The following is a 57,049-nucleotide window of genomic DNA, read 5'->3' on the forward strand; positions in this document are numbered from 1 at the left end:
GGAGCAGGTCACACACCGAGGGCGCGGCCCACGATCTCCTTCATGATCTCGGTCGTGCCGCCGAAGATGGTCTGGATTCGCGCGTCGGCATAGGCCTTGGCGACCGGATACTCCATCATGAAGCCATATCCGCCGTGCAATTGCAGACATCGGTCGACCACCTTCTGCTGCAGCTCGGTGGTCCACCACTTGGCCTTGGCCGCCTCGACGTGGCTCAGCTTCCCGGCCACCAGCGCAACCAGGCAGCGGTCGATGTACACCTGGGCGATGTCCACCTCGGTGTCCAGTTCGGCGAGGGTGAACCGGCTGTTCTGGAAGGAGCCGATGGGCTGCCCGAACGCGGTGCGGGTCTTGGTGTACTCGACGGTCTCGTCCAGGATCGAGCGGGACGCGGCCACCGCGGACACGGCGATCGACATCCGCTCCTCGGGCAGGTTGGCCATCAGGTGGTAGAACCCGTGCCCCTCCTTGCCCAGCAGGTTGGCCACCGGGACGCGCACGTTCTCGAAGAACAGCTCGGCGGTGTCCTGGGCGTGCAGGCCCAGCTTGTCGAGGTTGCGGCCCCGGGTGAAGCCCGGCATGTCGCGCTCGACCACCAGCAGGCTGAAGGCCCTGCTACCGCCGCCCGGGTCGGTCCTGGCGACCACGATGACCCGGTCGGAGTGGATGCCGTTGGAGATGAACGTCTTGGCCCCGTTCACCACCCACTCGTCGCCGTCGCGCACGGCGGTGGTGGCGATGCCCTTCAGGTCGGAGCCGGTGCCTGGCTCGGTCATGGCGATCGCCCAGACCTCCTCCCCGCTCGCGAACCCGGGCAGCCAACGGGCTTTCTGCTCGTCGTTCGCCAGGTTGAGCAGGTAGGGAGCGACGATGTTGTTGTGCAGGTTGAAACCGGGGCCGTGCGCGCGTGCCGCGGCCAGTTCCTCGGCGACGACGGCGTTGAACCGGAAGTCGTGCACGCCGCCCCCGCCGAACTCCTCGGGGACGTTGAACCCGATCACGCCTTGCTTGGCCGCCTCGGTGTAGACCGACCGGTCGCAGATGCCCGCCTTCTCCCACCGCTCGTGGTGCGGGGTGATCTCACGGGCGATGAACTCGCGCACCGCCTCGCGGAACTGCCGGTGGTCGGCGTCGAAGACTTCACGTTCCATGGAGTTCTCCTTCACTGGCCGAACAAGGCGAGCAGATCAACGCGGCTGACCTTCTGGGACACCCCGCGCGGCAGTTCCGTCACGTGCAGGAAGCGCACCGGCACCTCGTAGGGCAGCAGCTCGCGGCGACACCAGGCGCGCAGCTCCCCGGCGTCGGGGATCTCGGCGCCGGGACGCACCTCAAAGGCGGCCACCGGCACCTGTCCGAGCCGCTCGTCGGGCAGCGCGGCCACCGCGGCCTCGGCCACCGCCGGGTGCCGTTCCAGCGCGGCGGCCACCACCGGCGGGTGCACCTTGAAGCCGCCCCGGATGATCACGTCGTCGGCGCGGCCCTCGATCCACAGGAAGCCGTCGGCGTCGATGTGGGCCAGGTCGCTGGTGCGGGTCCAGGTGCCGTCGCCGGCCTGGGCGGTGCGGATCTCCAGCACGCCGCTGTCACCGACCGGCAGCTCGTTGCCGTCCTCGTCGGTGATCCGCAGCCCGACCCCCGGGAACGGGCGCCCGACGCTGCCCTTTTTGCGTTCCCACCACTGCCGGTGCAGCGGCAACGACCAGCCGGCGACCGCACCGGAGAACTCAGTGGCGCCGTACATGACCAGGACGGCCACGTCGTAGCGCCGCTGGAACTCCTCGATCAGCTCGGGCGGAGTGGGCGCCGTGCCCGCGATGACCGCGCGCAGGCTCGCCAGGTCCTCGGCGGGCACGTCGGCGTTCAGCACGCCGCGCATGGCCGCGGGCGGCAGCCCGGCGAGCCGCGGCCGGTGGGCACGGATGACCTCGCGCCAGGCGTCCACGGTGAATCGGGGCAGCACCACCATCCGGCGGGCCTCGACCAGCGCCTGGATGACTCCCCACATACCGCCGATGTGCACCATCGGAGTGGTGATCAGCACGACGCCGCCGGTGAACGGGGCCCGTTCGTGCTTACCGGGGGTCATGTGGCCGTCGACCGAGCCCAGCGCGGCCTCGATCTGGCGGTAGGCCAGCGGGATGCGCTTGGGCGGGCCGGTCGTGCCGGAGGTGCTCAGTTCGACCGCCACACCCGGCGCGGCGCGGACCGGGGAGGACGCGCCGTCCACCGCCGGCAGGTCGATGCGGCGCACCGATCGCCCCTCGGCGGCGAACCCGATGAGTCCAGCGCGGGCGGCGGCCTCGGCGAACCCCGCGAACTCCCACAGGTCGGCGGGGGCGAACAGGACCGGCGGGCGGGTGCGCAGCACGTCGGCGGTCAGCCGTTCGGCGGGCTGCAGGGGGTTGAACACCGTCAGGCAGCGCCCGGTGGACAGAGTCAGGTAGGCCAGCCCGACGGACTCGGGGCGGTTGCCGAGGACCACCCCGACGCGGGCGCCCTCGCCGAGGCCGAGCACGTCCAGCTCACGCTCGGCCGCCTCGCCCAGCTCCCGCAGTTCCCCCCAGGTGACCTCGGAGCCCTGATAGTCGACGGCCGGGACGTCGGCGCCGGTGTCGTGTAGCCGCAGCAGCAGTTCGGGCAGGGACGGGCCCGGTTCGCCGGTCGTGCTTGTCTCCGTGGTGGAGGTGCTCAAAGGAGTTCTCCCATGTGAGAGGCCGCGGTCACAGCAGTTCGAGGATGGTGGCGTTGGCCATGCCACCGCCCTCGCACATGGTCTGGAGCCCGTACCGCACCCCCGCGTCGCGCATGTGGTGGACCAGGGTGGTCATGATCCGGGCGCCACTGCCGCCCAGCGGGTGGCCGAGCGCGATGGCGCCGCCGTTGACGTTGAGGGCGCTGTCGTCGGCACCGATCTCGGCGAGCCAGGCCAGCGGCACCGGCGCGAACGCCTCGTTGACCTCGTGGGCGCCGATCTGGTCGGGGGTCAAGCCGCTGCGCTTGAGCGCCTTGACGGTGGCGGGGATCGGGGCGGTCAGCATGATCACCGGATCGGCGGCGGCGAGCACGGCGGTGTGGATCCGGGCGATGGGGGTCAGGCCCAGCTCCGCGGCCTTCTCGGAGGTGGTCATCAGCAGCCCGGCGGCGCCGTCGCTGATCTGCGAGCTGTTGCCGGCGTGGATGACGCCGTCCTCCTTGAAGGCGGGCTTGAGCTTGGCCAGCGTCTCCAGGGTGCCGCCGCGCCGCACGCCCTCATCGGTGTCGACGACGGTGCCGTCCGGCAGGGTGTAGGGGGCGATCTGACCGGTGAAGCGACCCTCGTCGATCGCCGCGGCGGCCTTGGCGTGCGAGGCCAGGGAGAACTCGTCCAGCTGTGTGCGGGACAGGCCCCACCGTTCGACGATCATCTCGGCGCCGAGGCCCTGGTTGGCCCTTGCGATGCCGTAGCGGCGCTCGAAGCCGGGGCCCATGGGGTTCCGGTCGAGCGCGGAGGTGCCCATCGGAACGCGGGACATGCTCTCCACACCGCCGGCCACGACGATGTCGTAGTGGCCGGCGATCAGTCCCGCGGCGGCGAAGTGAACCGCCTGCTGGGAGGAGCCGCACTGGCGGTCCACCGAGGTGCCGGGCACCGACTCCGGCCAGCCGGCCGACAGCACCGCGTTGCGCGCGATGTTGTTGGCCTGGTCGCCGACCTGCTGCACACAACCCCAGATGACGTCATCGACCAGTTCGGGGGCTACCCCCGTCCGCCCAATCAGAGCCGTCAGCACATGGGCGGACAGGTCGACCGGGTGCACGCCAGACAGGGCGCCGTTGCGTCGGCCGACCGGAGTGCGGACGGCCTCGACGATCACAGCATCGCGCATGGGCTCTCTCCCTCGCCGCGAGGTTCCCGCCTTCGGGCGCCTGCGACCAAGATAGGCAATAAGGCTACTTAGTTGTCTTCGTTATCGTGATCGAGCCGCGCCACCAGTGCGGCGGCGGCCCGGTCGCGCAGCCGGTCCGGCAGGGCGACGAGCGACTCGGCGGCCTTGGCCCGCCGCAGGTAACGGTGGGCCGGGTGCTCCCAGGTGAAGCCCATCCCGCCGTGGACCTGGACGCATCCCCCGGTCACCCTGACGGCGGTCTCCAGGGCGTGCGCGGCGGCCAGGTCGACGGCGACGGCGGTGTCCTCGGACGGGTCGTCGAGGGAGGCGGCCGCCGCGGCGACGAGCGCCCGGGAGGACTCGACGGCCACCAGCATGTCGGCACAGCGGTGCGAGATCGCCTGGAAGGAGCCGATGGCACGGCCGAACTGCCGCCGCGTCCCGGCGTACTCCACGGCCATGTCCATCGCCTGGGCGGCCACTCCGACCGCGTCGGCGGCGAGCAGGACCAGCGCCGCCCGCTCGGCCGCTTGGAAGACCTCGGTGAACTCCTCGTGCCCGGCCAGTCGTCCGGCGGGGACGCCGTCCATCCGGACGCCGGCCAGCGGCCGGGTCGGGTCCAGCGCGTCGAGCCTGTCGATCCGGACGCCCTTCACCGTGGCGTCCACCAGGAACAGCGCGGGGTCCCCGTCGGCGCCGGCGGCCACCAGCAGCAGTCCCGCGGCGGCCGCGTCGGCGACCACGGGCACCCTGCCGCTCAGCCTCCATCCGCCGGGTGCGCGCGTGGCCCGCACGTCGTCGGCCATGGCCCAGCCGTCCACGGTCCGTCCGGCCGCGACCGCGGCGGTGACCTCACCGGAGGTCAGGCGCGGCAGCCAGCGGGCCGCCTCGGCCGAGTCTCCGGAGGCCAGCAGCGCGGCCTGCACCGCCGTCGTGGACATCGCGGGCACCGGGGCCAGCCTGCGGCCCAGTTCCTCCTGGGCGGCCGCGGCGAGCGCGAAACCCATCCCCTCGCCGCCGTGTTCGGGTGGCACCACCAGGCCGGGCAGCCCCATGGCCGCCAGTTCGGCCCACAGGTCGCGGTCCCACTCCTGCGGCCCGTCGGCGAGCGCGGCGACATGCTCATGGTCACAGCGCTCGGCCAGCAGTCGGCCCAGTGCCTCACGCAGGTCCTTCTCGATCCCAACGGTCGTCGTCATGACCGGGTCTCCCCACGGTGGGACGGCAGGCCGAGCACCTTCTCGGCGATGGTGTTGCGCTGAATCTCCGCGGTCCCGGCGCCGATGGTGGACGCCCGGCTCATCAGGTAGCCGTAGGTCCAGCGGCCGCGTTCCGGGGCAGTGCGCTCCCGGTTGCCCAGCACGGCGTCCGGCCCGAGCACACGCAGCGCGACCTCGTGCAGCTCCTGCTCGAACTCGGACTTGACCAGGCGGTTCACCGATGCGGCGGGCCCGGGATCACTCCCCTGGAGCACCAGGTCCAGCGCCCGGCGGCTGTTGGAGGCCAGCACCCGCACCGACGCCTCGATCCGGGCCAGCGACTGGCGCACGACGGGGTCGGCGGCGGCCCCTGTCCGTGCCGCCAGCGAAAGCAGTTCGTCCACGATGCGGCGGTAGCGGAACTCATCCGACAGGAACGCGGTGGCGCGCTCGTGGCCCAGGCTTGTGCGGGCGATCGCCCAGCCCTTGTTCTCCTCGCCGACCAGATTGGCCGCCGGCACGCGGACCCCGTCGAAGAAGACCTCGGCGAAGTGCGCGCCACCGCTGATGTCGCGCAGCGGGCGGACGGTGACGCCCTCGGCGTCCATGGGGATGAGCAGGTAGCTGATGCCCGCGCCGCCGGGGCCGGGCGACCCGGTGCGCACCAGCGCGAACATCCAGTCGGCCTGGTCGGCCATGGTGGTCCACACCTTCTGCCCGGTCACCAGGTAGTGATCGCCGTCGCTGTCCTGGACGCGCACCGCACGGGTGCTCAGCGCGGTCAGATCGCTGCCGGCGCCCGGCTCGGAGAAGCCCTGGCACCACAGCTCGTCGGCCCGCAGCAGCGGCCGCAGGAAGCGCTCGCGCTGCTCGGGGGTGCCGTGCATGATCAGGGTGGGCGCCACGATGAACGACAGCCCGCACGGGTGCTTGGGCGCCCGGGCACGGGTCATCTCCTGGTGGTAGGCGAGTTGGTCGGCCAGTTCCAGCCCCATGCCGCCCGCCTCGACGGGCCAGCCGGGGGCGGCCAGCCCCGCCTCCTCCAGGTCGGCGTGGAAGCCGCGGGCCCAGGCCAGGCGCTCGGCCTTGTCTTGGGGCGGGCGGCCCGCATGCGCGGCCAGGAACTCCCGCAACCGGACCCGCCACTCCGGCGGCCGTGGTGCACCGCCGGATGAGGGCTCGGCGTCCTCGGCCGGGACGGCCGGCACGGTGGCCATGGGCATCTCCTCACAGCAATGTCGCGTCAACCGTGGTGTACGCGCCCAACGGAGCATACGTGGTTTACTAGGTTATCTACCATACGATTGCTGGAGGCAAGAGGGCGGACGGCGTCCGGCGCCGCGAGTCCGCTCGACGGCTTCCGGATGACTCTGGACGCTGCTTGAACTGGAGGGGCGATGGCCCTGGCGATCACAGACGAGCACCGCGCGCTGGCCGAGGTCGCGCGCGCCTTCCTCGCCGAACACGATGTCCGCGCGGCGGCTAGACGCCTGCTGGAGGAGGACGGAGCGGTCCTGCCGCCGTTCTGGAAGCGGTTGTGCGAGCTGGGCTGGCCTGGGCTGCATCTGCCCGAGGAGTACGGCGGCCAGGGGTTCGGGATCCCCGAGCTGGCCGTCGTGGTCGAGGAGATGGGGCGGGTCGTGGCCCCGGGCCCGTTCCTGCCGACCGTGCTGGCGTCCGGGGTGCTGGCCGCCACCGGGTCAGAGGAGGTCCTCCGCCGGTACCTGCCGACACTGGCCGACGGCTCACGGCTCGCGGCCGTGGCTCTGGAGGGTTCGCTGACCTGGAGCAGCGACGGCCGGGTGAGCGGGCAGGCCGGTCCGGTGGCCGGCGCGACGCCGACCTGTGTGCTGGTGCTGCCCGTGGGCGATGACCTCGTCGTAGTGGACTCCGCGTCTCCCGGGGTGCGTACCACGCCGCTGGAGAGCCTGGACCTCACCCGGAGGACGGTGGCCGTCCATCTGGAGGACGTCGTGGTGGACGCCGTACGGGTGCTGCCCGGCGCCCGCGCGACGGCGGTGGCGCTGGCCCGCGTGCTAGCCGCCGCGGAGGCCGCCGGGATCGCCCACGCCTGCACCGAGATGGCCGTCGAGTACGCCAAGGTGCGGGTGCAGTTCGGGCGGACGATCGGCAGCTTCCAGGCGGTCAAGCACCACTGCGCCGACATGCTGGTGGCCGCCGAGCTGGCCACCGCCGCAGCCTGGGACGCCGCCCGCGCGTTCGGGTCGGCGGAGTCGGCGCAGGCCTGCGCGGTGGCCGTGCCGACGGCGTTGGACGCCGCCGTGCGCAATGCCCAGGTCAACATCCAGGTGCACGGCGGCATCGGCTTCACCTGGGAACACGACGCTCACCTGTACCTGCGGCGCGCGGTCGCCTCGGCAGCGCTGTTCGGCCCTGTCCCGGCGGCTGAGGACGAGATCGTCCGGCTCACCCGCGCCGGCGCCGTCCGTCGTCACGCCATCGACCTGCCACCGGAGGCCGAGGCGTTCCGTGCCGACGCCCGCGCGTTCGCCGAGCGCTACGCCGGTCTGCCCGCCGACGAGCGGCGCACCGCGCTGGTCGACTCCGGCTACCTGGTGCCGCACTGGCCCCGCCCCTGGGGCCGCGCGGCCGGCGCCGTCGAGCAACTGGTGATCGAAGAGGAACTCGCCGGGATCGAACAGCCCAGCCTGGGCATCGGCGGGTGGGTGACGCTCACCCTGGCCCAGCACGGCACCCCCGAGCAGATCGAACGCTGGATCCGGCCCAGCCTGCTCGGCGAGCTGCGCTGGTGCCAGCTGTTCAGCGAGCCCGGCGCGGGCTCGGACGCGGCGGCGGTGCAGACCAGGGCCGTGCGGGTCGAGGGCGGCTGGCGGATCACCGGTCAGAAGGTGTGGACCAGCGGCGCCCAGGTCTGCAATCGCGGGCTGGCCACCGTGCGCACCGACTCCCACGCGCCCAAGCACAAGGGCATCACCGCGCTGGTCGTGGACATGGAGGCCGAGGGCGTCACCGTCCGCCCGCTGCGCGAGATCACCGGCGAGTCGCTGTTCAACGAGGTCTTCTTCGACGAGGTGTTCGTCCCCGACGCGGATGTGGTGGGCGAAGTGAACCAGGGGTGGACGGTGGCCAGGGCGACGCTGGGCAACGAGCGGGTGAGCATCGGAGGCGGCTCGCAGCGCGGCCTGGCCGCCGCCGCCCTGCTGTCGCTGCTGGACCGGCACGGTGCCGGCGGGGGCGGTGAGGAGCGTGCGGTGGCACGGCTCATCGCCGAGGAGCAGGCCATGCGGCTGCTCAACCTGCGCCAGGCGGCACGGGCAGTCGCCGGAGGCCCTCCCGGGCCAGAGGGCAACATCACCAAGCTGCTGTCGGCCGAGCACGCCCAGCACGTCACCAAACTCGCCGTCCGCATCGCCGGGCCCGCGGCGGTGTCCGGTGGCGAGCCCGAGGTGACCTTCGAGTACCTCTTCGACCGGTGCCTCACCATCGCGGGCGGCACCTCCGAGATCGGACGCAACGTCATCGCCGAGCGGCTGCTGGGGCTGCCCCGCGATCCGTTGACCTCTTAGCCCGCGTGCACCGCCGTCCTCACCCGGGCCCCGGCACCCGAAGACGGGACACCGCGGCGATGTCGCGGCGACCGGGCATACACACCCAACGGATAACATGGTTTACTAGGTTAACTATTATATGCCCCACTGGGGCCATGACGAGGAGGACGTCCGTGGAATGGGGACTGCCTTGGCCGGGCGCGCAGGTGGCGGCCGAGGCCGAGCGGGCGGGCGCCACCGCCTTCTGCGCCGGCGAGTTCGCCGACACCAACGCCTATCTCACGACCGGTGAGATGGCGGCGGGCACCGAGCGCGCCATGATCGGGCCGGGCATCGCCTACGCCTTCGCCCGTTCGCCGTTCGTCCACGCCTCGGCGCTGCGCCACCTGTCCAGGCGGGCGCCGGGTCGGCTCTTCCTGGGGCTGGGCTCGGGCACCCGCCGGATGAACGCCGACTGGTTCGCCGTCGACGCCGGCGAGCCGGTACGGCGGATGGAAGACCTGATCGGGGCCATCCGCAGCTACCTGGAGGCCGAGAACGGCGGGCGCATTGTCCACGAGGGCGAGTTCTACCCGATCAACGCCGACATCCGGGCTCCGGTCTTCGGCCGGCTCGACGTCCCGATCCTCATCGGCGCGTTCAACCGGCGGATGCTGCGCACCGCGGGGAAGGTCGCCGACGGGGTGCTGGGCCACGGAGTGTTCACCGATCGCTGGTGGAACGAGGTCGTCGGCCCCGAACTGGCCGAGGGCGCCACCGCCGCGGGCCGCGACCCGGCCAGGTTGCGCCGCTGGGGCTGGCTGATCACCTCGATCGACGACGAGGACCCCGCGCGGGCCCGTCGCGAGGCGCAGTTGCAGATCGCCTTCTATCTCACCGTCAAGACCTACGACACGCTGGTCGAGCTGCACGGCTGGCAGGAGGAGACCGCCCGCATCCGTCAGGCCTTCCGCGCCTGGGACACCGACGGCATGGCGGCGGCGGTGACCGACGGGATGCTCGATGCGATCGCGCTGTACGGCACGACCGAGGAGGCCCGGCAGCGGCTGACGGCCCGCACGTCGCTGCCCGACCTGGCATTCCTGTCCTCCCCCGCCTTTCTGGTGGGAGAGCGCCGCCGGCAGCGGTATGCGACGGCGGCCGTACGGCTCATGAACGACGTCAAGTGACCTACGAGTAGATACCCTTGTGCACCAAGTAAGTCCGGTGCCGGCCGTAATGACGCGGGTGGCACCGAACCGGAAAGGGGCGATCGTCCATGGCACTGCCGGAGTCCAAGGCCGGGCGCGGCCTGTCGGCCGCCCTGCCGTCCGACGGCGTTCGGCCGCCCAAGACCGGAGAGCTGGTGGCCCGCAGGCTGCGGCGCATGATCGTGGAGGGCTCGCTCTCCGACGGCGACTACCTGCCCAACGAGGCCACGTTGATGGAGCACTTCGGGGTCTCCCGCCCCACGCTCCGCGAGGCGTTCCGGGTCCTGGAGTCCGAGGGCCTGATCGAACTGCGCCGCGGCTCCCGGACCGGGGCCCGGGTGAGGGTGCCCGGACCGGAGGCGGTGGCCCGGCCGGCCGGGCTGCTTCTACAGCTCGGCAAGGCCACGTTGGGTGACGTCTACGTGGCCCGTAGCGCCATTGAGCCCCCGGCCGCCCGACTGCTGGCGCTCAGTGGCGACGAGCAGCGGTACGCGGCGCTGGAGGAGGAGCTGGAGCTCGAACGCGCCAACCTCGGCAACGCCGAGCAGTTCGCCATCGGCAGCGCCCGATTCCACCTGAGGCTGGTCGAGCTGTCGGGCAACCGGACACTGGCGCTCATGGCCGGAATGGTGCACGAGATCATCCTGCGGCAGACCCAGGCGTCCGTACGGGCCAGCGAGGCCACGGGCACACCGGGCGACTACGACCGCGCGCTGCGCGCCTACGAGAAGCTGGTCAGGCTGGTGCGCGCCGGCGACGGCGACGCAGCCGAGAAATTCTGGCACAAGCATCTGCAACTGGCCGACGAGCTGGTGCTGGCCGGCCGTGAGGCCACCCAGATCATCGACATCCTGGAGTAAGAGCGCCAGCCCGAGCACAGCGAACACCCCGGCCCGGAGGCGGGCCCAGGACGAGGTGTCCACGGGCGGCCGGTTACCGGCGCAGGCGCGTGGCGCGGCCATGTGACGACGGGACCAGTGACGCGCCCTGTCGGCGCTTGGAGGGGGGCGAGGTCAGGCGACCAGGTCCAGCAGCCGGGCGCGGTGGTGCCGGGGCGTGCCGCCCAGCAGTTCCCCGGTCTTGATCCGGCGCAGGTACAAATGCAGGTCGTGTTCCCAGGTGAAGCCCATGCCGCCGTGCAGTTGCAGCGCCGTCCCGGCCACCCGCGAGCACGCCTCACCGGCGATCACGGCCGCCTCGGCGACCCTGACCCGCCGGGCGCCGGTGTCACCGGTGTCCAGCGCACGGGCGGCGGCGCGCACCGTCACGCGGGCGGATTCGACGTCTACCGCCATGTTGGCGCAGTGGTGCTTGACCGCCTGGAACCCGCCGACCACCCGGCCGAACTGCTGCCGCTCCTGGACGTACCGGACCGTCATCACCAGCAGCCGGTCGGCGGCGCCGAGTGCGTCGGCAGCGTGATGCAACGCCAGGGCGTCGCCGAGGGAGTCCACCGTCTCCTGCGGCACGGTCGCCCATGCCCCGGCTTCGGCCTGCACCCCGTCGAGCGTCACGGCGGCGAAGTCGCGGGTGATGTCGAGCGATGTGCGCACCGTCCGGCTCAACCCAGGGGCGTTCGATGCGACCAGCGCCAGCACCGGGTCGCCTCCGGCACTCACGGCGGCGACCAGCAACCGGTCGGCGCCCGGCGCCCCGATCACCACGGGAATCCGCCCGTGCAGCGTCAGCCCGTCGTCCGGTCCGTGGGATGCCTTCACCAGTGACTTCCCCGGCTCGGGCACAACGGGCACCACGAGCACGGCTCCCATGGCGGCCTGGTCGGCGACGTCCGGGGCGAGGCCGGCTTCGTCCAGAGCCCGGCACACCAGACCGGCCTGCCCCAGGGGAAGCGGGGACGCTGCGCGGCCGAGTTCCTCCACGATCAGCGCGAGGTCGGCATGGGAGCCGCCCTCGGCGGTGCGCAGCAGTCCCACCAGGCCCAGCTCCGCCGCCGCCCGGAAGTCCTCGGGCCGCGCCAGGGCCGCCTCACCGCGGTCCGCGTGGGCCGCCACCAGATCGGTGTGCCGTTCCAGCCACTGGCGCACCGTCTCGACGAGTGCCTCCTGCTCGTCGCTGATCATGAGTTCCATATCGTCATCCTCCCGCCCCACGGCCTGGGTCCACCGCGCCCATGACATGAGTTACTGAGTTATCTGTTCTGGTTGCTCTGCAGGATGCCCCTGAGCTCGTGCTTGCGGACCTTGCCGGCCGCGGTGCGCGGCAGCGCTTCCACCACCATCAGCCGCTCGGGGGTCTTCTGCCGGGCGGCGCCATGGGCGGCGAAGTGGTCGCGCACAGCGTCCAGGTCGAGGTGGCACCCTTGCCGCAGGACGACGAACGCGCAGACCCGCTCCCCGTAGCGCTCGTCGGGTTCGGCCACGGCGACGGTCTCGGCGACGGCGGGATGGACGGACAGCAGGTCCTCGACCTCCTTGGAGGAGATCTTCTCCCCGCCCCGCACGATGATGTCCTTGAGCCGGTCGGTGATGGTCAGGTAGCCGTCCTCGTCCATCCGCCCGACGTCACCGGTGCGCAGCCAGCCGTCGGTGGTGAACGCTTCCGCGTTCAGCGCCGGGTCGCGGTAGCCGGCGAACAGCTCAGGACCGCGCGAGAGGATCTCGCCCTCACGCCCGGGCGGCAGGTCCCGGCCCTTGGCGTCGACGATGCGCACCTGCGTGCCGGGCATCGGCCGTCCGTCGGTCGTGGCCCGTTTGTCGCGGGGGTCGTCGACGCCGCCGGAGCTGATGGTCGGGTGCTCGCTGGAGCCGTAGGCACGGTAGGCGGCGATCCCGGTGCGCTCGGCGCGCTCCACCAGGACAGGCGGCACGCTCGCGGCGCCCACCAGATATTCGCGAAGACCGCCGACCCCGCGCCCAGTCCGCTCGGCGGCGTCCAGCAGCGCCGCCAGGTGAAACGGCACGCCCGCCGAGGCCGTCACCCCGTGACGGTGCACGATGTCCAGGGCGGTTTCGGCGTCCCAGCGCTCCATGAACACCGTCGGCACCCCGTAGATCAGGGCTCGCAGCAGCACGTTCAGCCCGGCGACGTGCCCGGGCGGGAAGGCGTCCAGGTAGCCGAAGTCCGCGCCGTACCCGGCCCGCATCTCGGCCATGGTGGTCAGTTCGGCGAGCATCGAGCGGTGGGTGTGCTGTACGCCCTTGGGGTCTGCGGTGGTGCCGGAGGTGTAGACGAGCACACAGACGTCGTCCGGATCGGCCGGCTCCAGCGGCCCGAGGGGCGCGTGCTCCTGCAGCGATTCCCAGGAGGCCGCTCCCTGGACGGCACCGGATCCATCCGCAACGGCGATCACTTGCCGCAGGCGCGGCAGGCCGTCCCGCATGGCGAGCACTTCACCGGCCCGCCCGGCGAACGCGATCAGAGCGGCGGCACCGGACTGCCGCAGCACGAACCCGACCTCGCGCAGGCCGTAGATCGGGACGATGGGGAGCACCACGGCACCGCGCAACAGCACCGCCGCGTGCGCGATCGCGCTCTCCAGACGGCTGGTCAGCTGGAGCGCCACCACGTCGCCGGGCCCGACGCCCAGGGCGGCCAGGCCCGCCGCCACTCGCAGAGCCCGGTCGTGCACTGACCGCAGGTTCGTGCTCTCGGTGCCCCGAGGACCGTGGAACACCAGCGCCGTCGAGCCGTGCCTGGCGGCTCCGGCACACAGCGCGGCGCCGAGACCGCCTTCCCCGGACCCCTGGTGACCTGCCGTTTCGGACACCATCCCACCTCCCGACAAACATAGTTCACGAAGTAGTCTATGTTAGTCCGACTGGGTCCGTCATCCATCGTGGGAGACACTTCATGCGCATTGAGGGCACCAGCGCGCTCGTCACCGACGTCACCTCCACCGAGCGGTCGCAGACCGCCATCGCTGCCGCCCAGGAGGCCGGGCCGCTGCGCGCGGTCGTGCACTGCACCGGCATCGGCAATCCCATCCGGATGGTGGGCCGCGACGGCACGCCCGGCGGCCTGCCCGGCTTCGAGCAGGCCATCGGCGTCAACCTGATCGGCTCCTGCAACGCACTGCGGCTGGGCGCCGCCGCCATGGCCGCCAACGAGCCGGTGGACGGCGAGACCGTCCGCCTGGACGGCACCATCCGCGTGGCCCCCCGCTGATCCGCCCCACGTCGAGTCCAAGGAGTCTTCATGTCGGACGAGGTACTGGTCGAGCACTCCGGCGGGGTCACCGTCATCACCATCAACCGCCCCCAGGCCCGCAACGCCGTCAACCGCGCCGTCAGTGACGGCATCGCCGCGGCGCTGGAGGAGTTCGAGTCCCGCAAGGACCTGACCGCCGCCGTGATCACCGGTGCGGGCGGGACGTTCTGCTCGGGCATGGACCTGAAGGCGTTCGTGGCGGGCGAGAACGTCGTGCACCCCGAGCGCGGCTTCGCCGGCATCGCGCACAAGCCCCCGCGCAAGCCCGTGATCGCCGCCGTCGAGGGCTACGCGCTGGCCGGCGGCTGCGAGATCGCGCTGGCCTGCGACCTGATCGTGGCCGCCGAGGACGCCAGGTTCGGCATCCCCGAGGTCAAGCGCGGCCTGGTCGCCGGCGCGGGCGGGCTGCTGCGGCTGCCCCGCCGCGTCCCCTACGCGGTGGCCATGCGGCTGGCGCTGACCGGCGACTTCCTCACCGCCCCCGAGGCCGAACGGCACGGGCTGGTCACCGAGATCACCGCACCCGGCAAGGCCCTGGAGGCCGCCCGCGCGCTGGCCGAGGCCATCGCCGCCAACGCCCCGCTGGCCGTCGCCGCCACCAAGGAGGTCATCGTCGCCTCCGCCGACTGGTCCTCCGACGAGGCGTTCGCCAAGCAGGACCAGGTCATCCATCCGGTGCTCACCTCCGCCGACGCCCGCGAAGGCGCCACCGCCTTCGCCGAGAAGCGCCCGCCCGTCTGGCGCGGCGAGTAGCCGAGCCGCCGTCAGGGTCCCGGCCTGGTCGACACGTCACCGAACCGGGGTCCTGATGTCCGTCTCCCTGACCAGAGCCGTTTCCGCCGGCCCCGCGGAGACTCTTGGAACAACGACGAAGATGGCTTATCGGTGACTGGACCGCTCAGCACAGGCCGTTCGAGTGGACGGCGGCCCTGGACCAGGTCATCATCAAAGTCAGGATCCTGCACCGGGACTTCAAGAAGCTGCTCGCCAACAACTCAAAATGAGCCGACTTCCAATTACAAGACACTAGTACTGTGAGTGGGACTGGTTCTGAAGTGTCGGGCTGAGCCAGCGGATTCCTTCGTCTCGGAAAGGAACCTCGGCTTCGAGCTGGCACAGGACGCCGATGGCGACGCCGAGTGCCCGCTGGGCTTGGACGAGATTCGGGGGGAAGGCCAGGCTGAGGCCGACGGGCATCGAGGCGGTGAGTCCTCCCAAGGCGTCGCGCAGGTAAGCGGCGTCGAACTTGAAGAGGTCGGTGTGCACTGGGGCACCGGTTCGAGCGAAGAGGTCCTTTAGGCGTTCGGCGTCCACACGTATGCCCGGGGGGAGGAACTCCAGCTCACGCAGGATGTGCAGGAGTTGTTCAGAGTCGTCCGCGAGGTGGATGCGCATCCACTTTTGGAGGGGGCTCTCGGTACCGGGCGAGTGGTGGTGGACGGCGCCGAAATCCAGGACGCCCAGGCGGCCGTCGTCCTGCAGGCGAAAGTTTCCGGGGTGGGGGTCGCCGTGCATGAGACCGCAGCGGGGGATGCCCGAGAACATGAGGCGGGTGAGCAGCAGGCCGGCGCGGTCGCGTTCCGTCTGGCTGCCCGATGAGATGATCTGCGCCAGTGGCGTACCGTCGATCCACTCGGAGACGAGGACTCCGCCGTTCTGCAGGATGACTTCGGGGATGTGGAAGTCTGAGTCGGTGCTGAAGCCGGAGCGGAATGTGCTCTGTGCCTGCGCCTCGTGTTCGTAGTCGAGCTCTTCGGCGATCCGGTCCATCAGTTCGACGGCCAGTGCCCTGCCGTCGAGTTCGGGGGCCACGAGCGAGGTGAACCAGCGCATCGCGAAGACGAGCAGGTCGCGGTCGCCGAGTAGTTGTTCCCGGGCGTCGGGATACTGCAGTTTGACCGCGACGGAGCGGCCGTCGTGCCACACCGCCCGGTGTACCTGGCCGAGCGAGGCCGCTGCGGCGGCATCGAATTCGAAGGAGGCGAAAAGGTCCTGCCAGGTGGGGCCGATGTCCTGCGCCATCACGCGGTAGACCATGTCGACGCTCTCTGGGCGGGCCGCGTCCTGCAGGCGGGCCAGGCGTTCCCGGTAGACGTCGGAGATCGAAGGCGGCAACACCGCCTCGTACACCGAGAGCACCTGACCGAACTTCATCACCCCGCCCCTGAGGCCGCCCAGAACCTCGAAAAGCTGGTCGGCAGTCCGTTCGTGCAACTCCAACGCGGATTCGTCGGTCAGCCTGCCGAGAACTTTCAGCCCGCTCGCGAGCCCAGCTCGTCCGGCGATGCCCAGCGGGAGTGCCGACAGCCGCACCATCCGGTTCAGCGCCTGGAATCTCATGACGTCAGTGTGAACGGCAGAGAGGGGTCGTCGCCTCGGCCGCCGGTCGTCCGTATGGCTATCACCGTGGTGTGATCCGATCCGACCACGGTCCGACGACGACGCGGTCGCGTGATGCCTAGGATCTGCCCATGGGACGGACCTACACCGGTTTCCTGCGGGGCGCCCCTCCCCGGCCTCTGCTGCGGTTCATCTCCCTGGTAGGTGTGGCGTGGGCGGTTCCGGCGGTCGTCCTCTCGCCGCTTCCCGTCGCCCGGACCGTGCTCGTCACCGGGTTCATCCTGGTGTGGGGCCGACAGGCGGCGCGGCCATGGCGACCTCCGGCCGGATCGGTGCCGTTCCTCGCGCTCGTGACCCTGATGCCGCTCCTCCTGGCTCCGACAGCCGTCGGCGACCCCGGCGGGTTCCGTCCCTTCCCCTTCGCCGAAGGCAGCTACGCAGACGGTGCTCTGGCGGTGGCCGCGGCACCCGTCTGGATCCACCTGGCCGTCCTGAGCGGGGGACGTGATCTGGCCTGGTGTGTGCCGGTGACGCTGCTGCTCGCCCCGGCCCGGCATCTGCTCACCGGGGATTTCCCTCTCTGGCCGGCCTGGATCATGTGGGAGGTCGGGTTCCTCCTGCTCGGCTCGGTCTTCAGAGTCCACGGCATGCTTTACGAGGCCCGCCTGCGGCTCGATCGCGAGGCCGTCGCCGAGGAGCGCCGGAAGATCGCCCGTGAGGTCCACGACCTGGTCGGACATGGGCTGGGCGCGGCACTGCTGAACATTGGCGCGGCCCGGCTCGCCGCCTTCCGGGGGGACACCCGGGCGACGATCGAGGCCCTGGAGGAGGCGGAACGGGCAGGTCGGCAGAGTGTGCGCGACGTCCATCGCGGGCTGGTCCTGCTGCGCGACCCCGCGCGGGCGGAGGGCGCGACGGCCCGGGCGCTTCCGACGGCCGAGGACATCGGTGAACTCGTCGAAGAGCTCCGCTCCGGCGGCCTCGCCGTCGATCTCACCACGCGCGGTGACCTGGGCGCCGTCGACCCCGTGACCGGACTCGCGATCTTTCGGGTCGTGCAGGAGGCCTTGTCCAACACCGCACGGCACGCACCTGGCGCGGCCGCCTCCATCACCGTGGACGTCGGAGAGCGGTTCGTCCGCGTGACCGTCGCCGATCAGGGTTCCACGGCCGCCGGGGGACGCTCGGCGGGCGGTGGCCTGGGCCTGATCGGTATGCGGGAACGGGTCACGGCGCTCGGCGGCACCCTGTGGGCGCAGCCGGAAGGATCGGGCTGGGCAGTCCATGCGACGATCCCCGTGGGGAGGGCCGCCAGGTGACGAGGTTGCTGCTCGTGGACGACCAGCAGCTCACACGCTCCGGTCTCATCCGGATCTTCGACGGCGAACCCGACCTCGAAGTCGTGGGGGAATGCGCCGACGGAGACGAGGTCGAGCGGGCCGCCGTGCGCCACCGTCCCGACGTCGTGCTCATGGACGTGCGCATGAGGCGTATGGACGGTGCTGAGGCGACCCGGCTGCTGCAGCGTCGGCCCGGGGCGCCCGCCGTGCTCATCCTCACGATGTTCGACGACCCGGACGTCGTCGCCGCCGCGCTCACGGCCGGTGCGGCCGGTTTCGTCCTCAAGGACGCACCCGGCGAGGAGATCATCCAGGCGACACGGGCGGTGGCCGCGGGGAAGGGCTGGCTGGATCCCGCCGTCGTACCGCAGATCTTCGACGCCTACCGTTCGGACCTTCGTCCGAGGCAGGCGGAGACGGCCCTGGTCGTCGAGCTGTCGCGGCGAGAACGTGAAGTGCTGTCCCTGATCGGCGTCGGCGCCACCAACGCGGAGATCGCGGCCCGCCTGAACATCGCTGAAGGAACCGTGAAGACCCACATCGGCCACATCTTCACCAAGCTCGAGCTCAGAGATCGGGCCGCAGCCGTCATCTTCGCCCTCCGCCACGGCCTCGCCGGCTGACCGTGATGCCGGTACGGGCGAGGCGACGGGGTCGACTGCGGGGGTGGCGGGTGGTGACTGGCAGGCAGATGGTCCAGCCCGTGGATTGTGGTCTCTTCGGCGCCCGGGGCGGTCCCGTTCTTGCGAGGCGGCCAGGGACGGTGCTGTTCTCGCCATGCTGGTGGGCTGCTACCGGCTGGGCGGGCGTCTGGAGCGGGCGGGATGGGCGAGGTGTGTAAGGGGTTCGATCAGCTCCTGCGGCGGGTGGCGGTCAAGCCGATCCGAGCCGACGTGCATGACCACATCGCGTTGTCCGGGCGGTGCGAGCCTGCCGACTCGGCTCCGGGCTTTCAGTGGGTCAGCTGAGCAGGCCGCGGCGGTAGGCTTCGCCGACGGCGGCGGCGCGGTCGCGCACGCCGAGCTTGTCGTAGATGTGCAGCAGGTGGGTTTTGATGCTGGCCTCGCTGATGAACAGCTTGGCCGCGGCCTGGCGGTTGGACGCGCCACCCGCGACCAGGGTGAGCACCTGTATCTCCCGGTCGGTGAGCGCGGCCTTGACCGGCCGGCGCACCTGGCCCATCAGCCGGCTGGCTACGGACGGCGACAGCACCGGCTCGCCGGCGGCAGCGGCGCGGACCGCGCGCAGCAGTTCCTCGGTGGGCGCGTCCTTGAGCAGGTAGCCGGTGGCGCCCGCCTCGATGGCGGGCAGCACGTCCACGTCGCCGTCAAAGGTCGTCAGCACCAGCGTCTTGATCCCGGGATGAGACGAGCGCAGCGCGGTGATCGCGGCCACCCCGTCCATCTCGGGCATCCGCAGGTCCATGAGCACGACGTCGACGCCGAGCGCCGCGGCCCGCTCGATCCCCTCGCGGCCGGTGGCCGCCTCGCCGGCCACCTCGATGTCGGGCTCGGTTTCGAAGGCCGCGCGCAGACCGCCGCGCACGATCGGGTGGTCGTCGACGATCAGCAGCCGGATCATGCCTCGCCCACCTGTGGTCCGGCCTGCAGGGCGGGGACGCTGGCGCTGATCGCGGTGCCCTCGCCGGGGACGCTCTCGATCTCCAGCGTGCCGCCGACGCCGCGCGCCCGCTGTCTCATGCTGCTCAAGCCGAATCCCCCGTCGCCGCTTCCGTCGATGCCCTTGCCATCATCGCGAATGTCGAGCAGCGTGACGTCGCCGGCGTAGGACAGGGTGAGGCCGGCCCGAGAGGCGGCGGCGTGCTTGCCGATGTTGGTCAGCGCCTCCTGGGCGATGCGGAACAGGGCGACCTCGATGGCCGGGCTGAGCGGCACCCGGTCGCCGGTGATCTCGACGTGCAGCTCGACGCCGGAGGCCTCGGACCAGTCACGGGCCAGGGCGGACATCGCCTCGGGGAGGTGGGCGTCGTCCAGCCGCTGCGGGCGCAGGGCGTCGACGGACCTCCTGGCCTCGGCCAGGCTCTCGGTGGCGAGGGCGAGGGCCAGCTCGACGTGCTCGGCGCCGTCCGGCACCCGCTTGGCGGCGCGGAGCTGGGTGATGATTCCGGCCAGGCCCTGGGCCAGGGTGTCGTGGATCTCGCGGGCCATTCGCTGCCGTTCGTCGAGCACACCCGCCTCGTGCGCCTGCGTCATGAGCTGGGCGTGCAGTCCGGCGTTCTCCTCCAGGGCGGCCTCCAGGTCCACGAGCGCCTTGCGATACCTGCGCTGCCGTTCTTCGACCCGGATGCTCAGGATGTGCCCGCCGCCGATCGCGAGGGTCTGCAGCGTCACGATCGCGACGTGGAAGGCGAGGAGCTGCACACTGGCCTGCAACCAGTCGATCGTGGAGCCGTACAGGACGGTGGAGGTCGCCGCCACCGCGGCGAACGTCCATTTCGACGGGGCGAACCGAGCGGCCAGGAAGAAGCCGGAGATCGTGTAGATGATGAAGATGGGATCGCGCAGGGAGAGCGCGGTGGCGGTCGTGAGCACGCCGATGAAGTGGATGACGGTCGCCGCCCGCCGGGCCCGCAGCCGGGCGGGCAGCAGGGTGTGCGCGCCGATCAGCCAGGCCAGCGCCAACGCCGCGAGCGCCAGGGTGGCCGGGACCGTGCCCGCCGGGTGACCGGGCACGGCCAGGCTGATGGCCAGCGAGACGCCGAGCGTCAGGTAGGGGACCCACTCCGCGAAGCGCTCGAAGCGCTGTTCCCATTTCGACGGGGGGAAGGGGTCGGTCATGACGCGGAGTTTAGGCGCAGCGGGATCATGACGGCGTAGCCGTACAGCAGCAGGCCGAGGGCGATCATGAAGGCGATCGTGGGCCACTGCCAGACCTCGGGCAGGTGCAGGGCGAGGAACCAGACGGGGTCGCGAACGCCGATGATCTTGAAGGCCATCGGCACCAGCCCCTGGGGGAACAGCGGCAGCCAGGCGACGGAGTAGCAGAAGGTGACCGCGGCGCGGTGCTTGAACGGGAGGTCGGACGTCGCCAGCCTGCCCTGGTAGCGCGTCGGCGTGGGAGCCGGGCCGTGCTTCATGAGGTTGAGCAGCTCCGGCCCGGCGGAGGCGAGCTTGAGATGGGCGAGCCTGCCCAGTCCCCAGGCGCTGAGGGCGCCGCCGGCCAGCCCGACCGGCAGGCCCGCCCACGGTTGGAGCAGGATCGCACCGGCCACAGGGAGCGCCGTGGCGGGCACCGCGACCAGCATCAGCCACATGAGCCCGGTCTCCGCGCCCTCGTCGGCGCCGGTGCTGAGGGGGTTGCCGCCGCGCTTGTGCGGGTCGGTGCCGGGGACCAGGGAGGTGACCGCGACCAGAACGATCAGCCCGGCCGCGCCGCCGAGTACGGCGGGCAGCAGGCCGAGCACCCACGGCCAGGCCCAGCCCTGGCCGCTGACCGCGGTGCCGACCAGGGAGAGCAGGACGGCGGGCGGGCCCACGACCAGCAGCCAGGCCAACTGCCTGCCGCGGACGTCGGCGCGTTCGGCGCCCGGCGTCATCAGGGTCAGCCAGAGCGCGGTCCCGTCCGTGCCGTACATGTTGGCCGAGGCGCCGGCCGCCATCACCGCCGCGATCAGTCCGGTGAACGGCACCATGATCCACACGTCGAGGGTGACGAGCAGCAGCGGGAACACCAGGGCGTAGGACAACGCGATGCTCAGCAGTTGGATCCGGACCAGGTCGCGCCACCAGGCGCGCAACTCCTTGGCGGCCACCGCGCGGGCACCACCGACCAGGGGAAACGGGCGCGGCCTGCCGCGGCGTGCCGGCACGCCGCCGCGCGCGACCGAGGTCACCCGCCGCGACAGCAGTGCGGCCCAGGCTGACAGCAGCAGCGCCACCGCCGCGCCGTTGGCGGCCAGGATGCCAAGCGCGACCGGCCAGGACGACTCGACCGCGGCCACGCCCCACCCAGACGGCAGCGCCTTGAGCAGGCCGTCGACCCACGACGGGCCGCCCCCGGCAGACAGGCTGCCGCCCGCGCCGAGGGCGACGGCCGGAGCCCACCCGTTGCCGCACAGCGCGAGCGCCGACCCCATGACCAGACCCGCGGCCGCGGCCGCGGCGCGCGACCGGACGAACAGGGCCAGCAGCGCCACCACGACCCGGGACACCACCACCAGCGTGACCAGCGTGAGCACCGCGGCGAACACCCCGGCCAGGAGGCCGAGCGGGCCAAAGCGCCAGCCGTGGACCGGCAGCGAGAGCAGCGCCGCGAAGGTGACCGCGGGGGCCGGCCCGGCGAACGCCCCGGCCAGCAACGCCGCGGCCCTCCGGCGCGGCGTGGCCGGGATCATGGCGAAGTACTCGGGCCGGAGCGACTCGTCGCCGCCACCGCTCAGCACCGGACCGAAGATCCAGCCGGTCAGCCAGCCGGCCAGCGTCAGCGGCAGCAGCTCCGGCCAGAGCACGGCCACCACGATCGTGCCCACCGCCAGCAGCAGCCCGACCAGCACGCCCGAGACCAGGGTCGTCGCCCGGTCACCGCGCATCGAGTGCCGTAGCACCGCCAGCCGCATCCGGATCATGACGTGAGCCATGCCAGTCCCTCCCGTACCTCGGCGCGGGCACCGACCAGCTCGATGAAGGCCTCCTCGAGGGAACCGCCGCCACGCACCTCGGCCAGCGGACCGGCCGCGGCCACCCTGCCACCGGAGATGACGGCCACGTGGTCGCAGAGCTGCTCGACGAGGGCCATGACATGACTGGAGATGATCACCGAGCCGCCACCCGTGACGAACCTGCGCAGGATCGTCCTGATCGTGGCCGCGGAGACCGGGTCGACGGCCTCGAACGGCTCGTCGAGGACCAGCAGCCGGGGTGCGTGCAGCAGCGCCACGGCCAGCCCGATCTTCTTGCGCATGCCAGTGGAGTACTCGATGACCAGCGCCCGCTCGGCCGAATCCAGCTCCAGCACGCTCAGCAGTTCCGCCGCCCGCTCGGCCACCACGCCGGGCGGCAGACCGCGCAGCAGGCCGAGGTAGGTGAGCACCTCGCGACCGGTCAGCCGCTCCGGCATCGCGTTCCCGTCGGGCAGCACGCCCACCAGGGACTTGGCCTCCACGCCCGAACGCCAGACGTCGACACCGAAGATCTCCGCCCTGCCCGCATCCGGACGCAGCAGGCCCACGGCCATCGCCAGCGTGGTCGTCTTGCCCGCACCGTTCGGACCGACCAGGCCGTAGAACGATCCGGCGGGCACCGTCAGGCCGACATCGTCGACCGCGACGTGGTCACCGAACGCCTTACGGAGCCCGGTGGTCCTGAGTGCGGGTTGCCGCTGTGTTCGCATGCACCGAGCATCGTGACCGGTGCGGCGGTCGCGGATCGCCCGTCCGGTGATCGCAGCGGTGGATCCCGGCATCAACCGATCGGTTGACGCCGAGGCCGACGATCGGATGCGGAAACCCGCCCGTCACGCCGCCAGGTCCAAGGCGGAGAAGTCGACCTCCTTCAGCAGGGGGTTGAACGCCGCGGGGACGAGCGTGAGCTCGTCGGTGGCGTAGGTCCCGAACCGAGTGATGTGGGAGCGCAGGTAGGGCGACAGGGCGGCAGGTGCAGGACTCGGCCTTGTTGGTCGCAGCCGTCACCCGGGCGCGAACGGGCAGGGCAGGCGCTGGTGATCGAGGCCACCTCCCCGGAGCAAGGCATGAGAGGCGGCCGGCTCTCACGCCTTGCCGGGTGGTTCGACGGGCGTGTCAGGGGGTTCGGACGCGTCCGCCGGGACGGGCCAAGCCGCGTATGGACAGGCCGCTGTCGGCGCTGATCATCGTTCCGGTCACATGGCCGGAGTCGGTAGCGTTGGCGAGCAGCGTGTACAGGCCGCCGTAGGACTCGGTGGACGGTACCTCCTGGAGCGGCAGGACGGCGGCGGTCCCCTCCAGCACTGAATCCGACCGTTCCTGGCCCAGGGCGTCGATGCCGCGCAGTCGCGTCGGCGCGATGCCCGGCGCGATCCCGTTGACCCGCACGTCGGGGGCGAGCTCGTAGGCGAGCTGGCGGACGACGCCAAGCAGTGCGTGCTTGGACGCGGTGTACAGGGCGCCGCCGCCGGAGGCGTGGAAGCTGGCGTACGAGCCCGTCATGATGACCGCCCCCCGGCTGGCGATCAGGGCGTCGGCCGCGGCCCGCACCGCCAGCAGCCCGGCCAGCACATTCACCGCGAACAGCTCCTGGAACGCCCCGGTCAGGTCCGGCCCGTCGATGTCCAGCAGCGGGCGGGCGCCGTCGGTGATGCCCGCATTGACGACCAGCACGTCCAGGCCGCCGAACTCCGTCACCGCAGTCCGCACCGCCGCGACGTTGCCCTCCCACGACCGCACGTCCACGGCCAGCGGAACGACCGCTCCCCCGCACTCGTCGGCAAGGCTCGCCAGCCCCTCCTCATCGATGTCCACGGCGACGACCCGCGCGCCCTCGGCGACGTAGCGGGCGACCACCGCGCGGCCGATGCCGGCCCCCGCGCCGGTGAGGATCACTGATTTCCCCTCGAGAGCACCCACGGGCTCCCCCTTTCTGATTCGTATACGGGGCGGCCCGCCCGGGACGCCCCGTTTTCCCGGGGTCTGAGGTCGTCCCCCCAGACCGGACGCGTCAGGCGGGGCGCGCGGCGAAGAACGCGTCGTGCAGCGCGTCGAGCACGCGTCCTGGGCGGCGTGCGCCGCCGAGGACGACGACCTGCGCGCCGGTTTCGCGCACGGCGTCGGCCAGGGCCGGATCCGTCGTGTACCCGGTCGCCGCGAGGACCGTGGCGGCCGGGATCGACCCGCCGTCGGCGGTCCGCGCGCCGCCGTCGTCCGCGCCCGTCACCGTCGTGCCGGTGATGACCTTGACGCCGGCCTCGACGAGCAGCCCCGGCAGGGCTCCCGCGTCGGTGAAGACCTCGCGGTTGGCCAGCAGCGCCGGCGCCGCCTCGACGATCGTGACGTCGTGGCCCGCGTCCGCCAGCCACAGGGCGGTGTCCACGCCGGTCAGGCCGCCCCCGGCCACGACCACGGGCGAGGCGACCTCGCCCGGGTCGGTCAGGTCGCGGGCGTGCCGGGCCCCGTCCAGCGGCCGGGCGACCCCGCCGGTGGCCACCATGACCAGGTCGTACCCCGCGAGCATGGCGGCGTCGGCGCGTTCGGCCACCACGGTCACCTTCCGGGCCTCGATCTGGTGGACGAGGTGGGCGCGCAGGTCGGCCAGGTCCTGCTTACGGGCCGAGCGGGTGGCCGCGACGAGCGATCCGCCGAGCGGGCCCGGCTCGAACAGCGTCACCTCGTGCCCCCGGTCGGCGAGCACCGCCGCCGCGCGCAGCCCGGCGGGGCCGCCGCCGACGACCGCCGCGCGGCGCGGGGCCGGCGCGGGCTCGACCGGGTAGCGGTACTCCTCCCCCATGGCGGGGTTGACCGTGCAGCCGGTGCTGCGGCCCACGTTGAGGCCCCGGTCCAGGCAGCCGTCGTTACAGCGGATGCACGGGACGATGTCCAGCAGCCGCCCCTCCTGGGCCTTGCGGGTCCAGTCGGGGTCGGCGAGCATCGCACGGCCGAGTGAGACGAAGTCGGCGCTGCCCGACTCCAGGATCTCCGCGGCGACCACCGGGCTCACCAGCGAGCCGGAGCCGATGACCGGGACGGACACCGCCTCCTTGATCTTCTCCCAGCCCCACCGGTGCGGCGCGCGGGGCATGTACCACGGGCTGACCTCGTACTCCATCAGCGCGTGGTGGCCGCCGGAGGCGTGAATGACGTCGACTCCGGCCTCCTCCAGCCGCCGTGCCAGTTCCACGCTCTCCTCGATCGGGATGCCGTCGGCCTCGTAGTCGGTGACCGACAGCCGGAAGCTGAGCGGGAAGTCGCGCGGGATCCGGGCGCGGATCGCCGCGGCGACCTCCAGCGTGAGCCGCGCCCGGTTCTCGAACGAGCCACCGTAACGGTCGGTGCGCTTGTTGGTGTGCGGGGACAGGAAGTTGGTGAGCAGGTAACCGTGCCCGGCGTGCACCTCGACCATGTCGAACCTGGCGAGGTAGGCACGTTCGGCGGCATCGGCGAACGCGGCGACCACGCCCGCGATCTCCGCCTCGGTCATCGGCGCCGGCCGCTGGCCGTACTGCGACTCAACGTAGTCCCAGGACACCTCGGAGGCTGCCTTGATCGGCGCAGTTCCGAGGAACTTCTGCCGGCCGCAGTGCTCGAGCTGGATGCCGATCTTCGCGCCGGCGGCGTGCACCTCGTCCACCAGCCAGCCCAGGCCCGGGATGTGCTCGCGGCGGGAGATCCCGAGCTGGGCGTGGATGGACTTGCTGGCGTCGTCGTCCACATAGCTGTACTCGACCATGATCAACCCGACGCCGCCCTCGGCGAGCCGCTTGTAGTGGTTGACCAGCCGCTGGGTGACGGTGCCGTCCTGGTTGGCCAGGGCCGTGGTCTGAGGCGACTTGATGACGCGGTTCTTCAGGTCCAGGCTGCCGATCCGGCCGGGCCGGGACAGGGCTTGCAGGGTCATGCGACCTCCGTGGCGGTTCAACGTGGTAGCAGACGGCGGGCGGACTCCCGGACGCGGCGTTCCTCGTCCGGGAGGACGAAGAGGGTGAGCTGTTCGCCCTCGGGGGCGGCTACGCGCAGGCAGCGCTGCTCCCAGGGCGTGTCGACAAGTTCGCCCGCGGCCGGGGCGCCGGCCCCGGCGAGGCGAGCGGCCAGCGCGCGCAGCTCCGCCTCGTCGCGGACCTCGACGCGCAAGGCGTGATCACGGCCATGCCGGGACCCGGTCTCGGAGTCGTCCACCAAATCCCACTGAGCCTCGTCGAACAACTCGATCGCAGCCGGCGCCACGGCGAACAGCACGCCGCGCTGCCCGCCGGGGTGGGTCCACTCGTCCACGATCGGCAGTCCGAGGCCGTCCCGGTAGACGCGGACCGCCGCGTCGAGGTCGCGGACTCGTAGGCAGATCCGCAGTTCGTCGAACGCGCGGCGGCTTCCGCCCGGGTGCGCCGCCGGACGGCTGACGAGCACATAGACGTGTCCGTCCGGGGCGCGAAAGTGGGACCACTCGGTGGCCCATGAGGTCTCGACCCCCACGTGCACGTCGCCGATGAACTCGATGCCGTGGGCCTGTAGTTCGGCGCGCGCCTCTCGAACGTCGTCCACGAGCAGGCCCGCGACCGGGTGGTCGAAGAAGGAGTGCTCGGTGTCGGTCGGCTTGAACACCTCGAAGGCGTCGCCGTCGGGCAGGTCGAAGACGACGGCGTCGGGCTGGTCGAGGCCGACCGGCAGGCCGACGACGTCGGCGAGGAAGTCGCGCATCGACTCAAAGCGCGGGGTCCGCGAACCGACCCAGGCCATTCCATATACGCGCATGTTGTCCCTCCTCTCAGGATTCGGCGGCGGGAATGGCGGCGCCCGACGCGGATTCCGTGCGGACCGCCTGGATGAACGCCGTGTCGACCTCGCCGCAGGCCGCGCAGATCGGGGCACCGTCGGCGGCCGGGTCGCGGTCCATCTCGACGGCCGTGTACGAGCGGTCGCAAACGTGGCAGGCGAGCCGGGCGGCCCAGGGGTCGTCCACCTCGTCACTCAGGTCGCCCTCGCGCCGCAGCAGGCTGGACGGGGCGAGTTTGAGCACGACCGCGTACAACAGGACGCTGACGGCCAGCGCGACCACCGGGGCGAGCGGGGACAGCCTGGGGAACTGCTGCGGGCTCTGCGTCAGGGCGATCCCGACCGCGGAGGCCACCACCCATACCCCCAGGCCCGGTGTGACGGCGCGCAGCCGGCCCGGCCGGAACTCCGGCCCGTTCCTGCGGTCGGCGGGGGTCAGCACGAAGTGCGTGAAGACGATCCCGATCCAGCTCACCAGGAACACGCCCTGCCAGGCGAGGACCTTCTGCAGCGAGGAGAACACGTCGGTGAGCATCAGCAGGTACGCGACGGCCGCCACGGCGACCACCCAGACGGCGCGCGGCAGCCGCAGCCCGAACAGCCGTGCGGCCAGCCGCCCCCAGTTGATCGAGGACAGGTAGTAGTTCAGTGTGTTGACCCGGGTCTGGGTGACGACGGTCAGCAGCACGCCCCACAGGCCGAGCGTCTGCACGATCGCCTGAACGACGCCGACCTCGGCGGTGGGGTCGCTGGGCAGCACCGTGCGCACCAGGTAGATGCCGGCCAGGCCGTTCAGCAGGAACATCCAGCCGTAGTAGACCCAGCCGAACGTGACGTGCTGGTGGAACCGCAGGTCCTGCGGGCGGCCCATCCGGGAGAACTCCAGGCTGGTGGCCATGAGCAGCCAGATGCCCATGTAGACGCAGAAGGTCATCAGCCAGCCGGGCAGCGGCCGGGCCTGCGGCGGCACCACGCCCGCGAAGGAGGCCCAGTCGGACCCGCCGTCGTTCTGGACGGCCGCGACGACCACGGCGGCGATGATGCCCACGATGTAGATCGGCAGCAGGTAGCCGTTGATGCGGTCCATCCAGGTCTGGATGCTGCCGACCATGAGGGGCAGCACCGCGACGATGACGATGAGATACCACCAGCGGATGTCGAGCGCGCCGAAGTGGATGTGGAACGCCTCGGCGAGCACGCTGCTTTCGAAGACCGCGTAGTAGGTGGTGCTGGCCGCGATGAGCAGGGCGGTCAGCGTCGCCCCGTAGGTGCCGAACATGCGGCGGGACAGCAGGGTGGGGTTGAGCCCGGTCCTGATGGCCCAAGCCGTCAGGAACCAGTTCAGGATGGAGTAGACGACGACGGACAGGACCAGGCCGATCACCGCCTGGCGGGTGCCGTACAGGGTGGACACCAACGCCCCGTAGAACAGCCACACCATGGCGCTCAGCAGCGACCAGTTCGCCATGAGGAGCTTGAAGCGCGGTACGCGGGCGGTCAGCGGGACCGCGTGCTGGGCGTAATCCTCGACCCTCTGCTCGGCGACGACCCGGGGGTCGTCTGTGTAGGACACCGACAGTTCTGTTCTCCGACCGGACATCATGCGTCCCTTCTCCAGGCCGGGAGTGAGCGCGTACGCTCGATGGGGGGCGTGCATGCATAAGTGCATGCACATAAGGGGCCGAAAAATCAGCCCCGATCCGCGAGCAGCCAGCCGGCGTTCGGGACGACCGGCTCCAGGCCGAGCTCGCGCAACGTCCGCCACACGGTGGCGATCGAAGCCGTCACCACCGGGATGTCGAACGAGTCCTGGATCTGCTGCACCACCGGCAGCGAGGGCATCTGCACGCACGCGCTGAGCACCAGCGCGTCGACGCCGGAGGTGTCGACCTTCGCCGCGATCTCGGGGAGGTTCTGCGGGTCGAGCCGTCCGACCGCCAGGTTGTCGGAGACCTCCAGGCTGACGGCGTCCTGCACCTCGACGCCCTCCGCCTGGATGTACTCGCACACGGTCTGGGTCAGCGGCTTCATGTACGGGGTGATGACCGAGATCTTCTTGGCGCCGAGGTGCTCCAGCGCCTCGACCAGCGCGCCCGCCGAGGTGAGGACGGGCGCCCTACCGGCGGCCTTCGACAGACGCTCCTGGCTGATCCGGTGGTAGCCGGGCGAGTGCGCCATGATCGCGACCAGGCAGGCGTAGGCCATCACGTCCACGTCGGCGTCGGCGAGTTGCTCGGCGCACGCCACCGACTGGTCGTCCATCGCGCGCAACTGCTCGGGGTCCACGTGCTGCATCCGCATCCGCGCCGAGTGGAAGGTGAACCGCTCCGGCGCGATCTGTTCACGGGCCCGCAGCATCGCGGGGATCTCGGTCTCCATCGTGGTGTTGGAGCTGGGCACGATCATGCCGAAGCGCAGGGCGGTCATGGGGACTCTCCTTCGGTGCGGACATGCCGCAGGTTGGCAGTGGACAGATCGAGGGCGCTGCGCACCCCGGGCCGCAGCCAGCGCAGCGTGGCGGGCCGGGTGATCAGCCGGTCGGCGGTGATGCCGAGGTCGACGCCCACCCCGCGGGCCGCCAGCGGCAGGCTGGTGAACACGTGGTCGGGGTTCTGGTCCAAGACGAGCCCGAGCGCCGCGTCGATGAGGTGGAACTCCAGCACCTGCCGGGTGAGCTCGGCGTCACGGTCGCGCATCGCCTCCAGCAGCAGCCGGTCGAGCCGGGTGAAGTCCTCGGGGGCCTCCGGATGCGACAGGTAGAGCCGCTGGTGCCGGTAGATCTTCAGATGCAGCGACTCGGTCAGCTCCGCCCATGCCGTGGGGTAGCGGCCCAGCGCGGTCTGGTGGAAGCGCAGGTGTGCCTCCTGGAAGTCGCGGATGCGGCGGCCGTCGTTCTCCATCCGCTCCAGATCCTCGGCCATCCGGGTCAAGTCGCCGTCGGTGAGGTCGGCGAGGATCCCGGCGACCGTCGGCGGCTCCACCAGCAGCCGCAGCCCGTAGTACTGCTCGACGTGCGCGGGGGTGGTCGGCGCGACCTGCATACCGCGGTTGGCCTCCGACAGGACCAGCCCGTCGGCCTCCAGCCGGTGCAGCGCCTCACGCAGCGGCGTCCGCGACACCTGCAGTTCCTCGGCCAGCCCGCCCTGGGAGAGCCGGATCCCCGGCGCGTAGGCGCCGTCGATGATCCGCTCGCGCAGCGTCTGGTAGATCGACTCGACCGTGTTGCCGGCCCGCGACTCGGCCACCGTCAGCCGTTCCCTTCGCCCGGAGCGTCCTCAGATCCCAGCGCGATGGCGAACAGCCGGCTGAACCGCTCCGGGTCCTGCCGCGCGATGATCTCCAGCTGCATGGCGTCCAGCAGAATGCGGTGGCCGTGCCTGGGTACGAAGATCTCCAGTCGCTCGCCCTGGCGGGTCCACACCTTGCGGATCTGGACGCCGGTGAACTCATTGCCGATGCCGAAGCTCTCGCCGGCGCGCACGACCCCCTCGGGCAGCGGCGGTTCCGCAGTCATGTCAGCTCCCCTTCATCGACTTTGTCGGCATCTATGACCTGTGCGGGACCACCGTAGGAGTCCGGCCGGACACCGCGCAGGACCGGCAGCATTTCCCGGCGCCGTGTGACCTCATCGAGATCCAACTCCAGGACGCGGCTCGCGGCGGGCGCCGTACCGAGGTCGGCGAGCACCTCGCCCCACGGGCCGGCGACGAGCGCGTGACCGTAGGTGGGGAACGCGTCGTCGTCGGCGCCCCGCACGGTCGCCGAGGCGACGACGTAGGCGGAGTTCTCCACGGCACGGGCGCGCAGCAGCAGTTCCCAGTGCGCCTCCCCGGTGCGCTGAGTGAACGCCGCCGGGACGAGCAGCACCTGCGCCCCCGCCAGCGCCAACGCCCGGTACAGCTCGGGGAAGCGCACGTCGTAGCAGATGGTGAGGCCGACGGTCACCCCCGCGACCCGCAGCAGGGCGGGCCGGTCGCCGCCCGTCTCGACCCCCGACGCTTCGAACGAGCGGCCCTCGATCCGCGCGTCGAACAGGTGGATCTTGTCGTAGCCGCCGGCGACCCGCCCGTCCGCGGCGATGACCAGCGCGGTGTTGTGGATGACTTCGCCGGTCCGCCGCTTGAAGCCGCCGAGCACCACCGTCGTCCCGGCAGCCCCGGCGGCCTCGCGCAGCGCGTCGATCTGCGGGGAGTCCACCGTCAGCGCCGCGTCCCGCATCTCGGCGTTGGTGCCGAGCATCAGGCCGTTCTCCGGCAGCAGGACCAGGTCGGCGTCCGCGCAGGCGTGGATCATCGCGCACGCGGTCTCGACGTTGGCGGCGACGTCACGGGTGGCGTGCCACTGGGTGAGGCCGACCTTCAGCGTCCGGTCAGGCATGCCCGGCCTCCCTCGTCGCGGGGGGCACGGTCCGGCAGCGGCAGGTCCACCACGGTCCAGCCGCCGCCCGAGGCCTCCATCGGCTCGTAGGCCAGCACCTCGCCGCGGACCCCGGGCCCGGCCAGCCCCAGCATGATCAGCCAGTTGAGGAACTCGTACTGGCCGTGGTCCAGCAGCGGGTAGGGCTCCAGGTTGCCCAGGTCGTTGCCCCGTCCGGCCTGCAGCATCTCCAGAATGTAGGTGTCGAACTCAACGTCCACGCCGCCGAACCTGCCCGGGTCCAGCCAGTGCGACAGCCCGCCGGTCGCCAGCATCGCCACGCGCCTGCCGCGTGACTCCACCACCGTGCGCAGCACCTGGCCGAAGGCGCGCGCCCCGAACGGGGAGAACGACCGCGCGGGCTGGGTGATGATCGGGATGACCGGCAGGTCGGGCCTGGGCAGGAGCTGCCGCAGCGGGACGATCAAGCCGTGGTCCAGGTCGATCCGGTCGGACTCCTCGACCTCCATGCCCTCGGCGCGCACGGCGTCCACCATCGCCTGCGCGAACTCCGGGTCGCCGGTGAGCGTGAGGTCCAGGTCGGGGCGTTTGAAGAACTCCATCGAGCCGGTGTGCGAGGCGCCCGTCCCGATGACGAACGCCCCGGTCCGAAAGCTCTGGAAGTGGCAGTCGGCGGTGACCAGCAGGACCTCGGGGTCGGCTGCCGCGAGCCGTTCGGCCAGCCGCCGGTACCCGTCGGTGAGCCGCTCGACCGCGTCTGCCGGGTCGATCTCGGGCCGGGCCAGCAGGTCGGGCACGTGCGAACAACCCCCGGCGAACACCAGGTTCTCCGGGACGTCCGGGTCGGGCAGCGGGGCGGAGGCCTCCACGTGGAAGCGGCTGCTGCTGGTGGAGTCGCCGAGGTCGTCGGCGAACCACCGGCTCACCAGGATGGTGATGCCGTCCACGACCCCGGCCGAGCGCAGCCTGTCGCGCCGCCCGTCGGCGATGACGGCGGCCCACTCGGCGTCCAGGCCGAGCTCGGCGCCCACCCCGGCCGGATCGGCGCGGAACCTGGCCAGCAGCGCGGTGTCGCGGCCGAGTGACAGGATCGCGTTCTCCAGGACCTTGGCGTCCATCGTCACTCCTCCTCGACCAGCACGCCGTCACGGACCACCGCGTGGCCGTCGATCTCGACGGTGCAGCCGCGCATCGGGATGTCCAGGTGCGCGGGGGTCTCCCGGTCGGCGAAACGGTTGGGGCCGGTCGACCACATGAAGTTCCCGGCGGTCGAGCGGAGCTCCTGGCCGTAGAGGGAGCGCGGGTCGTACACCTCCAGCGCCGACCAGCGGGCGATCGGGTGCACGCCCCAGCCCATGTGCGACACGGCGTACACGGCCTCGTCGTCCCATGCCTCGAAGTAGTCGCGCAGCACGAACGCGTCGTTGCCGGAGCCCTCGACGCCGGTGATGAAGCCCTTCTCGATGGTCAGCGTGACCGTGTCGCGGACCGCCCGCTGCCAGGGGATCAGCACGTCGCCCGGCTGCAGGACGATCGTCCCCTGGGCGGTCAGGTCGTGCGGGAAGCAGGCCACGAAGCCGCTCGGCCAGTGGTCCCAGCGGCCGGGCTCGTCCACGTACCCCCACTGGTGGGTGATCGGCAGGTCCTCGCCGGAGATGTCGGCGGTCAGGTCGGTGCCCGCGGCCGAGGTCACCCGCAGGGTGCTGCCCGCCTTGAGCCGGCGGCCCCCGGCCTCGACGACGGCGCGCAGCTTCTCGTCGCCCATCAGGCGCTCCAGTACGTCGGCGGGCTCGGCGACGAACAGCATCCGCTTGCCGTTCCCGGTGATCCGCGTCCGTACGTCGGAGTGGATGAGACCACCGACGGTCACATCGATGACCAGGTCGCATTCGGCGGCGGCGGCCAGCAGTGCGGCCACCTCCCGGCCGTCGCCCTCGTGCGGCGGCAGCAGCGGATTGGACAGGCTGGAGGCGGTCAGCACCAGGGCGCCCGCTCCCAGGTCGCGCGCGGCGGCGACGGCGGCCTGGACGTACTCGTCCTTGTGGCCCAGCTCGGAGATCACCGCGACCGTCTCCGACGAGGTCAGCCTGCACAGCCGGTACTGGTCGACGAACAGTTCACGCAGGGTTTTCGGCATGGGGCCTTCGCTTTCTCGATGAGGGATCACAGGGTGGAGCGCAGCGCGCCGCCGTCGACCGCGAACGCCTGGCCGGTCACGAAGGAGGCGGCGGGAGAGACCAGGTAGGCGGCGGCGCGGGCGATCTCGTCGGGCTCGGCCCACCGGCCGAGCGGGATCGCGGAGACGACCTTGCCGATCTCCTCCTCCTCACTCGTCCCGTTGGCGGCGGACTTGGCGGCCACGATGGTGCGCATCCGGTCGGTACCGGTCGCACCGGGCATGAGCTGGTTGACGCGGACGCCGTGCGGTGCCAGTTCCAGCGACATCTGCTTGGCCAGCGCCGACAGCAGCGACCGCATCGACGCCGACAGCACACCGCCGGCCTGGGGCTGCTTCACCCAGGTCGAGGTGATGAACAGGATCGAGCCGCCGCCCTCCTGCCCGGCCATCTGCCGGGCCCCGGCGGTGGCGAGCTGCACCGCGGGCCGGACGAGCTGGTCGTAGGCCAGCGCCCAGTCCTGCGCCCCGGTCTCCAGGAACGGCATGATCTTCGGTCCGGGGGTGTTGACGACCAGCGCGTCGAGCCGGCCGTGCGCCGCGACGACGTCGGGCACCAGCCGGTCCACGGCCGCCTCGTCGGCCAGGTCCACCGGGTACGGGGTGCGGCCGGGCGCCGCCTCGGGCTCGCGGGCGCTGATGGCGACGTGCGCGCCCTCGGCGGCCAGCAGGTCCGCCACCGCTGCGCCGATGCCCCGGCTCGCCGCGGTGACGAGGGCGACCCGACCGTCCAGTTGCAGGTCCATGCGCGCTATTCCTCGATGGTGATGGCGAGTTCGGGGCACGCCGCCGCGGCACGGCGGGCGGCGGCCTCGTCGGAGGGGACGCCGTCCCCGATCACCGCGGCGTAACCCCACTCGTCCAGCTCGAACAGGTTGGGCGCGAGCTCGGCGCACGCGCCGTAGCCGCTGCATTTGGTGGCGTCGACGAACACCTTCACGTCGTTTCTCCTAACGTCCGAAGTGGTCGGGGAACTCGTCGTGGACGGTGCGGGCCCAGCCCGCCGCACCGTCCAGAAATGCGCAGGCGCCGCGACCCGGCAGGGTTCGTCCCCAGCGCTCCAGGTTGTGCCGGTCGGTGTCGGAGGCGGTCCCGTCGCGCAGCGCGGCGAACGCGTCCCGGATGGCGGCGGTGCCCTTGAGGCACGCCCCGCACTGCTGCGCGGACTCGGCGGCGTACCAGGCGGTGATCTCGGCGGCCACGGTGAGCGGGTCGGTCCCGGGGGCCAGCGCGGTGATCGCGCCGCAGCCGAAGCCGGACCCGGCCGCGCGTACCGCCTCGTAGGTGCACACGGTCGAGGCGTGCGCGGGGCCGAGCAGGCCGCCGAACCAACCGCCCATCACGAACCCCGCGGGCGCACCGGTGAACCCGCCCGCGACCTCGAACAGCTCGGCGACCGTGAGCCCGAACGGGACCTCATAAACACCGGGTGCCGCGCACGCACCGGTCAGGGTGACCAGCGTCGTGCCCGGGGAGCCGGCGGTGCCACTCTCCCGGTACGCGGCGGCGCCGTTCCGGGAAATCCACGCGGCGTGCGCGAGCGTCTCCACGTTGGACACCAGCGTGGGACGGCCGTCCACTCCCGAGTCGCAGACCCGCGGCGGGCGGGCCGTCGGCAGCGCCGGGCCTCCGCTGATGGACCGGCAGGCGGCCGTCTCCTCACCCGCCACGTACGTCGGCTCGACGACGTGCACCTCGGGGACGAGACCGGGGACGGGCAGCTCCGCGATGGCCTCGCGCATCGCGGTGACCGTCTCCTCGTGGGAGAGGTAGACGACTGCGCGGTCCGCTCCGATGGTCCGGGCGGCCAGCAGCAGGCCGTCCAGCACCAGGTGCGGGCGGTTGAGCAGCAGCCAGCGGTCCTTGCGGGAGCTGGGCTCACCCTCCTCGCCGTTGGCGACGACCACGCGGGGGCCGGACGCGTCAGCGACCGTGCGCCACTTGACGCTCGCCGGGAATCCCGCCCCGCCGCGTCCGCGCAGCCCGGCGGCTTCCAGCTCGGCGATGACGTCGTCGCAGGCGGGCGGGGAGTAGGCGCCCCGCTCCAGTTCGGCGGCCAGGTCCAGCGGCCCCGGCGTGAGCAGCCGGTGCTGCGTCGCGGTCGTCACCATCGGGCCAGCACCTCCTCGACGCCGATCACGTCGCCGTACTTGGCGTCGATGTCGAGCAGGCTCGCCTCGTGCGGGCCGGGCGCCCGGTCGCCGACGCACTCGCGGGGAACGAACACCGCCAGGTTCGCCGCACACGCGTCGACGGCCGTGGCCCGCACACAGCCGGACGTGGTCGCGCCGCACACCACCAGCGTGTCCACCCGTTCGGCGGCCAGGCGCCCGGCCAGGTCGGTGCCTGCGAACGCGGAGGCGGCCTTCTTGACGATCACTGGTTCCCGGACGGGCAGCCGTTCGTCGATCTCGACCCACTTCGAGCCCTCGGTGAGGGCGCGCATCGCCGGCATCTTGCGGAGCCACACCAGGCGGTCCAGCTCCTCGGGCGGGTAGGCGATGGTGGTCAGGAACACCGGCGCCCCCACCGCCGTGGCACGTTCCACCACCTCGGCGGTCCGCGCCACGACATCGTCCAGGTCCGACCCGGGCGGGCAGGCCGGGTCGGTGAACCCGGCCTGGAGGTCGACCACGACCACCGCCGGGCGCCGCCCCCAGGTCAGGCGCCCGGCCAGGCCGCCCTGCTCGTACCGCTCCCGGGTCTGCGCGATCCAGGCGCTCATTCGAACGTCAGCCTCGGCCAGGCGCCCTGTTCGACGCGCATCATCTCCGCGTAGAACCGGTACAGGTTGCGCTGCACGCCCTCCTCGTACCGGGTCCAGTACGCGATGCCGGGGCCGGGCCAGTCCGGGACCTCCTTGGCGATCCCGACGCCGGGCATGCCCATCTGGTAGTTCAGCTGGAAGTCCAGCAGTTCCGCGGCCACCGAGCGGCCGGTGCGGCCCACCGTGATCCATGGCTCGGTGTCGTCCATCTCGAACGCACCGCCCATGGAGAAGGTCCCCAGGCCCGCCCGGTAAGCCCGGTCCTTCTGCTCGGGGGTCATGTTCTTGTAGACGCAGAACCAGTTCCAGATCTCGACCTGGCCAACGCCGTGCGGCTGCCAGGTGCGGATCGTCATCACGCCCGTCGGCGGGTGGTTGGTGCCGTCCTCGGTCATCGGCAGCGCCAGGATCGAGAAGTTCGGGAAGACGTTGGCGACCATGACCCGGGAGCGGCGCGCGATGTCGAGCTGGTGCTCGCTGATCCGGGCGGTGTCGAAGGTCGCGGCGAGGTCCTCGGGGAAGCCGAAGAACTTGGGACCGGGCTCATCCTCGGTCGGGGCCATCGAGAACGACAGCGAGTGGCCCGGCGACGCCTGGATGTGGTACCCCATCATGTTCTCCCGGAAGGGGACGGGGAACGCGCCGATCTCCCACACCGACCGGTGCAGCGTGCCGAGGTGGTAGTCGTCGCCGGCGAAGTTGTCGCTGCCGGACTTCCAGTTCGCGTCGATGACGAACCGCTGGGGCGCGCCGACGATCTCGATGCCGTGCTCGTTCAGCCCGAACAGCAGGTCGAGATACCACGCCATGCCGCCGAGGTAGTCCTCCAGCTCCGGAGCGCTCGGGTCGAGCGTGGCGAAGATCAGGCCGTGGTAGGAGCGGACCCGGGCCGCCTTGGCCAGCCCGTTGCCCTCCTTGGGCATGCCGCCGAAGGCGTTGCGCCACAGTGGCGCGCCGACCAGGTCGCCCTTGGTGTTGTACGTCCAACCGTGGTACGGGCAGCGAAAGTGCGAGGTGTTGCCGGAGTCGGATCGGCAGACCTGCACGCCCCGATGCCTGCAGGCGTCGAACAGCACGTGGATCTCGCCCTGCTCGTCCCGCACGACGATGAAGTTGTCCTCACCGATCTTGCGCAGGACGTAGTCGCCCTTGGCCTCGATCTCCGACTCGTGGGCCAGGAACACCCAGCACCTGCCGAAGATGGAGCGCAGCTCCCGGTCGTAGATCTCCTGGTCGCCGAAGATCCCCGCCGGGACCTCGCCCCGGTCCAGGCCCTCGGTCAGCTGGTCGAGAAGCTGCTCGCTCCGTGTCATCGCCGTGCTCCTCAAAAGAAGATGGAAAGGTTGTGGGTGCCGATCACCGTGAGGTCCAGCAGGACCCGGCGGTGGAGCAGACGCAGCGTCCCGTCCTCGCGCCGCAGCGTGTCCTTGCGCTCCCCGGACAGCAGCTGCGGCTGGGTCTGGTCCTGACGGGTACGGAAGATCAACAGGTTGCTGCGCACCCCGACCAGGCCGTCGCCCTCGTCGGTCACCTTGATGTTGGTGACGAAGTGCCGGATCCGGGAGGGCGGGTCCTCGGCCCACGCGTACGCCGTCTCGTTGCGGGCGACCCGGCTCTGCAGCGACCCGTAGGTCTCGTCCAGGTGGAACGTCCCCTCCAGGAAGCCCATGCCCCGCGCCCGTTCCACGGTCTGCCGCAGCGGCACCTGGTAGACGATGTCGCGGCTGACCATGCCCTCCAGCCACTCCCGCTCCCGGTAGTCGTCCAGCAGCTCGGCCTCGGCGTCCATCCACTCGACGACCTCGCTGTGGAGCGCGCTGCCCACCCGCACCCTGACACCGGTTCCCATCACGGCGCCCTCCTTCCAAAGGTGGGCACACTTTTGCATACACTCTTGAGTGCAGACAAGGGGGTGGCGAGAACCACAGGTTAAAGATTGTTTCGACCGGGCCGAGCATCCCCCGGGCTCCTGGCGATCAACGGGGGAAGAGCACTGGCCGGGCCGTCCGGACGAGGCTCAGTGCCGGTCGGCCTTGCGATAGCGGATGTGCTGCGGCCGTTCCCCGGAGGGCGACCGGGCCAGCAGGCGGTCCAGTTCGGCGTGAACGGCCTGCAGGTCTTGGCGGTGGGTGCCCGACAACGGCGGACCCTCGTCCGCAGCGGCGCTCAGCAGTGCCAGCCGGTCCCTGACGTCGGTGGTGACGGCGGTCAGCAGCTCCCGCCGGAACCGGCGGCCCAGCCCACGACCGAAGTCGCCACTCGCCAGGCGCCGGGTGAGTTCGACGCTCCAGTCCTGGGCGATCTCCGGCGATGCGCCGTGCTCGACGAGCGCCGGTGCGAGCCCGCGCACCACCGCGACGGCCAGCGCCGCCGTGGGCGGCCATGTGTCGGCGTCCAGACGGCGCACACAGGTGTCGAGGGTCAGGCCGCGCCGGTATCCCATGCAGAGCTGGTGCACGACCGCGTCGGCACCCTGCAGGAAGGGAGCCTCCTCACCGATGGTGACGGTGGCCCGGGACCGGTCCTCCGCCTGGACGGGGGACGGCGGCCGCGGCCGGGAGGCAGGGGCGTCCGCGGTCTCCTCCAGGATCGCCAGCAGTTCGCGCGCCCCTTCGGACCTCTGGACGTCGGGCCGTTCCCGCAGGGCCGCCACCGCGGGGGCGGGGCCGCCGCCGTCGGGCCACGGCAGCCGCCAAATGCCCAGGGCTCCCTTGCGGTAGTCCCCGGTGGTGCCCGGCGTCAGGCTCCACGGCAGGGTGGGACGTTCCCCGAGCGCCAGCAGCAGGACGTCGATCGCGCCCACCGCGGCCGGGTCGGCGGGGCTCAGGGCACCCAGCCGTTCGGCCCAGTAGCGGGAGTCGGAGGCCGAGAGCCGCCCGGCGGCCAGCAGCTCCCCGAAGGGTCCCAGCACCAGGTGCAGCCGCTCCAGCGCGGCCGCCCCCTCCAGCAGCGCCGCCAGGCAACCGCGCCCGGCCGCGGTCAGCCGCCGGAGCCTCTCGGGTGTCAGCGGATCGGGATCGTCGGCGGCCAGCGCGTCGCACAGCACCACGAGCAGCTGGGGATCCTCGGCGGGCGCCGACAGCAGCCACAGCAGGCCCTCGCCGAGTCGGTCACGGCCGACGGCGCTGATCCGTGCCACGAAGGCGCACAGCACCAGTGGATGGTCGAGCACCGCCCGCAGCGTGCGCGGATGCCCGGCGGTGGCGCCGGGGACGAGCACGCTGTCGTGGACCAGCCCGGCGGCGGCCCGTGCTCCCCGCTCGGCCGCCTCGGCGGGCTCGTCCGGCGGGGCGACGAGCGAGGCCAGGAACTCGTCCCCCCGACCGTGCCGGTACGCCAGCAGCAGCTCGGCCTCGAACCCGGTGCGCTCACCGGACCACAGCGACCGGCGGCACCCGTCGGTCATCGCCGCGAACAGCGCGGTGGCGTCCTCGTCGGCGAGTTCCCGCCACCACCGCTCGATGAGGGGCCAGTCCTGCGGCTCGGCCAGTCTGATCATCCGGACCAGCGCCCGGCGCACGGCGGGCAGGTCCGGGCCGTCGACCGGGGCGGGCCCGCCGCCGAACAGCGTGCGCAGTTCGTCCAAACCGAGTTCGCCGTCCGGCACCCGAAGCGACCGTGTCATCTCGGCCAGCGCCCGGACGGCGGGCTCGGGGTCGTCGCAGGAGTGGGGGGTGACGTCGGAGGCCAGCCGGTCGATCACCGCCGCGCCGCCGAGTCGGCCGATCGCGACCCGCAGCGGAGCGAGGTGCTCGTCCTCGACGGCGGGGTCGGCGGGGGCCGGGGCCGCCCCCCGCCAGGGCATCGCCGTGATGCCGTCGCCGCCGGCGTGCCGGGCGAAGAACAGCCGCAGCCTGTGCGGGGTGGCGCTGTTGGCCCAGGTGGTGGCGGTGAGCTTGGCGCGGTATCCGTACGGCAGCCAGGCCGCCACCCCGTCCAGGAAACGCAGCCGCTCCTCCAGGGAGGCGGCCTCCGCCTGGGTGACGCACACTCGCCGCCCGCGCGCTAGGAGGGCGGCGGCCTGGGCGGCGTCCGGCTCCGCGTCCCGCAGCTCCTCGGCGACGGCGGCGGGATCGAGCGCGGGCGGTTCGACGGTGATCAGCGGGCCGGTGCCGGATCCGGGCAGCTCGACGCGCGACAGGTGCTCGTACAGGGTCAGGTAGGCCGCCCGAGTCTCGCCCAGCGCCTGGAAGGGAAAGAAGAAGAAACGCGTCGTGGTGGCCTCCAGGACTTGGCCGTGCTCCAGCGTCTGCAGGGCCATGCCCAGATGGGGGACCTTGGAGACGTCCACCGCCCCGATGGTGACCCGGGGCAGCGCCCCCTCGGCCTCGGGCGTACCGGGGGAGAACCGGGTGATGAGCTGCCTGAAGTGGCCTGGACGCAGCCGTCCGTCGCTGCACGCCAGGACCGTGTAGTCGCCGTCGGAGTCCGACGCGACGCCCCACAGTGCCCACTCCGCCTCGATCGCCGCCATCTCACTGCGCCCCGAAGTCCGTGTCGGAGTAGGCGCCCGGCTGCGTCACCTGGTTCTCCTCGTCCTTCTTCCGGAGCATCCGTTTGATCCTCGGTTTCTTCGGCCCGGGCGCCCTCGGTCTCTTCTTGCCGGCGATGGTCTGCAGGACCTCCGCCATGGACTGGATCATGTCGGTGTTCCGCTTGTCACCGAGCACGGTGTCGGGGTTCTTGTCGAGGTGCTGGATGAAACGGATCCTGTCGTTTATTCCGTCGAGAATCCCGTCCAGGTAGGTTTGCTCGAACTCCTTGGCGAATTCCGCGCCGAAATCTCCCCGGCAGAGGTGTTCGACGAGCGTGTTGGACCACTCGCGGGCCTCGTACAGAGCCTTGTCCTGCAGCAGCTCGTAGGGCAGGCGCTCGACGACGGCCACTGCGACGTCGACGTCAGTGAGCGTTCCCTGCTGGGCGAGCCGGTGGTAGATCTCCGGCGCCGAGAATCTGTCCCGGGCGAGGGCCACGATGAGGTCGAGGATCTCGTTCGCCGTCTTCGTCGCTCTGGTCGACTGCGACGGTGCGGCCGGGTGCACGGCCTCGCCGGTGTCCGATGACGTCGGGACCCTGGTCTCGGTGTGTTCGGCCGACGCGGCGGCCGTCGGCCTGTGCTGGGCCAGCCATTGCCGGGCGTCGGGGTCCCAGGACAGGTCGGCGGCCCCCGAAAGGCTCTCGGCGAGTGCGTCCTTCAGCGCCGGTATTTCCTCCAGGATGAGTTTCTCCTGGAGCCGCAGGATCTGGTCGGCCCGGCCCGGGACGTCGTGCCATGCCAGGTGGCGCAGGTGGTCGGCCAGCGCCAGGGACATCTGCCTTCTGTCGGGCCAGCGGTAGTTCCACAGGTGGGCGAACATCTCCTCGTAGGTCGCCCAGTCCTCCGGCGGGACGACCATGATCCAGCGGGGCCGGTGGCCGATCGTCAGCAGCACGACGTCGATCATCGCCTGTGCGGAAGGCTCCTCCGGAGTGAGGCCGGCGAGTTCGGCGCCCCAAAGCCGGCCCTCCTCCGGCGAGAGACCGCCCCCGACGATGATCCACTCCACGAAGGCCCGGGCCATGAGCCGAATCCTGTCGGTGCGGCAGGCGATGATGAGCGCCAGTTGCAGGCAACTGACGCCGTGGTCGGCCAGGAGCGCGATCTCCTCCCACGTGAACGCCTGTTCCTGCCGCTCGTCCAGTGGCCGGATCAGGCCGGTCAGCCGGTCGGCCAAAGGACGCAGGTTGCCGGGGAGCATGTCCTGCACCCGAAGGTGCGCGTTGCCGAACTGCTCGCCCTCCTCACCGTCGATCAGCGCGCGGATCATCGCGAGCATGGTGGGGACGTCCTCGGACAGCGCCGCCCAGGTGCCGGGATAGGCAGCGGGGTCGTGCAGGGTGTAGTCGATGAGCAACTGGGCGACTGCGGCCAGCCCCGGCATGGACTGCGTCTGCTGGGCGGACCGGGCCTCGATCAGTTCCGCCAGGAACCGGTCGACGCCCAGCTCCTGCCCGGTGATCTGCAGCAGGCCGTGCAACCGGGCGCCTTCGGACCACAGCAGCCGGGTGGCCGTCTCGACCAGGGACTGCCGCCAGGGGCCCAGGCCGCTCGTGGCGGCGACCCGTGGCAGCCAGCGGAGGATCCGGTTCAGGTCCTCGCCGCGGGCCTGGGGGATGAGCCTGCGCAGGAAGATCTCCGCTTCGCCGGGGCCGAGGAGTTCGTCGTCGAGGCAGTCCCGCAGATCCTCAAGGGTGAGGTCGGCGCGGTGGGCCAGCCGGCGCTGGTGCAGTCTCTTGGCGATTTTGGTCAGGGTGGCGGATGCCGCGTCGGTGCCGTCGAGTCGGCGGGGCTCGGTTTCGGCCGCCAGCAGTGCGATCACCTGGGCGGGCTTGTGGTCGCGCAGCAGCTGTCCCAGGCGCACGGCATAGGAGCTGTTGAGGTATCCGCTGGTGGATTCCTGCCAGGGCAGGGACAGGGCGTGGGCGTTGGTGGCGCTTCGGGCGAAGTACAGCCGCAGGTTGTGGCGGGTGGCGCTGTTGGCCCAGGTGGTGGCGGTGAGTTTGGCCCGGTATCCATAGGGCAGCAGCGCGACGGCGGTGTCCAGGAAGCGTAGGCGTTCGTCGAAGGTGGTCTGTTCGGCCTGGGTCAGGCAGACGCGTCCTCTGCCGAGCAGGTGGGCGGCGGCGGTGAGCGCCGACTCTGGGCCCAGCCGGGCCAGGTCCGCCGCGAGGGTGGGGGCGTCCAGGGCGGGGACGGTGATCTCCAGCGGTGGTTCCTGGCCGGTCTCGGGAAGGCGGAGCGCGGACAGTTCGGTGTAGAGATCGCGGTAGGAGGCCGGGTACTCGCCAAGCGACTCGTAGGGGATGAGGAAGAAGCGGGTGGGGGCGATCCTGCGGCCGGTGCCGTCGTAGTGGTCGGAGCGGTCCTGGATGGCCATGCCGACGTACGGGCGGCGCTCGATGTCCACCGAGCTGATGGTGACCCGGGGCAGGAACCCCTCCGACTCGGGCGTTCCGGGGGAGAACCGCCGAATGATCTCCTTGAAGTGAGCCGGGCGGAGCCTGCCACTGCTGCATGACAGCACGGTGTAGTCGTCCCTGGCACCGGGCTGCTCGCTCCACAGCGCCCACTCCATCGTGATCGTCGCCATGGCGCACCCCTCCTATCGCCTGGTCTGCTGGCCGAGCCACAGCAGCGGCTCCAGGACGTTGATCGGGTGGATGTCGCCCCGGATCGCGTACTTCTGCCGCTCGTCCGGGTCTGGGATCACGTTCTGGAAGTCGGCGACGCGAAAGCGGGTCGCCCGTCGGCCCAGGTAGAAGCCGACCGCCGAGGTGGCGAAGTAGCGCACCCGGCCTGGGTGGAAGGACGCCTTGATCGCGTCGTGGACCATCAGCGCGCTGCGGGTCGGCGACAGGCGGCCCAGGTCCCGGAACAGGTCCTCCACCTTGTCGTCGCGGACCCGGGGGAACAGGTACGGGTCGTCGGGGTCGACGGTGAGGCATCCCCGTTTGGAGGCGGTGTGGAAGACCTTGGGGGCGTCCAGTTTGGTGATGCAGACGGCCAGGTGGTGGGGCAGGTGCATGCCGTCGAGCGTGCCGTTCTGCGCCGCGCGGTGGACGATGTTCTGCAGCGCCCACTGGAAGTGCTGAAACTCGTCGCCGTGCTCGTTCTCCCGGAGCGGGTCGAACAGGTAGATGATGCCGTCGCACTCGGTGAGCTGGTCGATGAGGTCCTCGGGGGTGTTCCCCCCTCCCGCGGAGGCATCCTCGGCATCGTTGAAGTCGATGTCGATGTCCAGGTCCTCCCCGGCCTTCTCGTCCTCCTCGGCGCCCTTGAAGTAGCCCCCGGGGGCGTCGATCATGTCGAGCTGAATGTGCAGCGGGACGGTCTCGGTCCGTTTGCGCCAGCGTTCCCGGACGGTCTGCTCGGTCGTCCCCATCACCGTCCAGCTCAGATGCTGGATGCCTTCGGTCTTGAGGGGAAAGCGGCGCCGCCGGGTCAGCGTGTCGGTCTTCTCGGCGAGGAAGTCCACCGACTCCTTGTCCACCCCGACGATGTTCCATCTGCCCTGGGTCTGGTTGACCGCGACGAAGAGCGAGGCCAGATAGGAGGTCTTGCCGCTGCCGGAGGCGCCCCACAGCCCGATCCTGGCCGTCCTCCCCCCGTGTGGGGCGGTGTGGTTCATCGGTCCAATGCTCATGGTCACCTCAACCTTCGGAGGCCGGCAGGGGGAAGGCGAGTCTGCCGGATTCGGGGACGACGATCCGTGTCACGGCGGCGAGCTTGTGAGCGTCGGTGCGGTCCAGCCGGAGCAGGGCGTCGCCGCCGATCCGCCGCCAGGCGGGCGTCAGATGCTCGGCGGAATCCAGCACGGCCACGCTCAGCAGCCCGGGGTGCCGTTGGACGCGGCGCAGCAGGCTGCCCCAGTCATGTCCGTGCGGGCAGGGCAGCATGCCGCTGGGGTCGTCGCGCGGCGGGTGCGGGGGCCGCTCGCCCAGGGTCAGCATCACCACCTTGCGCTCGGGCGGGATGGTGGTGATGCGCTTGGCGACCTGGTGCAGAGCGTCCTCGACGGGGGCGCTGGGGATGCGGTCGGTCCAAACCTGGCGCAGCCGATCGAGGGTGTCCAGCGCGGCGGCGGGCGGGGCCAGCCACTTGCCCTGCAGGACCCCGGCGTCCTCGGCCTCCATCCGGAAGTCGTGGCGGCCGTATCCGATGACGGCCACGCGCAGCCGGCCGGGCTCGGGCAGCCGACGTGCGGCCAGCTTGACGAACTCGGCCGCCAGCCGGCGGCGGGCGGCCGACCCGTCGCCGGACAGGTCGACCAGGCACACCACGTCCAGTTCGGCGACCTGGGGGGCGAGCCGGTCGGGCAGCGTGGCCATCAGCTCCGACCAGGGCCGGTGTTCGGGCGTGATCCCGGCGGGGTCGAGGAATTTGATCCGGCCCGCGCCGGCCAGCACGGCGCGCAGCCGGTGCTCGCCCTCCGGCAGGTGGACCGATCCGATCGACAGCACGCGGGGCCCGTCGTCCCGCCAGGTGGCCACGGCCAGCACGGTGCCGTCGGGATGGGGGTGGACGCATCTGAAGGTCAGGCTGCGCTCGGTGCCGACCTGGTCACCGGCCGCGAACAGCCGCACGCCGTCCGGATGCACCTGGCCGGTGCGCCGGTCCACCCGGACGACCACCAGTTCCAGATGGCCGCGCAGCGGCAGGGCGGCCACCGTCTCGGAGACGACCGCGGCGACGTCGCCCCCGGCCAGGCGGGTGGGCGGGTCCTGGGTGCGGCCACGGCCCAGCATGGCCAGCGCCCGTTCCGGCACCGGCCAGCCCGATGCGGTGCACACCGGCATGATCTGGTGCCCGTCCGGCAGCGGCAGCCGCTGGGTCAGGTTGCGCTCCAGTTCCGCCCACAGCCGGATCCGGTCCACTCCCCCGAACCCTCCGGCCAGCCGAAACCGCAACTCGTCCACCGGCCCTCCCGCCGGTTCGTCCACCGGTCCGGCCGCCAGCATCGGCACCAGGTCGCGCCAGGGCACGGTGGGCCGCCGCCGTGAACGCGGCAGGCCGAAGCCGTCCACCCCCACCACGGTCACGGTGATCCCGGTCTCGCCCGCCTCGACGATGCTCAGCCGCCCCTGGTCGGGCATGCCTGCCAGCACCTGGTGGAGACGGTCGCGGAACCCCTCGGCCGAGTCGGTGTCGACCTGGGCGTACCGCCGTGCCGTGGCCCATTCGGTGTCGCTGGGCCTGCTGCTGCGGATGTAGGGCAGGTCCCGGCCCTCGACCGGCGAGATCCGGGCGGCGGCGACCGCGTCGAACATCCGTTGGGCGGACTCCAGACGCCGCTCCTGCTCCCGGGTGGGGGTGCCCTCGGGCAGGGGGCACCAGCCACAGTCGCCGCAGGTCCCGCCCGTTCCCCCGGGGGCGAAGCACACCGGGCAGGGTGAGGGATCCCGCTCGTAACGAGGCATAGGGCGTCCTCACGTTCTGAGGCGCTCGTGGGCGAGCGCCGCGGTCGTACCGGAATCGGCCCACGGACGGCGGGCCCGGCGTCCGCCGGTGCGTCGGCCCTCCACCTGGCCTGTGGTCCCCCCGTGCCTGACCGGTTTCGGCCAGGTACGGCGCGGGGCATCGGATCTCTTCAGGTCGGGTTCCGGCAGGTCTGCTGGGCGGGGACGGGGGCGGGAGGTCGCCGGCTCCTGGACCGGCCGCCGTGTGCCAGACCGGAGGCGAGGGACATCCGGGTGCGGTGGCCACCGATCACCATCGGCGCTCCCGGTCCCGGGGCACACCGACAGAGATCCGCCATATGAGGGTGGCGAGACTTTGCATGCTCCAACATGTGGCCGTTTTTGCCCCCACGCGTCGATGCCCAAATCGACAGGTCTCCGGCGAGGGATGGTACAGCAGACCGCAGGAGGACTTTGTGTATTTTGACACAAAGTCCACTTGATGGCGATTTATCCGGATCTGGCCACAGGTCGGGGCGCCGGCGCCGGTGACACGAATCGTCCGTGGTGAGGGACACTGGGAGGAGGAGGATGGGGGTTCCGCGCACAAATGCCTCCTTTTCGGCGCCAATCCTCGCGTAGTCTCCGTCCTGGAATGATGTCGCCGGGTTCCTGGCGGGCGTCCCGGTCGCACTCGACCTCGGGACCGCGCCGATCAGGGGTCGGCACGTACGGGAGAGTCTTTTGAAGAACGTTCTGGTGTGGCTTTCCAGCGCCCGTGCGGACGCTCTCGAACTCAGCCCCGGTGACAGGCCCAAGCACGTCGGCATCGGCAGCGCCATCGTGCTCACCGGGGCGATCGCCGGTGTCGCCATGAGCTACGCGCTGACCAGCGCGGTGAAGGTGCCCGCCGCGGCGGCCGTGGCCTTCGGGGTGGCCTGGGCGGTGGGCATCATGCTGCTGGACCGCTGGCTGGTGGCCTCGATCCAGCGCGGCTCCCTGTGGCAGAACATCCTCACCGCGGTGCCCAGGTTCGCGCTGGCCGTGCTGTTCGGCGTGGTCATCTCCACTCCCCTGGTGTTGCGCGTCTTCGAGCCGGAGATCGCGGCGGAGATCACCAGAATGCACCAGGCGGACGCCGACACCTTCCAGCGGCAGCAGCGGGAGGGGGACGCCGGCAAGGCCATCACCGACCTGACCGCCCAGCGCGACGCGCTGCAGAAGACCATCGCCAGCGGCGGCGACGCGCCCAGCGACCCGGAGGCCGATCCTGAGGTCATCGGCCTGCGGTCCCAGCTCAAGGAGGCCCAAACGGCCCGGGACAAGGCCGTCGAGCAACTGGACTGCCAGCTGTACGGGCCGTGCAAGCCGACCGGCCCGGGCCCGCTCGCCGACGCCGCCCGCAGGGCGCTCGACACCGCCGAAGGCCGGATCAGGACGATCAACGGCCAGATCGAGGGCCGCAAGCGGGAGCTGAGCGCCAACGACGAGGCCAGCCGCGCCCAGCGGGTCGCCGACGCCAGGGCGGCGCTGCCCGGCGTGCAGGCCCGGCTGGCCGACCGCGTCCGGCAGCAGGAGAACCTGCGCAAGCAGTTCGAGGACCGCCAGCGCAACTCCAATGGACTGCTGGCCCGGATCGAGGCGCTGGACCGGCTGTCGGAGCGCGACGAGGCGATGCGGCGGGCCCACCTGCTGCTGATCCTGCTGTTCACCTCCATCGAGATCCTGCCGGTGCTGGTCAAGCTGCTCATGTTGTTCTCGCCGGAGAGCAACTACGAGCGGGTCGTGAAGGAGAAGGAGGGCGTGGAACTCGACCGCGCCCGGATCAAGATCCGTACCGGTGGCTCGGCGGAGCCGGGCGTCGACGACGCACTCTTCGAGCTTTGGAACACGCCCCATGACATGACGGACGGGCCGCCGCCCAAGGCCACCACTCCCCTATCCGCAGACTTGGATCCGGAGGAGGAACGGGGCGGCCGGCCCTCCGACGGCCCGCACCTGGGGGACGCCAAGCGGCTGCGGGAGATGCCCGACACCCATGTGCACGGCTACGACGGCGAGGGGGCCGGCTTCGACGACGGTCTGCCGCCGGCCGACGCCGACCGGTGGGACGACGCCGACGGATGGGACGACGGCGCCGGGGACGCCGGAGGGACCGGTGCGGGCTTCGCTCCCCCGCCGCCGGCGGACGATGGCTTCGCCACGTCTCGGGTGACCACGGTGCCCGATCCCGGACGGCGGGCCGGCTCGTCCGGCCGTGATGACGAGGCCGACCGGCTGCTGGAGTTCGACGACGAGTGAACCCCTCGGCCCGACGGGACCGCCCGGACGACCCCGGGCCGGACCCGCCCGAGACCGTGACGATCGACGTGGGGGTGTCCAGGTGGCGGACCAGTTCGGCGGCGGCAGGTTCGACCGGGTGCGCAAGCTCGGCGAGGGCGGCATGGGCAGCGTCTGGCTGGCCTGGGATCGCAAGCTGGAACGCAAGGTCGCGATCAAGCAACTGCGCACCGACCTGCTGACCCCCCAGGGCAGGCCCCTGATCACCCCCGCCCGGGTACTGCGGGAGGCCCGGGCGATCTCCCGGCTGCAGCACCCCAACATCGTGCAGATCCTGGACCTGATCGAGAATCCGGACGAGCCGCTGCTGATCATGGAGTACGTGGCGGGCGAGCCGCTGTCGGAGTGGATCGAGCACCGGCCCGCCCTCCTGAACGAACTCCAGGCGGCCGAGATCGGGCTGGCCGTACTCGACGCACTCATCGCCGCGCACACCCAGGACGTCGTGCACCGGGACGTCAAACCGGGCAACATCCTGATCAGGCAGGCCATCGCACGGGGCGAACCGCTGGGGCAGCGGGTCCGGCTGATCGACTTCGGCAACGCCGCCATCGCCGGTCACCAGGTGACCACCAAGAGCGTCCTGGTCGGCAGCCTGGGATATATGGCGCCGGAGCGGTTCGGCGGGCGCACCGGCGCACCGTCCGACCTGTGGTCCCTGGGAGTGACGCTCTACCAGGCGGTGGAGCGGCGGCTGCCCTTTCAGAGGGATCAGATGGAGGAGGTCATCCACGCGCTGCTGAATGACGACCCCGCTCCCCTGACGGGCGGGCGGCTGTTGGCCCCGGTGATCACCGGGCTGCTGGTCAAGGACCCCGACTGGCGTCTGGACGCGCACCGGGCCCGGGACCTGCTCGCCGGGATCCTGGAGGCGGAACGGGCCCGACGCCGGCCGCGTCCGCCCCGGCCGGATGGCGGGAGCACCGGTGAAACCGCAAGGACGGTGCCGTACGGGCGGATTTCGGAGATGGAGCCGGAGCAGCCCCTCCCGTCCAGCGAACCGACACCGCCCGGGCCCGGCTCGCTGCGGGGGTTCGCCGCGATCGTGGCCCACACCCCTGCCGACGCCGTGGCGCTGCTGCGGGAGCTGGGCCCCCGGGCGTCCGCCCAGCGGCTGGACCGCCTGGCGGCCGGATCGGATGAGGCCGTCACCGTGGTGCTCGGGGTGGACGACGCCTTCGCCGCCGAGATGCTCGCCCACGCCCGCCCCCAGACGGCCGTGGCCGTGCTGGCGCGGATCCCCGCGGACCGGGCCGCCAGGCTGCTGACGGCGATGCCGACGGGCGCCACCGCTCCGATCCTGGAGGCACTGCCCGCGAGCGATTCCGCCACGGCGTGGATCGTCCGGGCACTGCCGCCGCAGAACGCGGCCCGGCTGCTGAACGACCTGACCTCGCAGCAGGTCGGCAGGCTGCTGAAGCCGCTGGCCCCGGCCGCCAGAGCAGGGGTCTTGGGCCGAATGAGCCCTCGCCGGGCCGCCGCCGTCCTGGATCGTCTCCCGGCGGACCCACGACAGGCCGCCGCGCTCGTCCAGCAGATCCCCCGGGAGCGGGTCGGCGCGATCCTGGACCAGATGGACGCCCGGCGGGTGGCCCGGATCCTCCTCGTCCATCCCGACCGGGCCACACGCCTGCTGAGCCTCATGGGGACGGTGGAACGACATCAAGTCCTTGCCCACCTGGACTGACCGGCCGCGCCGGCGCATCCCCTCCGGTGCGGAACAGGCCGGATGTGCCTGAGCTGATCTGGCCGAGCTGATTGCGAGGGACGCGCGCAGACGTGCCCTCTCCACGGTGCAGGCAGCGATCACCACCGAGCTCAGTCCCACGCCACCGGCGCCCACAACCGCCGCCCACTTCCCGGCAGTTAGCCAGGCACACCCGGTCAACGCCCGGTAGGCGGTCGCGAACCGGCACCCCGGGCTCGCCGCCGCCTCATACGACACCGGCTCCGGAACGGCGACCAGGTTGGCGTATCCACGACCCCGTGCGCGGCCGCGTACGAGATGCCGAACAGCGGCCCGACCTGCCACGGCGTCAGATTCGTCCGGCAGTACGCCGCGGCCGGCGGCAAGGGTGGTCGTGTGCTTCATCGCGCGAGTCGGTCAGGAGTACACCGTCGCTAGGGCGGGCGGCCCGCCCGGGCCGAGTGGTTCGGCCAGGAAGATCGGCACCTGTGCCATGAAGCGGGGCCGTCCGGTCAGGTTGCGTTGAGCGGCGTGGACGAGGAAGGGGTGGCAGATGTACGCGTCCCCCGGCTCACCCGTCGCGTAAGCCAGGGGTCTACCGGATGTGGCGGTGTCGACGAGCGGCCCGGCGGCGAACGGGTCCATGGGCTCCTCGGAGAGGACCTGCGGGAGGTCGTGATGTGATCCGACCCGGATCCTGGTCGGCGCGTCTTCGGGGCCGACGTCGGACAGCAGCACCAGAAGCAGGAGCGTGTGGGGCCTGACCGATACCGCCCACCGACCGTCCTGCAGAGGGACGCTGGCGTCGATGTGCCAGCCGTCATCGTTGGACGCTTCAGCGTGCGGGAATCGGACGGGGATGTTGCCGAGCGCTCCCCCCGGCACCCAGCCCTCAGGCCCTGCGACGGCATCCAGCGCTTGAGCGAGGACCTTGCTGGTGATGATCTGCCCGAACGGTCCCTCTCCCGTCAGGTCCGCCGTCCAGACCACCGGTTGGGTCCATGTCGAAGGATCATCGGGTACCGGTTCGATCCGCTCCCACAGTCTCGCGCGCGCCTCGTCCGCGACCTCGCGTGGAACCACCGCGGGCACCTTGATGAATCCGTCACGTATGAAAGAGTCCACGGCAGAAAGGTATGACCGCCATCGTTCTCGGCTCATCTCATTTTCCGCCCCTACGCCCCGTTCCCTAAGGCGACATCTCCACACTACGAGGGGGGCACAGCCTGGGCGGCGGTTCATAGTGTCGTGATCGGTGCTGGTTCAGGCCGGTGCGGGTGGGTGGTAGTCGAGCCCGAGCATGGCGGTGAGGTCGCGGAGGGTTTCCTCGTAGATCGGGGCGAGGTCGGAGTAGACGAAGTCGAGCTGGTTGAGGACCTCCATGCACAGCAGCCCGTACAGCCGGATCCAGCAGGCCATGGCGACGTGGAGGACCTCGACGGGCAGTTCGCGGCCCAGGGTGGTGGCGTAGGCGCGCAGTTGCTCCCGTACGGATGGGTCCATGTCCTCGGGCGCGGGGACGGGGAAGGGAGCGCTGGCCCACAGTTCCTCGATCTGCTGGAGGAAGACCAGCTCGAAATCCCGTCCCGCCTGGTTGCGGGGCGTGTCGGGGCGGTGCCGGGCGGAGGCGGTGGTCGGGATGGGGCTGGCGAAGATCCAGCCGAACTCGGCGGGGTGAGCGGTGGCCCACTCGCGCATGGCGCGGCAGGTGGCCAGCAGCCGTTCGGCGGGTGAGCCGGCGGCGTGAGCGTCGCGGGCGGCCTGCATCGCCGCGGTCAGCTCGCGCAGGAAGTCGGCGGTCACGGCCGCGACCAGGTCGTCATGTGAGGCGAAGTAGTGGTAGAGCGCCGGTCCGCTCATGCCGATCTGACGGGCGACGGCGTTGATCGTCACGGCCGCGGGGCCCTGGGTGGTCAGCAACCGGCGAGCCGCCTCCCGAATCTCGGTGAGCGTGGCCTGGCGGAGCTTTTCGCGCCGGCGGGCGGGTTGTACGGCCATGACCATCCCTTCTCAACGATGTTGGCAGCCTAGCGCCCCTATGCCTCCTTAGAGGCTCTAGGAATTCTATAAGCTCTAAGGAGATGTCGCGTGCAGTGGTGGATCCTCGGCGTCTTGGCCGTACTGGGGGCGGTCGTGTGGTGGGGTCTGTCCCAGCGCGCCCACCAGTGCTACAACGGGCAGGAGACCTGAGATGGGGGCGCGCGGCCGCCGTGGGCGACCGGGTGACGCTGTGGTGGCCGCAAGGCGACCTGTTCACTCGCCCGGGACCAGGCTGCGCCGGTCAATCTCTCACAATGCGGCCCGTCCGGTTCGGTCGGCCTTCCCCGGGTGGCTTCGTTGGTCACAGGCGGCAGCGTTCGTTCGTTGGTTTGAGCAGCACTTAGGGATCTTGTAGGCCGAAACGTTGGTGCGAGATGACAACGGTCGCAGTCTCAGGGGCCGGTCAGTGGATCGCTTGGAGGAGATAGAGGCTGGCGAGAGCGGTGGCCAGAAGGCCAAGCATGAGTCGCAGGGCGGCATCGGGGAGGCGGGGTTGCAGGCGTGCGCCGAGGTAACCACCGATCAGGCCGCCGAGACCGCAGGTCAGGCCGATGGACCAGATCGGGGCTATGTCGCCGGAGGTGGTGAGGGAGAGCGCGGCATAGGTGGCGGCGCCGACCACGGAGGTGAGGAAGGTGGAGACCAGGGCTGCGGGGGCGACCTGGGCGACGGGCATGCCCCGGCCGACCAGGATGGGGCCGAGGATGGAGCCTCCGCCGATGCCGTAGACGCCTCCGACGGCGCCGACGGCCAGCGCGAGCGTGGTGATGAAGCGTGTTGACGGCGGATCATTGTGCGCGCGTACCGGTCGCAGGGTGCGGGCGCACAGCCATAGCCCCAGCGGTAGCAGGAGCAGGCCGACCAGGACGCGGAAGACGGTGGGGCCGGGAACGGCGAAGACGCGGATGAGCGCCCCGACGATGACGCCGGGCAGGGTTCCGGCGATCAGCAGCCGGGTCAATGGGCCGGTGAGGGTTCCTTGCCGGTGGTGGCGAGCTAGGGCGCCGGGACCGGCGACAACATTGAACAGCAGGTTGGTCGGGGTGACCGCGGGGCTGGGGACGTTCAGCAGGCTGAGTTGGACCGGCAGTAGGAACACCGCTCCTGAGACACCGACCGGGGCGGTGACCAACGCGATCAACACGCCGACGGCGAATCCGACCAGCTCCGCCTGCCCCATCACGCCCACGACTCCGACATCGAGCAAAGAATGCCCTATCGGCATCGAGCGGCCGGGGGCCGGGGTCTGTGGCTCAGGGGCCGGGATGCCCCTCGGCGCGGGCACGGCTTTGGGCGAGGCGGTAGGAGCTCGGTGCCGGTCTCGATGATGGCGCCGCCACAGGTGAGCCGGTCGACGATCGCGGCGCAGAGCCGCTGGTCATGGACCCGGTGGAGTATCAGGCCGAGTGCGTGGGGGCGTTCGTCGCGTCCTGGCGGGCGCGTGGATTCAGCCCGCATCGCCGCCTCGACGTGCTGCACCGGCAGGACGCCATGACGCGGCCCAGCCTCAACGAACCCCAGGTCGCAGAATGAGATCAGCTCGGTTCGGGCTCATGATGAGGTTCTCACCGACACGTCGGCTGACCCGCAGGGGCGGCAAAGCGATCATGTCCAGGCCGTATCAGCGGGCCGCGATCACAGCGGAGCGCCGCCTTCTGCGGATGGCCGGGACTGCGCGGTGTCTGGCGCGTGCGGCCGGGCGTCCTTCGTGCAGCCGATCGCGCCTGCGGACGTGGCCGCCATCCTGGCCGAGATCGTGGTGGGCGAGCCACAGGGGCGCCACACCGACATCGCGGGGCCCGAGCCGCAGGACCTCGTCGACATGGCCCGGCGTACGCATCGGGCGCGCGGCCGAGAGGTGAAGCTCGTGCCGACGTGGTCAGGGCTGTTCGGCTCGGAGATGGCCGGCAACGTGCTGCTACCGGGCGAGCACGCCCGTATCGCACCGACCACGTTCGACGCCTGGCTTCAGGACCAGAGGTGACGTCGGGTCCGGCCGGGTAAGCCGGCGTGAGTCGCTCTCGAGTCAACGCCGGTGGCCGGTCGTGCGGGTTGCGATGTCGGCTCCGCTGGTGCGACGAGTGCCTCCGGCCGGATCGATGCTGCTTGACGCCGGCATGGCGCTCTCAGCGTCGCCGAGGGCTCTTCCGGGCCGGCTCCTCGACGATCTTCTCCTCAGGTGCCGGGGGCCGTGACGCCTTCGGCGAGCAGTTCCCGCGCCTGCGAGCGGCCGTCCAGGACGCGGGCGGTCCGCGTGGTGGCCCTCCAGCCGTCGGGGCCTTTGCGCAGCCTCCAGTGGTTGGCGGTCGCGCGCCGGACCTCGAACCCGTTCCGGTCCCGCAGGATCATGAGCGAATAGCCGACCGCCACGGCCTCGTCGCCGGTCACGGTCACATGGGGCGGGCCGACGAAATGGGCGGCTCCTCCCGTGATCCATCCCTGGTGGGCGTCCGAGCGGACCATGGCGGCGATCTCGTCGCGGCCGGTCATCACCAGCTCCTCGACGTCGTAGACGCCGTCGGGCTCCCACAGGGCGGCGACCGCGTCGGCGCTGCCGCTGTCCACCAGCGGGCCGTAGGAGGAGATCAGCCGGGCCACCGCCCTCTCCTCCTCAAGCAGGGCGAGACGCTCCTCCAGTGCGGCCAGCCGCTGTTCGACATCAGTCATGTGCCACCCTTCCATCGATTTCCTGGAGCACCGTGTGGAGGGCCTCGAGTTGCTCGCAGTAGTGCGCGACCGACTCCGCGGAGAGCCGCACGCCGACCACGGTCGCGCCCGCGGCGCCCAGAGCGCGCAGCCTCCGTTCGACGCCCTCGGGAGAACCGATCGGGTCGAGCATCCTCTCCGCTGTCAGAACGACCTCGAATCCCTCGGGAAGATCGACCGCGGCCAGCATTCCCGCCAGTTCGTCCGGGGAAAGACCGAACGGCACCCACCCGTCGCCGGACCGCACGGCCCTGCGCAGGGAGCGCGGGGTGCGTCCGCCGATCCACAGCGGCACCCGGGGCTGGACCGCGTGCGGCTCCACGATCATCTCGGAGAAGTCATAGAACTCGCCGTGGTACTCCGGATCACGCCGGGAGAGCGCGGCGCGCAGGGCGGCCAGAGCATCGTCGGCCCTGCGTCCGCGTTCCTCGAACTCCGCTCCCAGCAGGGCGAACTCCTCGCGCAGGGTCCCCACTCCAAGCCCGAGGACAAGTCGGCCGCCGCAGACCCGGTCGAGCGTCCCGTAGCGTTTGGCGATCTCAAGCGGGTGGTGGTAGCCGAGCACGAGCACGTGGGTGGCCAGCCTGATCCGGCCGGTACACGCGGCGAGATAACCGAAAGTCGACAGCGGGTCCCAGTAGGTTCCTCCCCTGACCTCGGCGACCTCGGCCGGGACGGCGACATGCTCGCTGCAGGTGAGGTGGTCGAACCCGAGCTCGTCGGCGACGCGGGCGATCCGCCCGAGGTCCTCGATGTCCGCCGACCTCTCCCACTCCGCATGCGCTCCCGGCACGCGGGTCACCACGGGACTGATGATCCCGGCACGCATCCAGCCCCCTCCCTTCAGGGTCCACGGTGATGCGGCGACGGTATGCGTCGCGACCAGAGGCCGACAGCTCCGTCTCCCTCTCAGCGGGATTCCGTCTTGGCCTCCCATCTGCCCGACTCCAAGACTCCTCTGGAAGCCAGGCGACACCGCTTCGGTGCTCCCACCGGCGGACGAGAGGAGAAGCGGCATGCTCGACAGGGGGGTCTACGGTCCGTGGGCCGTCATCGCGGGAGGGTCCGAAGGCGTCGGCGCGGCGTTCGCCGATGAGCTGGCCGCGGCCGGGATCAACCTGGTGCTGATCGCCCGCAAGCCCGGACCGCTGCAGGAGACGGCCGACCGGGCCCGCGAGCACGGCGTCGAGGTCCGGACCGTGGCGGCCGACCTCCTCGATCCGCAGACCTTCGACGCGATCCGTCGGGCGTCCGATGACGTCGAGGTCGGACTGCTCATCTTCAACGCCGGCGCCAACACCTACGGCGCCGAGTTCGTCGAAGGGGATCTGGAGCGGTTCCAGCAGGTCATCGACCTGAACATCACCAGCCAGCTTCTGATGTCCCGGCATTTCGGCGCCAGGCTCAAGAAGCGCGGCAAAGGCGGCATCGTACTGGTCGGTTCACTGTCCGGTTATCTCGGTCAGCCGGACATCGGCGTGTACGCGGCGTCCAAGGCGTTCGGCCGGATCTTCGCCGAGGGGTTGTGGCTGGAGCTCAAGCCCCACGGGGTGCACGTCCTCGAACTCGTGCTCGGAGTGACGCGGACGCCCGCGATGGAACGGGCCGGGCTACGGCTGGACCTGCCCGGCCTCAACGTCGCCGAACCCGAGGACGTCGCCCGGGAGGGGCTCGATCACCTGGCGGACGGGCCGGTGTGGGTGGCGGGAGGCAATCTGAAGACCGCGAAGGCCCACAGCGGCATGTCACGCGGCCAGATCGTCCAGAGCCACGCGGACGCCGTCAAGCGGCTGCTCGGCCGCTGACGTACCGCCTCCGCATCACCCTGTATCTCGTTCGGCGGAGGAACCCATGACAGAGAACGCACCCGACACGACGCTTACGCTGAGCGCCGTCGCGAAGCTCCTCGCGATCGAGGAGATCAAGGGTGTCTTCGCCGAGCGACTCCGGTGCATGGACGCCAAGGAGTG

49 protein-coding genes are annotated in these 57,049 nt (G+C 71.4%); 12 read left to right on the forward strand and 37 right to left on the reverse strand.

From position 1 onward, the window contains the following. Positions 1-8: 8 nt before the first annotated feature. The 5 genes from C4U03_RS32720 to C4U03_RS41425 form a co-directional block, all read right to left on the reverse strand. Complete coding sequence (locus C4U03_RS32720) at positions 9-1,151, reverse strand: acyl-CoA dehydrogenase family protein (protein ID WP_103943514.1); 1,143 nt, start codon at positions 1,149-1,151, stop codon at positions 9-11. A gap of 11 nt (positions 1,152-1,162) precedes the next feature. Continuing rightward, a complete protein-coding gene (locus tag C4U03_RS32725) occupies positions 1,163-2,695 on the reverse strand; it encodes a class I adenylate-forming enzyme family protein (protein ID WP_200827637.1) in 1,533 nt (510 codons plus the stop codon). Between the two features lie 28 nt (positions 2,696-2,723). Beyond that, the gene (locus C4U03_RS32730) at positions 2,724-3,869 is read right to left on the reverse strand and encodes a thiolase family protein (protein WP_103943516.1); all 1,146 of its coding nucleotides are present in this window, start codon (positions 3,867-3,869) and stop codon (positions 2,724-2,726) included. A 68-nt stretch (positions 3,870-3,937) separates the two neighbouring features. Then, complete coding sequence (locus C4U03_RS41420; RefSeq protein ID WP_200827638.1) at positions 3,938-5,068, reverse strand: acyl-CoA dehydrogenase family protein; 1,131 nt, start codon at positions 5,066-5,068, stop codon at positions 3,938-3,940. Then, complete coding sequence (locus C4U03_RS41425; RefSeq protein ID WP_200827639.1) at positions 5,065-6,285, reverse strand: acyl-CoA dehydrogenase family protein; 1,221 nt, start codon at positions 6,283-6,285, stop codon at positions 5,065-5,067. The genes C4U03_RS41420 and C4U03_RS41425 overlap by 4 nt, the downstream gene beginning before the upstream one ends. Before the next feature lie 180 nt (positions 6,286-6,465). On the opposite strand from C4U03_RS41425, the gene C4U03_RS32740 reads away from it, so the two are divergent. From C4U03_RS32740 to C4U03_RS32750, 3 genes are all read left to right on the forward strand, one after another. Further along, complete coding sequence (locus C4U03_RS32740; RefSeq protein WP_103943518.1) at positions 6,466-8,616, forward strand: acyl-CoA dehydrogenase; 2,151 nt, start codon at positions 6,466-6,468, stop codon at positions 8,614-8,616. A gap of 155 nt (positions 8,617-8,771) precedes the next feature. Then, the gene (locus C4U03_RS32745; protein WP_103943520.1) at positions 8,772-9,767 is read left to right on the forward strand and encodes an LLM class flavin-dependent oxidoreductase; all 996 of its coding nucleotides are present in this window, start codon (positions 8,772-8,774) and stop codon (positions 9,765-9,767) included. Between the two features lie 89 nt (positions 9,768-9,856). Next, entirely contained in the window at positions 9,857-10,648 is a 792-nt protein-coding gene (locus tag C4U03_RS32750; RefSeq protein ID WP_103943522.1) for a FadR/GntR family transcriptional regulator, read from the forward strand. A gap of 153 nt (positions 10,649-10,801) precedes the next feature. Here C4U03_RS32750 and C4U03_RS32755 read toward each other — a convergent pair whose 3' ends face one another. Together C4U03_RS32755 and C4U03_RS32760 are read right to left on the reverse strand one after the other, a co-directional pair. Further along, positions 10,802-11,878 carry an acyl-CoA dehydrogenase family protein gene (locus tag C4U03_RS32755; protein WP_103943524.1) on the reverse strand — a complete coding sequence of 359 codons (1,077 nt, stop codon included), beginning with the start codon at positions 11,876-11,878 and terminating at the stop codon, positions 10,802-10,804. Positions 11,879-11,937: 59 nt separating this feature from the next. After that, positions 11,938-13,518, reverse strand: coding sequence for a class I adenylate-forming enzyme family protein (locus C4U03_RS32760; protein WP_103943526.1), 1,581 nt, complete (start codon positions 13,516-13,518; stop codon positions 11,938-11,940). A gap of 80 nt (positions 13,519-13,598) precedes the next feature. Between C4U03_RS32760 and C4U03_RS32765 the strand changes: the two genes are divergently transcribed. Further along, complete coding sequence (locus tag C4U03_RS32765) at positions 13,599-13,913, forward strand: Rossmann-fold NAD(P)-binding domain-containing protein (RefSeq protein ID WP_103943527.1); 315 nt, start codon at positions 13,599-13,601, stop codon at positions 13,911-13,913. A 30-nt stretch (positions 13,914-13,943) separates the two neighbouring features. After that, complete coding sequence (locus tag C4U03_RS32770) at positions 13,944-14,708, forward strand: crotonase/enoyl-CoA hydratase family protein (RefSeq protein ID WP_103943529.1); 765 nt, start codon at positions 13,944-13,946, stop codon at positions 14,706-14,708. Positions 14,709-14,981: 273 nt separating this feature from the next. On the opposite strand, the gene C4U03_RS32775 is transcribed toward C4U03_RS32770, so the two are convergent. After that, positions 14,982-16,295, reverse strand: a complete 1,314-nt coding sequence (locus C4U03_RS32775; protein WP_103943531.1) for an ABC1 kinase family protein — start codon at positions 16,293-16,295, stop codon at positions 14,982-14,984. Positions 16,296-16,426: 131 nt separating this feature from the next. On the opposite strand from C4U03_RS32775, the gene C4U03_RS32780 reads away from it, so the two are divergent. Then, positions 16,427-17,614 carry a sensor histidine kinase gene (locus C4U03_RS32780; protein WP_103943534.1) on the forward strand — a complete coding sequence of 396 codons (1,188 nt, stop codon included), beginning with the start codon at positions 16,427-16,429 and terminating at the stop codon, positions 17,612-17,614. Continuing rightward, positions 17,611-18,258, forward strand: a complete 648-nt coding sequence (locus C4U03_RS32785; protein WP_103943536.1) for a response regulator — start codon at positions 17,611-17,613, stop codon at positions 18,256-18,258. The genes C4U03_RS32780 and C4U03_RS32785 overlap by 4 nt, the downstream gene beginning before the upstream one ends. A 337-nt stretch (positions 18,259-18,595) precedes the next feature. Here C4U03_RS32785 and C4U03_RS32790 read toward each other — a convergent pair whose 3' ends face one another. The 24 genes from C4U03_RS32790 to C4U03_RS32905 all read right to left on the reverse strand — a co-directional run bounded on the left by C4U03_RS32790 (position 18,596) and on the right by C4U03_RS32905 (position 46,327). Further along, entirely contained in the window at positions 18,596-19,216 is a 621-nt protein-coding gene (locus C4U03_RS32790; protein WP_103943538.1) for a response regulator, read from the reverse strand. Next, on the reverse strand, positions 19,213-20,433 hold the full coding sequence (locus C4U03_RS32795) for a sensor histidine kinase (protein WP_103943540.1): 1,221 nt from the start codon (positions 20,431-20,433) through the stop codon (positions 19,213-19,215). Before C4U03_RS32795 ends, C4U03_RS32790 begins: the two co-directional genes overlap by 4 nt. Further along, positions 20,430-22,232 (reverse strand): hypothetical protein, encoded by a 1,803-nt coding sequence (locus tag C4U03_RS32800; RefSeq protein ID WP_146087606.1) that lies wholly within the window; start codon positions 22,230-22,232, stop codon positions 20,430-20,432. The genes C4U03_RS32795 and C4U03_RS32800 overlap by 4 nt, the downstream gene beginning before the upstream one ends. After that, entirely contained in the window at positions 22,217-22,984 is a 768-nt protein-coding gene (locus C4U03_RS32805; RefSeq protein ID WP_103943544.1) for an ABC transporter ATP-binding protein, read from the reverse strand. Before C4U03_RS32805 ends, C4U03_RS32800 begins: the two co-directional genes overlap by 16 nt. A 406-nt stretch (positions 22,985-23,390) precedes the next feature. Continuing rightward, positions 23,391-24,194 (reverse strand): SDR family NAD(P)-dependent oxidoreductase, encoded by an 804-nt coding sequence (locus tag C4U03_RS32810; RefSeq protein ID WP_103943545.1) that lies wholly within the window; start codon positions 24,192-24,194, stop codon positions 23,391-23,393. Between the two features lie 91 nt (positions 24,195-24,285). Then, entirely contained in the window at positions 24,286-26,178 is a 1,893-nt protein-coding gene (locus C4U03_RS32815) for an NAD(P)/FAD-dependent oxidoreductase (RefSeq protein ID WP_103943547.1), read from the reverse strand. Positions 26,179-26,195: 17 nt separating this feature from the next. Continuing rightward, on the reverse strand, positions 26,196-27,029 hold the full coding sequence (locus C4U03_RS32820; protein ID WP_103943548.1) for a VOC family protein: 834 nt from the start codon (positions 27,027-27,029) through the stop codon (positions 26,196-26,198). Positions 27,030-27,042: 13 nt separating this feature from the next. After that, the gene (locus C4U03_RS32825) at positions 27,043-28,623 is read right to left on the reverse strand and encodes a purine-cytosine permease family protein (RefSeq protein WP_103943550.1); all 1,581 of its coding nucleotides are present in this window, start codon (positions 28,621-28,623) and stop codon (positions 27,043-27,045) included. Positions 28,624-28,739: 116 nt separating this feature from the next. Beyond that, positions 28,740-29,477, reverse strand: a complete 738-nt coding sequence (locus C4U03_RS32830) for a maleate cis-trans isomerase family protein (protein WP_103943552.1) — start codon at positions 29,475-29,477, stop codon at positions 28,740-28,742. Further along, on the reverse strand, positions 29,474-30,295 hold the full coding sequence (locus tag C4U03_RS32835) for a GntR family transcriptional regulator (RefSeq protein WP_103943555.1): 822 nt from the start codon (positions 30,293-30,295) through the stop codon (positions 29,474-29,476). The genes C4U03_RS32830 and C4U03_RS32835 overlap by 4 nt, the downstream gene beginning before the upstream one ends. Positions 30,296-30,297: 2 nt before the next feature. After that, positions 30,298-30,564 (reverse strand): hypothetical protein, encoded by a 267-nt coding sequence (locus tag C4U03_RS32840; RefSeq protein ID WP_103943557.1) that lies wholly within the window; start codon positions 30,562-30,564, stop codon positions 30,298-30,300. After that, positions 30,561-31,427, reverse strand: a complete 867-nt coding sequence (locus C4U03_RS32845; protein ID WP_103943558.1) for a nitrilase-related carbon-nitrogen hydrolase — start codon at positions 31,425-31,427, stop codon at positions 30,561-30,563. Before C4U03_RS32845 ends, C4U03_RS32840 begins: the two co-directional genes overlap by 4 nt. Beyond that, the gene (locus tag C4U03_RS32850; RefSeq protein WP_103943560.1) at positions 31,409-32,545 is read right to left on the reverse strand and encodes a DODA-type extradiol aromatic ring-opening family dioxygenase; all 1,137 of its coding nucleotides are present in this window, start codon (positions 32,543-32,545) and stop codon (positions 31,409-31,411) included. The genes C4U03_RS32845 and C4U03_RS32850 overlap by 19 nt, the downstream gene beginning before the upstream one ends. A 2-nt stretch (positions 32,546-32,547) precedes the next feature. Next, positions 32,548-33,564 carry a M29 family metallopeptidase gene (locus C4U03_RS32855; protein ID WP_103943561.1) on the reverse strand — a complete coding sequence of 339 codons (1,017 nt, stop codon included), beginning with the start codon at positions 33,562-33,564 and terminating at the stop codon, positions 32,548-32,550. Positions 33,565-33,590: 26 nt separating this feature from the next. Next, on the reverse strand, positions 33,591-34,349 hold the full coding sequence (locus C4U03_RS32860; RefSeq protein WP_103943563.1) for an SDR family oxidoreductase: 759 nt from the start codon (positions 34,347-34,349) through the stop codon (positions 33,591-33,593). Positions 34,350-34,354: 5 nt separating this feature from the next. Then, complete coding sequence (locus C4U03_RS32865) at positions 34,355-34,543, reverse strand: ferredoxin (RefSeq protein ID WP_103943565.1); 189 nt, start codon at positions 34,541-34,543, stop codon at positions 34,355-34,357. Between the two features lie 10 nt (positions 34,544-34,553). Further along, entirely contained in the window at positions 34,554-35,714 is a 1,161-nt protein-coding gene (locus C4U03_RS32870; RefSeq protein ID WP_103943567.1) for an NADH-ubiquinone oxidoreductase-F iron-sulfur binding region domain-containing protein, read from the reverse strand. Then, positions 35,708-36,328: an isochorismatase family protein gene (locus tag C4U03_RS32875; RefSeq protein WP_103943569.1), complete on the reverse strand. Its 621-nt coding sequence runs from the start codon at positions 36,326-36,328 to the stop codon at positions 35,708-35,710. The genes C4U03_RS32870 and C4U03_RS32875 overlap by 7 nt, the downstream gene beginning before the upstream one ends. Next, on the reverse strand, positions 36,325-37,683 hold the full coding sequence (locus C4U03_RS32880; protein ID WP_103943570.1) for an aromatic ring-hydroxylating oxygenase subunit alpha: 1,359 nt from the start codon (positions 37,681-37,683) through the stop codon (positions 36,325-36,327). Before C4U03_RS32880 ends, C4U03_RS32875 begins: the two co-directional genes overlap by 4 nt. Positions 37,684-37,694: 11 nt before the next feature. After that, positions 37,695-38,219 (reverse strand): aromatic-ring-hydroxylating dioxygenase subunit beta, encoded by a 525-nt coding sequence (locus C4U03_RS32885; RefSeq protein ID WP_103943573.1) that lies wholly within the window; start codon positions 38,217-38,219, stop codon positions 37,695-37,697. Between the two features lie 168 nt (positions 38,220-38,387). Beyond that, positions 38,388-40,844 (reverse strand): hypothetical protein, encoded by a 2,457-nt coding sequence (locus tag C4U03_RS32890; RefSeq protein WP_103943575.1) that lies wholly within the window; start codon positions 40,842-40,844, stop codon positions 38,388-38,390. 1 nt (position 40,845) lies between these two features. Next, positions 40,846-43,500 (reverse strand): hypothetical protein, encoded by a 2,655-nt coding sequence (locus C4U03_RS32895; protein WP_103943577.1) that lies wholly within the window; start codon positions 43,498-43,500, stop codon positions 40,846-40,848. Positions 43,501-43,512: 12 nt separating this feature from the next. Next, positions 43,513-44,553: a hypothetical protein gene (locus C4U03_RS32900; RefSeq protein ID WP_146087607.1), complete on the reverse strand. Its 1,041-nt coding sequence runs from the start codon at positions 44,551-44,553 to the stop codon at positions 43,513-43,515. Between the two features lie 7 nt (positions 44,554-44,560). Continuing rightward, on the reverse strand, positions 44,561-46,327 hold the full coding sequence (locus C4U03_RS32905; RefSeq protein WP_146087608.1) for a hypothetical protein: 1,767 nt from the start codon (positions 46,325-46,327) through the stop codon (positions 44,561-44,563). A gap of 723 nt (positions 46,328-47,050) precedes the next feature. On the opposite strand from C4U03_RS32905, the gene C4U03_RS32910 reads away from it, so the two are divergent. Further along, entirely contained in the window at positions 47,051-48,607 is a 1,557-nt protein-coding gene (locus tag C4U03_RS32910) for a DUF4407 domain-containing protein (RefSeq protein WP_103943582.1), read from the forward strand. A gap of 82 nt (positions 48,608-48,689) precedes the next feature. Further along, on the forward strand, positions 48,690-50,333 hold the full coding sequence (locus C4U03_RS32915; RefSeq protein WP_160147176.1) for a protein kinase domain-containing protein: 1,644 nt from the start codon (positions 48,690-48,692) through the stop codon (positions 50,331-50,333). Between the two features lie 417 nt (positions 50,334-50,750). On the opposite strand, the gene C4U03_RS32925 is transcribed toward C4U03_RS32915, so the two are convergent. From C4U03_RS32925 to C4U03_RS32935, 3 genes are all read right to left on the reverse strand, one after another. Continuing rightward, a complete protein-coding gene (locus C4U03_RS32925) occupies positions 50,751-51,425 on the reverse strand; it encodes a phytanoyl-CoA dioxygenase family protein (RefSeq protein WP_200827640.1) in 675 nt (224 codons plus the stop codon). A gap of 171 nt (positions 51,426-51,596) precedes the next feature. Beyond that, complete coding sequence (locus tag C4U03_RS32930) at positions 51,597-52,331, reverse strand: TetR/AcrR family transcriptional regulator (protein WP_103943607.1); 735 nt, start codon at positions 52,329-52,331, stop codon at positions 51,597-51,599. A 445-nt stretch (positions 52,332-52,776) separates the two neighbouring features. Further along, complete coding sequence (locus C4U03_RS32935) at positions 52,777-53,580, reverse strand: sulfite exporter TauE/SafE family protein (protein ID WP_235018289.1); 804 nt, start codon at positions 53,578-53,580, stop codon at positions 52,777-52,779. Positions 53,581-53,762: 182 nt separating this feature from the next. Between C4U03_RS32935 and C4U03_RS40765 the strand changes: the two genes are divergently transcribed. Both C4U03_RS40765 and C4U03_RS32940 read left to right on the forward strand, forming a co-directional pair. After that, the gene (locus C4U03_RS40765; protein ID WP_200827642.1) at positions 53,763-53,906 is read left to right on the forward strand and encodes a hypothetical protein; all 144 of its coding nucleotides are present in this window, start codon (positions 53,763-53,765) and stop codon (positions 53,904-53,906) included. A 145-nt stretch (positions 53,907-54,051) separates the two neighbouring features. Then, positions 54,052-54,357: a hypothetical protein gene (locus tag C4U03_RS32940; protein ID WP_327374127.1), complete on the forward strand. Its 306-nt coding sequence runs from the start codon at positions 54,052-54,054 to the stop codon at positions 54,355-54,357. Between the two features lie 191 nt (positions 54,358-54,548). On the opposite strand, the gene C4U03_RS32945 is transcribed toward C4U03_RS32940, so the two are convergent. Continuing rightward, positions 54,549-55,040, reverse strand: coding sequence for a nuclear transport factor 2 family protein (locus C4U03_RS32945; protein ID WP_103943588.1), 492 nt, complete (start codon positions 55,038-55,040; stop codon positions 54,549-54,551). Continuing rightward, positions 55,033-55,908 carry an LLM class F420-dependent oxidoreductase gene (locus C4U03_RS32950; protein ID WP_103943590.1) on the reverse strand — a complete coding sequence of 292 codons (876 nt, stop codon included), beginning with the start codon at positions 55,906-55,908 and terminating at the stop codon, positions 55,033-55,035. Before C4U03_RS32950 ends, C4U03_RS32945 begins: the two co-directional genes overlap by 8 nt. 187 nt (positions 55,909-56,095) lie before the next feature. Here C4U03_RS32950 and C4U03_RS32955 point away from each other — a divergent pair, with 187 nt between their 5' ends. Continuing rightward, positions 56,096-56,884: an SDR family NAD(P)-dependent oxidoreductase gene (locus C4U03_RS32955; protein WP_103943592.1), complete on the forward strand. Its 789-nt coding sequence runs from the start codon at positions 56,096-56,098 to the stop codon at positions 56,882-56,884. Positions 56,885-57,049 lie beyond the last annotated feature (165 nt).

It is taken from the genome of Thermomonospora echinospora (genome assembly GCF_900108175.1).
GTDB classification, from domain to species: domain Bacteria; phylum Actinomycetota; class Actinomycetes; order Streptosporangiales; family Streptosporangiaceae; genus Thermomonospora; species Thermomonospora echinospora.

What these genes read in the sequence shown, in the direction of transcription:
- C4U03_RS32720 (WP_103943514.1), bottom strand. Translation starts at nt 1,151, where the DNA reads ATGGAACGTGAAGTCTTCGACGCCGACCACCGGCAGTTCCGCGAGGCG.
- C4U03_RS32730 (WP_103943516.1), bottom strand. Translation starts at nt 3,869, where the DNA reads ATGCGCGATGCTGTGATCGTCGAGGCCGTCCGCACTCCGGTCGGCCGA.
- C4U03_RS41420 (WP_200827638.1), bottom strand. Translation starts at nt 5,068, where the DNA reads ATGACGACGACCGTTGGGATCGAGAAGGACCTGCGTGAGGCACTGGGC.
- C4U03_RS41425 (WP_200827639.1), bottom strand. Translation starts at nt 6,285, where the DNA reads ATGGCCACCGTGCCGGCCGTCCCGGCCGAGGACGCCGAGCCCTCATCC.
- C4U03_RS32740 (WP_103943518.1), top strand. Translation starts at nt 6,466, where the DNA reads ATGGCCCTGGCGATCACAGACGAGCACCGCGCGCTGGCCGAGGTCGCG.
- C4U03_RS32750 (WP_103943522.1), top strand. Translation starts at nt 9,857, where the DNA reads ATGGCACTGCCGGAGTCCAAGGCCGGGCGCGGCCTGTCGGCCGCCCTG.
- C4U03_RS32755 (WP_103943524.1), bottom strand. Translation starts at nt 11,878, where the DNA reads ATGGAACTCATGATCAGCGACGAGCAGGAGGCACTCGTCGAGACGGTG.
- C4U03_RS32760 (WP_103943526.1), bottom strand. Translation starts at nt 13,518, where the DNA reads ATGGTGTCCGAAACGGCAGGTCACCAGGGGTCCGGGGAAGGCGGTCTC.
- C4U03_RS32765 (WP_103943527.1), top strand. Translation starts at nt 13,599, where the DNA reads ATGCGCATTGAGGGCACCAGCGCGCTCGTCACCGACGTCACCTCCACC.
- C4U03_RS32770 (WP_103943529.1), top strand. Translation starts at nt 13,944, where the DNA reads ATGTCGGACGAGGTACTGGTCGAGCACTCCGGCGGGGTCACCGTCATC.
- C4U03_RS32775 (WP_103943531.1), bottom strand. Translation starts at nt 16,295, where the DNA reads ATGAGATTCCAGGCGCTGAACCGGATGGTGCGGCTGTCGGCACTCCCG.
- C4U03_RS32780 (WP_103943534.1), top strand. Translation starts at nt 16,427, where the DNA reads ATGGGACGGACCTACACCGGTTTCCTGCGGGGCGCCCCTCCCCGGCCT.
- C4U03_RS32790 (WP_103943538.1), bottom strand. Translation starts at nt 19,216, where the DNA reads ATGATCCGGCTGCTGATCGTCGACGACCACCCGATCGTGCGCGGCGGT.
- C4U03_RS32795 (WP_103943540.1), bottom strand. Translation starts at nt 20,433, where the DNA reads ATGACCGACCCCTTCCCCCCGTCGAAATGGGAACAGCGCTTCGAGCGC.
- C4U03_RS32800 (WP_146087606.1), bottom strand. Translation starts at nt 22,232, where the DNA reads ATGGCTCACGTCATGATCCGGATGCGGCTGGCGGTGCTACGGCACTCG.
- C4U03_RS32805 (WP_103943544.1), bottom strand. Translation starts at nt 22,984, where the DNA reads ATGCGAACACAGCGGCAACCCGCACTCAGGACCACCGGGCTCCGTAAG.
- C4U03_RS32815 (WP_103943547.1), bottom strand. Translation starts at nt 26,178, where the DNA reads ATGACCCTGCAAGCCCTGTCCCGGCCCGGCCGGATCGGCAGCCTGGAC.
- C4U03_RS32820 (WP_103943548.1), bottom strand. Translation starts at nt 27,029, where the DNA reads ATGCGCGTATATGGAATGGCCTGGGTCGGTTCGCGGACCCCGCGCTTT.
- C4U03_RS32830 (WP_103943552.1), bottom strand. Translation starts at nt 29,477, where the DNA reads ATGACCGCCCTGCGCTTCGGCATGATCGTGCCCAGCTCCAACACCACG.
- C4U03_RS32840 (WP_103943557.1), bottom strand. Translation starts at nt 30,564, where the DNA reads ATGACTGCGGAACCGCCGCTGCCCGAGGGGGTCGTGCGCGCCGGCGAG.
- C4U03_RS32845 (WP_103943558.1), bottom strand. Translation starts at nt 31,427, where the DNA reads ATGCCTGACCGGACGCTGAAGGTCGGCCTCACCCAGTGGCACGCCACC.
- C4U03_RS32850 (WP_103943560.1), bottom strand. Translation starts at nt 32,545, where the DNA reads ATGGACGCCAAGGTCCTGGAGAACGCGATCCTGTCACTCGGCCGCGAC.
- C4U03_RS32855 (WP_103943561.1), bottom strand. Translation starts at nt 33,564, where the DNA reads ATGCCGAAAACCCTGCGTGAACTGTTCGTCGACCAGTACCGGCTGTGC.
- C4U03_RS32860 (WP_103943563.1), bottom strand. Translation starts at nt 34,349, where the DNA reads ATGGACCTGCAACTGGACGGTCGGGTCGCCCTCGTCACCGCGGCGAGC.
- C4U03_RS32870 (WP_103943567.1), bottom strand. Translation starts at nt 35,714, where the DNA reads ATGGTGACGACCGCGACGCAGCACCGGCTGCTCACGCCGGGGCCGCTG.
- C4U03_RS32875 (WP_103943569.1), bottom strand. Translation starts at nt 36,328, where the DNA reads ATGAGCGCCTGGATCGCGCAGACCCGGGAGCGGTACGAGCAGGGCGGC.
- C4U03_RS32880 (WP_103943570.1), bottom strand. Translation starts at nt 37,683, where the DNA reads ATGACACGGAGCGAGCAGCTTCTCGACCAGCTGACCGAGGGCCTGGAC.
- C4U03_RS32885 (WP_103943573.1), bottom strand. Translation starts at nt 38,219, where the DNA reads ATGGGAACCGGTGTCAGGGTGCGGGTGGGCAGCGCGCTCCACAGCGAG.
- C4U03_RS32890 (WP_103943575.1), bottom strand. Translation starts at nt 40,844, where the DNA reads ATGGCGGCGATCGAGGCGGAGTGGGCACTGTGGGGCGTCGCGTCGGAC.
- C4U03_RS32895 (WP_103943577.1), bottom strand. Translation starts at nt 43,500, where the DNA reads ATGGCGACGATCACGATGGAGTGGGCGCTGTGGAGCGAGCAGCCCGGT.
- C4U03_RS32900 (WP_146087607.1), bottom strand. Translation starts at nt 44,553, where the DNA reads ATGAGCATTGGACCGATGAACCACACCGCCCCACACGGGGGGAGGACG.
- C4U03_RS32905 (WP_146087608.1), bottom strand. Translation starts at nt 46,327, where the DNA reads ATGCCTCGTTACGAGCGGGATCCCTCACCCTGCCCGGTGTGCTTCGCC.
- C4U03_RS32930 (WP_103943607.1), bottom strand. Translation starts at nt 52,331, where the DNA reads ATGGCCGTACAACCCGCCCGCCGGCGCGAAAAGCTCCGCCAGGCCACG.
- C4U03_RS32945 (WP_103943588.1), bottom strand. Translation starts at nt 55,040, where the DNA reads ATGACTGATGTCGAACAGCGGCTGGCCGCACTGGAGGAGCGTCTCGCC.
- C4U03_RS32950 (WP_103943590.1), bottom strand. Translation starts at nt 55,908, where the DNA reads ATGCGTGCCGGGATCATCAGTCCCGTGGTGACCCGCGTGCCGGGAGCG.
- C4U03_RS32955 (WP_103943592.1), top strand. Translation starts at nt 56,096, where the DNA reads ATGCTCGACAGGGGGGTCTACGGTCCGTGGGCCGTCATCGCGGGAGGG.